The organism is Corynebacterium sp. ZY180755, from assembly GCF_054331495.1.
Window position 1 is genome coordinate 1,089,298 of sequence record NZ_CM135811.1, and the last position, 57,671, is coordinate 1,146,968.

Sequence of the window (57,671 nt, forward strand, 5' to 3'; positions counted from 1 at the left end):
CTGATTTCACAGAAAGCGATAACCAGCAATCAGCTGCTCGATGAATTGGGGCAGACTATCGCGGGAGGAATGCGCGTCGGTCTGGGGTGTGTAGATGCAGGCGATACGCTTGATGAAGATCGGGCCCATCCACGAGAAAAAGCCGTAGCTGTGGCCGCGTTGTTTGATGAGTTGGCGCTTGATCGTTCACATATGACGCAAGTAGATCTTCACCCTGTTTCACCGAAGCCGATGGGTTCACTCGTGGCACATGCAGCGGCGCTGGCGTGCGCACGCGAAGCATCTGCAATGATCGAACGAGACGCAGGTGACTTGTAAGGACCTAATCCTTGCCCTGAAGTGGCCACGAGGTGTTGACGCGGGTAGCGTCCTCGCCTTTGCCTGATAAATACTTAGCAAAGCTGGATTGGAACTTGTGGTACTCCACTGCCTGGAACACCATTAAATCATTCAGCGACATCTTCTCAAGGTCTGGCACAAACCGCTTCTTAGCTTGAACCCACGCGATACGTGCTGCCGCTAACGCATCTGAGGTTGCTTCGTGGGCGTTGTCTATACGTACCCCGTAATGCTGGCACAAATCTGAGAGAGTGCGTTTGCCCTTGCGCCACGGGTCTAGGGCCTTATCAATGGTGTAGGGGTCGTATACCGGGCCTTTGACAACAAAGTCACCGGTGAGTTCCCGCAACACAGTGAGGTCATACGCGGCGTTGTACACGATGAGGGTGAGACCGTCCTCCCAAGCCTTGTAAATGGCCTCGACTGTTTCCCGCAGCACGTCCTCATGAGGTCGACCGTGCTCGCGTGCGTATTCCGTGCTAATGCCGTGGACGGCGGCGGCAGCCTCCGGAATTTCGATACCTGGATCAGCCAGCATTTCATAGGGCTTGGCGCCATTGGAGTCAATGCGAACCAACGCTGAAGTTACAATGCGAGCCTCCATGGGGTTAGCGGAGGTGGTCTCAAGGTCGAAGCTTAAGACTTGCTGGGGATTGAAGGTTGAAACATTGGGGTCGAAAGAATTCATGGTTCAAAAATAAAACTCGCACTAGACATGTGGGGGTAAAAGCGGGGGAGTCAGCACTGATGAAGCTACCTAAAAACCTTTAGGCATTCGATTTACCGCTCGCCTCTTCAGCTATTTTAATGTCGTAGATCTGCTTGATAAGCGTAGGAGCCACAAGCAGCCAAACCCCAGCGAACCAAAGCGACATTGCCAAGTTTCCGTTTCCTACGATCCCACCGACTGAAAAGGAGATCAAAACCAAGCATGCTATAGGAAATGCCAGTCGCACGTGGTGAGATTTCTCATTAGGCATATCTTCTCAATCCTCCTACATGTATAACCATTTCAGCACTCTAGCCTCATATTACCGAGCTGTAGAGTTAGCCCTTATCGGCACTAACGCAGTTATAAACCGTGCCTCCTGCACCCAATGCGGAAGGATAACCGCACTTGCTCCACCCGTCACTGGAATCGCACCAATGGTGGCAATATTACCAATCGTGGCGAAAGCACACTCGGCCCAACCCTGATCAGCAACTGGCTCATTTTCTCCGGCAACAACCGGAACCGAAAGGGTTGCATGAATTTCATTGCCATCAACGACGTATTCAATATTGGAGATAGAGCCATCAGAAAGCAGCACGGCGGACTTCACAGTGACGGAATCTCACGCTGCATCATTGGAGACCGTTACGGTGCCGTCGGCATTCTCTTTAATGGTTCCGTCTTTAACCTTCAGCTTTGCGCTATCGGCATTTGACTCAAGAATCTGAATCTCAGTCCGGCTGATATTCGCCTGATTGGAAGTCGTCTCAGTCGCCGCCATGGCGTAGGACGGCGCTCCAGCGATAGCTACAGCGCCTCCTAAAACTCCTGCAATTGCTGCTTTAAGAATAGAAAACATGTTGGTCTTTCTCTTTGAGAGAATATCAACGCCTTCGGCCTACGAAAGTGAAGAGGACGAACTTGCCGACATCTCTTGGGGTAGCGACACGGATCCTTGAATTGAGTTTCCTTCTTCAGCAATGGGCGATTTAATTTAATCCACTTCTTGTACGACGGCGTGAGTGGGGAGAAAGGTTCTGTGGTTAAGGAATGTCTCATGTTGTCGCTAAACTCTGTGGGGTGAGCAATGCAAAGAAGTCAGACGATACCCAGTTAGCAGACGAAACCGCAGCTAAAGACCTCCCACAGGAGGTTGCTGAAGGCACTCAGGAAATAGGCGAAGACAACGTAGATTTGCGCCGAAAGTGGGACGATTTAGCAGAGCAAGTCCGCTACCACCGTGACCTGTACTACAACAAAACCCCGCAACTGAGTGACGCAGATTTTGATGCGTTATTCCAACAGCTGGTCGATCTTGAGCGTGCTCACCCAGAATTGGCGCTGCCGGATAGCCCAACCATGGAGGTGGGCGCCCCGGTAGTGGCGCAGTCTAGTTTCGAAAACGTCGAGCATCTAGAGCGCATGATGAGTCTAGATAACGTGTTTGACGCTGATGAACTTGGCGATTGGTTGGCGCGAACCCCTGCGCAGGCGTATCTCACCGAACTTAAGATTGACGGTCTCTCTTTGAACCTCGTCTACCGTGATGGTGTCCTAGAACGGGCAGCTACTCGTGGCGATGGACGCATCGGCGAGGACGTTACGGAAAATGCGCGTGTCATTACGGACATTCCGCACGAGCTTACCGGCACGGATGAATTCCCCGTTCCGGCTCTGCTGGAGGTTCGTGGTGAGGTATTCATCGCCGTGGAGGACTTCGCCGATGTTAATGAGCAGCGCCAGCTTGAAGGAGGCAAGCCCTTTGCTAATCCGCGTAACGCTGCTGCTGGCTCCTTGCGGCAAAAGGACGTGGAGGCTGTAAAGAAGCGCAAGCTGCGAATGATTTGCCACGGAATTGGCGCTACGGAGGGCTTCACACCTGACTCACTGCTAAACGCTTATGAGGCCCTTGCAGTGTGGGGTTTGCCAGTGTCGCCGTACACCGAACGTGTTACCACAGCTCAGGAAGTACAGGAAAAGGTTGCCTACTGGGCCGACCACCGCCACGATGCCACCCATGAGATGGATGGCCTTGTTGTCAAAGTGGATGATCGGGCCGCGCAGCGCGCCCTCGGCGCCACCGCACGTGCTCCGCGTTGGGCGATCGCGTACAAGTATCCTCCGGAGGAGGTCACCACCAAGCTTATCGACGTCCAGTGCGGCGTCGGCCGCACAGGCCGCGTGACCCCGTTCGCGATCATGGAGCCCGTGTTCGTCGCAGGGTCTACCGTCTCCATGGCCACCCTGCACAATCAGACAGAAGTGAAACGCAAGGGCGTGCTGATCGGTGACACCGTGGTCATCCGCAAGGCAGGAGAGATCATTCCTGAGGTGCTCGGGCCTGTTGTCGAAAAGCGGGACGGAACTGAGCGGGAGTTTGTCTTCCCTAAGGACTGTCCTTCGTGTGGTGCTACCTTGGCGCCCGCCAAGGAAGAAGATGCGGATTGGCGCTGTCCCAACACGCAGTCTTGTCCGGCACAGTTGTCCGCACGATTGACCTACTTGGCCGGTCGTGGAGGATTTGACATCGAGGCACTGGGGGAGAAGGCTGCTGAAGACCTCATTGCGTCAGGAGTTCTGGTTGATGAGGCCAAGTTGTTTGACCTAACCGAGGAAGACCTACTCAAGACCAACGTCTACACAACCAAAGCAGGCAAGCTATCAGCTACTGGTAGAAAGCTTTTGAAGAATCTTGAAACGGCAAAGCACACTGATTTGTGGCGAGTGATCGTTTCTCTTTCCATCAGGCACGTGGGCCCAACGGCAGCTCGTTCGCTTGCTACCAAGTTCAAGTCTTTGGAGGCCGCACGCTCCGCTACGGTGGAGGAAATCGCTGACACTGAAGGCGTAGGCGCCATCATTGCCCAAAGTTTCAAGGATTGGTTCGAGGTGGACTGGCACCGCAACATCGTTGAGACCTGGGCGGCGAGTGGAGTCACCATGGAAGATGATGTTTCAGCGCTGCCTGAACAGACCCTGGAAGGACTGAGCATCGTTGTCACTGGCACACTAGAGGATTTCTCACGCGATTCGGCCAAGGAAGCCATCATTTCCCGCGGCGGTAAGGCGGCGGGATCTGTATCGAAGAAAACTAGCTATGTGGTAGTGGGAGAGAACGCAGGTTCAAAGGAAACTAAGGCCCGTGAACTAGGGCTTAGGATCTTGGACGAGGACGGTTTCAAGCAGCTACTTGAAACAGGCTCTGTCTAAAGCGAAAACCGCCAGTTCAATTGGTTGAACTAGCGGTTTTCCTGTACTTAGTTACGGATCAGTTTACCCAGAATAATGGCCAAGCTGCCCAAGTGGTCAACCTCGCTTGGAAGGTAATCAGGTCCGCCAACTCGTCCTAGGATGAGGACCATCCCGTCTTGATTAAGCGGTGCTGCCGCAATGGCAGTATCTAGAAGCGCCCAGCTTTCTGGAATCCAGTCTTCTGTATCTGGGCGCAGGATGCGAGCAGATTCAATATAGACAGCCGTTGGGTTGGTGCCGTCATCCTCGGGTGCAGCAGGGGATGCAGTGATGCGGGATAATTTGCCTTCTTTTTCGTCCAGCAGGATTGCCCACGTGGAAGTAAGTAGGCGCGGGATGCCATCGACTAACTCGGCGATCGCATCGGAGTGAGTGCTTTTGCCCGCGACCTCTGCAAGCATCTTGATCTGTCCTCTGCGATCGACAGTTCCGGAGAACGGACGAATGGAATCCACTTCCACACCCTCAACTTCATGAGCGGCGGTGATTAATTCATCGGCCATCACATGTTGAGGAAGGCTTACGACAATGTCATCCATAACGGTGCCGTCGGCGAATGGTTCTACAACATCCACGGACTGAATGTTGCCACCCACCGAGCCAATGGCTTCAGCGAGGGAGCCTAAACTACCCGGTGTATCGGGAAGCAGGACACGAATTAGGTAAGCCATCACAAAAACCTCGTACGTATTGAAAACAATAAGAACTGCCGAACCTCGCACAAAGAAGGTTGTGGCACAAACGACCACAAGGCTACCGAATAAGTCTCCCTCGTGCAGTCCACCCGTCTAGATGACGAATTTCAACCTGCAGTTTCCCCCATTATGCAGAAAAACTCCGCATTATGGTTGAAAACCGCCATTCTATTCAGAAATACGATGAATATTTTTATGTTAAGCCTAAAATTCTCCCATGCGTGGTTGGTGGGAATTGCGAGGTAATGCGAATTTATGGGAAGAGGGTTGTGCCTGAAAGTAGTGAATAGTATTAAATTACTGAAATATTTAACGAACGGTCGCACTTTGCCCCTCTGATAAAGCAGCCCCATTTCAGTGACGTAAGCGGGAAAAGTTTATAGGGTGCAGTACTATGTTCTAGGTAAAGTTTCATTACCGTCTAAGAAAATGATGGCAATGAACCGCGGTAGCGCCACCAGTGCGTTACTGAAACCACACGCAATAAACTGTGAAAAGGACCGTTTAAGTGCCTGAGATTTCGCGCGAAGAAGTCGCCCACTTGGCCAAGCTGGCCCGTTTGGCATTGTCTGATGAAGAGCTCGATCAGTTCGCAGAACAGATTGATGGCATCGTCGGCAATGTCAGCGCCGTGCAGCAGGTTGCTGCAGAAGGTGTTGAGCCAATGAGCCACCCACACTCTATTAAAACCACCATGCGTGAGGACGTAGTTGAGCAAATCCTCACCCCGGAGCAGGCGCTTGACCAAGCTCCTAACGTGGAAGAGCAGCGCTTCGTTGTTCCGCAGATCTTGGGAGAAGAAGACTAATGAGCAACTACCTGGTTCCTGAATCCGGCCTTACTTCTATGACCGCAGCCGAGCTTGCGGAAAAGATTCACTCCCGCGAGGTCAGCTCGCGTGAGGTCACCCAAGCTCACCTTGACCGAATTGCTGAAATTGATAGCGACATTCACGCATTCCTGCACGTTGGTGCTGACGAAGCACTAGCTGCTGCAGACAAGGTTGATGCTTCTCTGGACGCTGGCGAAGCCCCAGCGTCCGCACTTGCCGGCGTTCCACTGGCGTTGAAGGACGTCTTCGTTACCACCGACGCCCCAACCACCTGCGCATCCAAGATGCTCGAGGGCTACATGTCCCCTTATGACGCAACGGTGACCAAGAAGATCCGCGAAGCGGGTATTCCTATCTTGGGTAAGACCAACATGGATGAGTTCGCCATGGGGTCATCTACGGAAAACTCTGCGTATGGCCCAACCAAGAATCCATGGGATGTTGAACGCACTCCAGGTGGTTCCGGTGGTGGCACTTCCGCAGCGCTCGCTGCCGGTGAAGCACCGCTGGGTATCGGTACAGACACTGGTGGATCCATTCGTCAGCCAGCAGCACTCACCAACACCGTCGGCGTCAAGCCAACTTACGGTACCGTGTCCCGTTACGGCTTGGTGGCGTGCGCTTCCTCCCTTGACCAGGGTGGCCCAACAGCACGCACCGTGCTGGATACCGCTTTGCTCCATGAGGTCATCGCTGGCCATGACAAGTACGATGCAACCAGTGTTAACAAGCCGGTGGCCCCAGTAGTAGCAGCAGCTCGTGAGGGAGCGAACGGTGACCTGAAGGGCACCAAGATTGGTGTTGTTAAGCAGTTTGACCGCGAGGGCTACCAGCCTGGTGTGCTCGAGCAATTCCACAAGTCCGTTGAGCAGCTCACCGCCCAAGGCGCAGAAATTGTTGAGGTAGACTGCCCACACTTCGATGATGCACTCGCAGCGTACTACCTGATTCTTCCTTGCGAAGTATCCTCAAACCTCGCACGTTTCGATGGTATGCGTTACGGTCTGCGCGTTGGCGACGACGGCACCAACTCCGCAGAAGAGGTCATGGCTCTCTCCCGTGCTGCTGGTTTCGGACCTGAGGTCAAGCGCCGCATCATTCTGGGCACCTACGCCCTTTCTGTAGGCTACTACGATGCCTACTACCTGCAGGCGCAGCGTGTACGTACCCTGATTGCGCAGGACTTTGCGAAGGCATACGAGCAGTGTGACGTGTTGGTATCACCTACGACCCCAACCACTGCGTTCAAGCTGGGCGAGAAGGTTTCCGATCCACTGGCAATGTACAACTTCGACCTGTGCACCCTGCCTCTGAACTTGGCAGGCCTATGTGGCATGTCCTTGCCGTCTGGTTTGGCAGCTGACACGAACCTGCCAACCGGTCTTCAGATCATGGCCCCGGCTTTTGCTGATGACCGCCTGTACAAGGTTGGTGCAGCATTCGAAGCTGGCCAGAAGTAATCTTTAGGCAACACCTGTAGCCGTAGCACCTTGTGGTGTTACGGCTGTTGTGTGTTGTGGGTGGGGTTATCCGAAGATTTTTCTGCAGCCACCGAGCATGGCGAGCGGGTGCTGGTTCCGTCTATCCGGTAACCCATAAGCGGATACCCAGTAGGCAAACGGCCCTCGTTTTTCAATGTGCCCGTGGATTTTATTCCACCAGTCATCATCATTGATCCCGTTGTGGTAGGCACACAGTGGCACCAAATTCTTGATGTTGGTGTTGCCACCGTTTTTCCATGCCACGACGTGGTGGAGTTGGCAGTCATCGAACGCTACCGTGCATCCTGGTGCTACACAGGTGGGGTTTTCCGCGAACGCCGCAAACCGTTGTTTCTGGTTGGCAAACCGCTGTGTGCGGAACATGTTGAGGGTGCCTTCTTCTTCATCCACAAGAGCAACCAGCCCATAGTCTGCTAGTAGGCGTTCTAGGTATTCTTTATCCGTTAGGATGGTGCCATCAGAACACACCACCTTAATGCCGTCACCCTCACCGCGGATGATCTTGGCGTGTTCTTCTACGGGAACAACCACCAGTGGTGTGTAACCACCCTGGGGCACACCTGCCTCGCTGTTGAGTAACTCGGTGAAGGCTTCACCCCGGGCCTGGTCCTTGGTTTTATCCTTATCCGCTTCCATCAGACTTTTTACGGTTTCTTTAAGGCTGCGGTTGATGTCGGCGAGTTGTGCGTGGGGTGCGGTGAAATAAAGGGTGCCCATGCCGTCTGCACCCCGGACGGTGCGCATCGCTGTTTTTCTCTTAGCGGGTGGTTGTGTCAGTTCTTTCACCCGCTTGAGGGCGAGTGTGTTGATCACCGCTGCAGGGCGCTTCTTGTTGGTGAGTTCGCGCCAGAGTACCCATTGTTCGCGTTCAGTAGAAAGTTTTTCTACGTGCCCGCGGATCATGGTGAGCACGGACAGGGAGAACCCGTGTTCAATGGCGGCTTCCCGTGTCTTGCGTTGCTGCATCGTGTACCGAGTCTTGCCATACAACCAAGAGGCGGTGCCGATGAGTTCTTTCGCGTCGCGTGGGGCGATGGTGTCAAACTCCCAGTGTTTGCGGCCGTGGAATGCGCGCAACACAACAGCACCGCTGTTCATAGCGGTGAGGTAGTTGGTCAGTGCTGCGTGATCATCGGTCATGGCATCAACCGTAAACCCGAACACACGGCCAAAAAAGGGAATGCACCGAAACCGGCGATTCTGTGGATAACCCCCGAGGTTTCACCCCGAGGCGCCATGGGCGCCTGTGGATAACTTAGAAGCCGGAGGATTTCGGCGGTGCTGAAGGCGTCGGAAAGGATTGATACGGAGAGTGCCGGTTAGAAGTATTTGACGAGCACATAGTGTTGCGTTGGCTCGTCATAGCGAAGGTCCTCGAAACCAAGGCTGCGGTAAAGCTTGTGGGCGCGTGGATTGTGTTCACTGACGGAGAGGCTTATACCAGGTGCCTGGAGCTCGCGGGCGAGTTCAATGGCGGCGTTTAACAGTGACGTCCCCACTCCTTGGCCGCGGTATCTGCGTTCGACGCCGATGGCCAATTCTGGGATGCCTTCTTCAACGTGGCCGAATCCTTGGGAGATTTTGTCGCCCCAGGAGAGCCAGACTGCGCCTGCAGGGATGCCAAAATTGTCGTAGGCTACGAATCCGCCATTCTCGGGATTCCACCGGCCAACGTAGTGCTTTGCTCCTTCCACCATCTCTTGAGTGGCAGGTTTGGTTTCGTCGCCCATGACGTCCGCGAGAAAGTTGATGCGTTTGATGTAGGTGCGGTCCTGTTCCGTGGTGGCTTCGAGAGTGAAGCTGAGATCATCATTCATAGGAATCCAGTGTAGTGTTTTGGTGGTGATGAGCCAGAAGACTTACCCAGAGCTGCCACTGCCAGAGAAGAGGGCTTGGCCTGCGCTAATTGCGCTGTGCATTGGCTTCTTCATGATTCTGCTTGATCAGACGATCGTGAGTGTGGCTACGCCTGTTTTACAGGAAGACTTAGGTTCTTCCTACAACCAGATCGTGTGGATTAATTCCGCGTATCTTCTTACCTTCGCTGTGCCGTTGCTATTTACAGCGCGCCTCGGTGACCGGTTTGGTCAGCGAAATGTGTACATCCTAGGAATGGTGATCTTTACCCTGTCCTCGTTGGCGTGTGGCTTGTCTGCGGATGCGAACGCTCTGATCGTTGCTCGCGCGGCTCAAGGTGTGGGAGCGTCCCTTCTGACGCCGCAGACGATGGCGGTGATCAACCGTATTTTCTCCCGTGAACGTAGGGGAGCGGCGCTGGGTATCTGGGGTATGACTGCGGGTCTGGCCTCGCTTTCTGGGCCGTTACTGGGTGGAGTTATTACCCAAAGCTTGAGTTGGCATTGGATCTTTTTCATCAACGTGCCTATTGGTGTGTTGAGTGTGATTATGGTGGCCAAGTTTGTGCCGCTGATCGAGCCCAACGTGCGTCCTATTGACGTTCTATCCGTGGTGCTGTCACTGGTTGCTGTGTTTGCGGTTGTGTTTGGCCTGCAGCAGGGCGAGGATGCCGGTTGGGCGTTGTGGATCTGGGTTCTGATGGCTTTCGGTATCGCCGTTGCTGCGGTATTCGTTCGCTGGCAGGCGCACCTTCAAGCTGCGGGCAAGGAACCGCTCATGCCTCTGGAACTGTTCAGTGTGAAGAACTTTTCCATGGGAAATATCGGCATCGTATGCATGGGCTTCGTAGTGGCGGGAACGCCGCTGCCGATTATGTTGTACCTGCAAAACGTGCACGGTTTGTCTGCTCTTCATGCTGGTTTGATGGTGGTGCCGCAGGCGCTGAGTTCGCTGTTCCTGAGCCCCATGGTGGGCCGCTGGGCGGATAAATACTCGCCCAACCTTTTGGCTGCGGGCGGATTTGCGGGAACAGCGCTCTGCTTGAGTCTGCTTGCGGTGATCATGTTCTTCGCCCTGCCGCTGTGGGCTGTTCCAGTCGCCATGCTGTTTCTGGGTCTGTGTAACTCCTTTATTTGGGCGCCGAACTCGACCTCCACGATGCGTGATTTGAAGCCGCGGCTAATGGGTATGGGGTCCGGTGTGTATAACACCACCCGCCAGGTGGGTTCGGTTCTAGGATCTGCTACGTGTGGCGCGGTGCTGCAATGGCAACTCGCACGTGCGGATACCCAGTTAGAAGCTGGGGCGCCGTTTGGTTGGTCGCTGCTGCCGGCGGTCGCGATGATGGTTATCGCGGTGATTGCAGCCTTGTCCGCGCACTCCGGTGACACTAAGAAAATCGCTCTTCAGTAAGCCATTTTCAGTATGAAACTCATTCTCATCAGGCACGTTTTCAATAAATGACCTACCATCGGATGACATGAGCATTACAGTCAAGGCACTTCAGAAGAGCGGACCAGACCAGCCTTTCAAGGTGGTTGAGATCGAGCGCCGTGATCCGCGTGAGGATGACGTGGTCATCGACATTAAAGCGGCGGGGATCTGCCACTCGGATATTCACACCATCCGCAATGAGTGGGGAGAGGCGCACTTTCCTCTGACCGTCGGCCACGAGATTGCTGGTGTTGTGGAAGCGGTAGGAGAGAAGGTCACCAAGTTCAAGGTGGGCGACCGCGTGGGCGTGGGCTGCCTAGTGAATTCCTGTGGCGAGTGTGAACAGTGCCGGAACGGCGATGAACAGCATTGCCTGAATGGTGCTATTGGTACCTACAATTCTGAGGATGTGGACGGCACCATCACTCAGGGCGGCTACTCCCAAAAGGTAGTGGTGAACGAAAACTTCGTGTGCACCATTCCTGATGAGTTGGACTTTGACGTAGCTGCGCCCCTTCTGTGCGCGGGCATCACCACCTACGCGCCGTTGGCGCGCTGGAATGTGTCTGAAGGAGACAAGGTTGCTGTCGTCGGCCTGGGTGGCCTTGGCCACATGGGCGTTCAAATTGCCGCCGCCAAGGGCGCGGAAGTGACCGTGTTGTCCCGCAGCCTGGCCAAGGCCGAGACGGCCAAGGAGCTGGGTGCCGTGCGCACGCTGGCGACGTCGGAAGACAACTTCTTCAAAGACCACAGGGGTGAGTTTGATTTCATCCTTGTCACCATTTCCGCAAGCTTTGATCTGGGGCAGTACCTAGGCCTGCTTAAGCCGCGCGGTGTGATGAGCGTGGTTGGGCTCCCTCCGGAGAAGCTCCCACTGGCATTGGGCTCGGTCATCATGGGTGACAAGGCTCTTACTGGCTCCAATATCGGTGGAATTCGTGAGACGCAGGAGATGCTGGACTTCTGTGCACAGCACGGCATTGGCGCCATGATCGAAAAGGTGGGCGTGGATGAGGTAGACGCCGCTTACGATCGTGTGGTTGCAGGTGATGTGAAGTTCCGCTTCGTGATTGATACAGAAACCTTCAACAATTAAACAGCAAAAGGCCACCAAGTTCCTTCAGAACTGGTGGCCTGTCTGCTTCTAGTTGTTCTTGAGTTCTTCTTCCTCTGCGGCTAGTTGCGCCACAAACTCACGCTTGGAGGACTGCCATTGATCCTCCGTCATTCCTAAGCGCCAGTAGCCAGAAATAGATACGTCTTCTTTTGCAACGTTGTTTTCTACGAACAAGTACCTACGTAGATCCTTGATCATTTCCGCAACACCATGGATAAACCACTTCGCATCGGGAGCTGGATTAGAACGAATTGCCTCACACAGGCGTGAGCCGTGTACCGCGCCGTCGCGCAGAACCCATTTGAAGGTGACGCCGTCTCTGTGCTCTACAGGAAGAATAACGTCCTCGTTGCTGACCTCTAGGTACACATCCGCGGTGGCGTCGTGGGGTAGGGCCTTCACGGCCTCAAGGACGGCTGGGGCAGCGGATTCATCCCCAGCGAGCACGTAATGTCCGCTTTCCGACGGCGCCCAAGCGCCACCTGGTCCCACGTACGGCAGCACGTCACCGGCCTGCGCGCCGGCGGCCCATACACCGGCAAGGCCATGGTCACCGTGGTAGACAAAGTCGATATCGAAAGTGCCATTTTCGGTATCTACATTGCGCAGCGTGTAGGTGCGCTTAATAGGCATGAATTTGCTTTCCACAGCAAGGCGTAGCTTTGCTAGGTCAAACGGCCAGGCGTAGTCTGCGTCTTCTGGCACGAAGAGAAGCTTGACGTAGTGGTCAGTAAAGGGAAGGTCCTTGCCCTTTATGGCCTCGGAACTAAAGTGCACACGGACCATCTCCTCTGTGAGGCGAGTGGTTCCAGTGACGAGGGCCTCGTGTGCCTTCATAGGCGGGCGTTTACGGTGATTGTGCTGTGAAGTAGTCATCCACTCCAAAATACAGGGTGTACCGGCACATCCGGTGCACCCTGAAAGAAAATGTCAGATGACGCTCTACTTGCGGTCAGAGAAAAGGCTCGCTGCGGACGCTGACGCTGCGGTGACAGCTAAAACTGACGGCCAAGCACCGATCTTCTTTGCCAGCGGATGAGACAATCCAAACGCGCCAACATAGCCGGCTGTTAGCGCTGCGGCGGTAGCAGGATGGGTCTTCTTAAACCATGAGCGCGCAGCCCAACCTCCGGCTGCGGCCAGAACCACACCACCCAGTGGGCGGATTCCAGTTTCACGGGCGGTCAACCAGCCGCCAATGAGTCCCACGCAGACGACGGACGAGGTGTTTACTTCTTCAGCTGGTTTGATGTTGATTGCTTCCGAACTCATACTCGCTAATTCTACCCCTGTGGCCAAAGCTGAGGCGTGCGAAAAGTTGAGGGAAAACCCGAAAGCGGGTTATGCATGCTGGGCTTGACAGTCCGCGGTGCTGTGCGACGTGGACTTCGGGGGAGTAGTTCACGCTGGTCCTGCCTTGGTGCAGCGTTTGTCATTTCGACTGTGTGGTTTTGATTCTGTTTTGGTTTCCTTAGGTGGCCCGCGTTCAATGGTGGGTACGCGTGATGTGATTCGCACTTTCGTTAAAAGTCCAGCTTAGGAAAGTTTTATTGGGCTTCAAGAGGGAAGCTGGGATTGGTGGACGGTGTCCGAACGGGCATAAACGAAAAGGGGGCGCTACACTAACAAACTATGCGACTTGCAACTTTGACTTCTGGTGGTGACTGCCCGGGCCTCAACGCCGTTATCCGTGGCATCGTTCGTACGTGTTCTGAATACGGTTCAACTGTTGTGGGCTACCAAGACGGCTGGGTTGGCTTGATGGAGGACAAGCGTGTCCAGCTTTACGACGATGAGGATATTGACAAGATTCTCCTGCGCGGCGGCACCATCTTGGGCACTGGCCGTTTGCACCCAGACAAGTTCAAGGCAGGTCTAGACCAAATCAAGGCAAACCTTGAGGACGCCGGTATCGATGCCCTGATTCCTATCGGCGGTGAAGGTACGCTCAAGGGTGCTAAGTGGCTGTCTGACAACGGCATTCCGGTAGTGGGCGTTCCTAAGACCATTGATAATGACGTCAATGGTACGGACTACACCTTCGGTTTCGATACCGCAGTGTCGGTGGCAACTGACGCCATCGATCGTCTACACACCACTGCTGAGTCCCACAACCGTGTGATGATCGTGGAGGTTATGGGCCGACACGTTGGCTGGATTGCACTACACGCCGGCATGGCTGGCGGTGCACACTACATTGTTCTCCCGGAAGAGCCATTTGATATCGCAGAAATCTGCAAGAAGATGGAACGCCGCTTCCAGATGGGTGAGAAGTACGGCATCATCGTCGTCGCTGAGGGTGCAACCCCTAAGAAGGGCACGATGGAGTTTGAAGGTGGCGAAGAAGATGAGTTCGGCCACCAGACCTTCAACAACGTGGGTCAGATGATTGGCGACGAAATCAAGAAGCGCCTCGGACACGACGTGCGCACTTCCGTTCTGGGCCACATCCAGCGCGGCGGCACCCCAACGGCTTTCGACCGCGTGCTGGCTACCCGTTACGGCGTGCACGCTGCGCGTGCGTGCCACGAGGAGAGCTTTGGCAAGATGGTTGCCCTTCATGGTGAATTCATTGAGCTGATTGACCTAGCAGACGCAGTGGACACGCTCAAGACCGTCCCTGATATCCGCATCAAGACGGCCAAGGCCCTGTTCGGCTAACGTCCTGCTTCTTTCCGCCGCGTCCTCCTCATTGCTGGAGGGCGCGGTTTTGTCTGTGTGTGAGTCGCACCGGTGGGGTGGGGCGTAGTACTATTGCCACCATGACTGCAGCGATGTATGACCTGATGGACTATACGGAAGTCCTTGAAAAGTTTGAACCTGTCATGGGCCTTGAGGTCCACGTTGAGCTTGCCACGGAGACCAAAATGTTCTCCGCGCCATCTGCACACTTTGGTGCTGAGCCTAACAGCAACGTTGACCCAGTTTCCCTGGGTCTGCCAGGAGCGCTGCCAGTAGTCAACGCTAAGGGCGTTGAGTGGGCAATCAAGATTGGTCTTGCTCTTAACTGCTCCATCGCGGAATCCTCTCGCTTCGCACGCAAAAATTACTTCTACCCAGACCAGCCGAAGAACTACCAGATCTCCCAGTACGATGAGCCGATCGCGTACGACGGCTACCTGGACGTTGTTCTTGATGACGGCACCGAGTGGCGCGTTGAAATCGAGCGCGCGCACATGGAGGAGGACACCGGCAAGCTCACTCACTTGGGTGGCACCGGTGGCCGCATTCACGGAGCGACTGCATCCCTGGTGGACTGCAACCGTGCGGGCATTCCGCTGATTGAGATCGTGACTAAGCCAATCATTGGCGCGGGCGAGCGCGCGCCTGAGGTTGCGCGTGCCTACGTCGGCGCGCTGCGCGATCTGGTGAAGGCTCTCGGCGTTTCCGACGCCCGCATGGACCAAGGTTCCATGCGCTGCGACGCGAACGTCTCCCTGCGCCCATGGGGCCAGGAGGAGTTCGGTACCCGAACCGAGACCAAGAACATTAACTCTCTTAAGTCTGTTGAACAGGCTGTTCGTTTTGAGATGCAGCGCCAGGCTCAGGTTCTCGCTGACGGTGGCTCCATCGTTCAGGAGACCCGTCACTACCAGGAGAGCGATGGTTCAACTTCCAAGGGGCGCCCAAAGGAAACCGCGGAGGATTACCGCTACTTCAACGATCCTGATCTGCCACCAGTGATCGCACCTGCAGAGTGGGTCGAGGAAATTCGTGCAACGCTGCCGGAGCTGCCATGGGTTCGTCGTGCCCGTATCCAGGAAGAGTGGAAGCTCAAGGATGAGGAGATGCGTGACCTTGTCAATGCAGGGGCACTGGATCTGATCATTGAAACCGTAGAAGCGGGCGCTAAGCCGGGCGAGGCTCGCTCTTGGTGGGTTTCTTACCTCGCTGGTAAGGCTAATGAAGCGGGAATCGATCTGGACTCTCTCGAGATCACCCCTGCGCAGGTGGCCCGCGTGATCGCACTTGTTAATGAAGGCAAGCTCACCAACAAGTTGGCTCGTCAGGCAGTGGACGGTGTTCTTGCTGGCGAAGGCGACGTGGATGACGTTGTTAAGGCTCGAGGTCTTGAAGTTGTGCGCGATGACGGCGCCATTGAGAAGGCTGTGGATGATGCACTCGCTGCTAATCCAGACATCGTAGAGAAGTACAAAGCCGGCAACACCAAGGTCACTGGCGCAATCGTGGGTGCCGTTATGAAGGCAACCCAGGGCAAGGCTGATCCAGGCCAGGTTAACAAGTTGATCGCTCAGAAGCTGAAGTAACCAGCCTGCGTGCTAGCCCCGATCGTGGTATGCGGTCGGGGCTTTGCTGACTCTGGGGCTCAAGGTTTCTGCCTTTTCGGAGGCAAAAGCGTACGGTTCGTCGCAGAAAAAGTATAAAATTACAGGCTATGAGTCCTACAAGCCGTGTGAGCAGCGCAAAGAAAGCCTATGACTACATTCGTGGGGAACTCCTGATTGACCCGCGCTCTCACGGTAGCTTCATCAATGAGCAAGCTGTTGCAGATGACATCGGGATCTCGCGTACCCCAGTGCGTGAGGCACTGCGCAGGCTCGCCTCCGAAGGCCTGGTGGAGCAGATCCCTAACCGTGGCACCATGATTCCCATCATCACCCGCAAACAGGTCAATGACATCATGGATCTCCGCATCATGTTAGAGATCTTCGCTGCAACCTGCGTGATTAGGAATGAAAGCTCGCCCGGTGCGGTTTTAACAGAGATCATCGAAGAGCAAGAGAAAATGGCTGCCCACGCAGACGTGTCTCGTATCAAGGAATTCGTAGCACTGGACCGGAAATTCCATGCCACGATTCTCGAATACAGTGACAACTCCGAACTAGCTCGTGCTTACGAGCGAGTATCTGTTCGCCAGTGGATGATTGGCACCAAGTCCTTGTTCCGTGTGGAGCGGTGGCCAAGCGTAATTGAAGAACACCGGAAAATTAAGGACGCAATCGCTTCCGGTGATGTTGATGCGGTGGAGGAAGCAGTCCGTGAGCACCTGAGCGCCACCAGGGATTCCTTGTTGGCGGAGTACACCCGCTAGGTTCCTAGCGCCAATGCGGCTTGTAGGCGCACAATGGAGCTATGACTTATAACAGAAATCCCGAAGAAATCTATGCTCCTTCTGTCCATCGATATGAGGAGATGGAGTACCGTACCTGCGGTAATTCCGGTCTCAAACTGCCCCCGATCTCCCTAGGGTTGTGGCACAACTTTGGCGATGACGTCCCGTTGCAAAACCAACGAGACACCATCCGCTACGCGTTTGATCACGGCATCACCCACTTCGACTTGGCTAATAACTATGGCCCGCCAGCCGGAAGCGCGGAGATCAACTTTGGCAGGATCTTCCGCGAGGACTTGGCCCGCCACCGCGACGAGCTGGTGATCTCAACTAAGGCCGGCTGGGTGATGAATGCGGGACCCTATAACTTTGGCGGCAGCCGGACGTACTTGATGGATTCCCTCGATGCGTCGTTGGATCGTATGGGATTGGACCACGTAGACATCTTCTACCACCATCGCCCAGACCCTGACACCCCGCTGGAAGAATCCATGTATGCCCTCCGCGATATTGTGGCCAGCGGCAAAGCCCGCTACGTGGGAATTTCCTCTTATGGTCCTGAGCTCACGGCCGAAGCTGCCCAGCTCATGGCTGAGGAAGGCTGCCCGCTGCTGATTCACCAGCCAAGCTACTCCATCCTGAACCGGTGGGTGGAAGAGCCGGGTGAAGATGGGGAGTCTTTGCTTGCGTCGGCGGCTCAACATGGCCTCGGCGTTATTGCTTTCTCGCCATTGGCCCAAGGCCTGCTCACGGACCGCTATCTGGATGGGGTTCCCGCGGGTTCGCGCGCAACGCAAGGTAAATCGTTGAATGACGCTATGCTGTCCGAGGAGAACTTGGCCATGGTGCGCTCGCTCAATAGTATCGCGCGTGAACGCGGTCAAAGCCTCGCTCAGATGGCGATCGCATGGGTTTTGCGCGAACAGGGTGACTACGGGGCGGAAACGGTGACGTCGGCGTTGATCGGTGCCTCCAGTGTCCAACAGCTGGAACATAACCTAGGGGCCCTGGATAACCTGGAGTTCAGCACGCAGGAACTTAATGCGATCGATCGCTTAGCTTCTGACGGTGGCATCAATATTTGGGCGGGAGCGACAGCTTCTCGCACACGCGGGTAGAACGTGAGCGCTCCGGAGTGATCCGGAGCGCTTTTAGCTTTTCTTAGTGCATGATCAGGCGCATGCACATGATGACCATGATGATGCCGATGGCGATGTTAATGATCCTCCATACGGTTGGTCGTGCCAAAACGTGGGAGAACTTGGCGGAGCCGAAACCGATGGTAGGAAACCACACCGCGCTGGCGCAGAGTACGCCGCAGGCAAAGATCCAGCGGCCGTCGGGGCCGTGCTGGTTCGCCATGCCGCCGAGCATGATGACGGCGTCAATGTAAGCGCCTGGGTTGAGCCAGGTAAACGCGAGGGCGGTGAGAACGACCTTGAACCAGGGTTTGGTGATAGTGGGCTTTAGGCGCGTGCGCGGACGCGCGATCGTGGCTACCTGTCTAGCCGCTTCGGGGCCGTGGATGAGCTCGTCGGAAGGCGTGACGGGCATGTCTTCCTTGACGGTAATGGTGCCGGTGTCCCGCTTGAAGCCGTCCCGGAAGCAGGTATAGCCGAACCACCCGAGGTAGGCAACGCCTGCCCATTTAAGGATCTCAAGGAATACGGGTGCGCGTTCGATGATGACGCCAACGCCGGCGGTGCCACCAAAGACGAGGGCGATGTCCGACAGGGCGCAGACTACGACAACGAGGCCAACGTATTCCCGCTTAATACCTTGCTTGATGATGAAGGCGTTTTGTGGGCCAATCGCCACGATCAGCGAGATGCCGATGAGGAAACCAGATAACAAAATGCTCATGAACCGAATTGTCCTACGCTGAGCATATGAAGTAAAACAAAAGATTCTAAAGCTGGTTTAGAATAGCTTCATGAACCCACTTCACCTGCAAACTCTCATGACCATCGTGTCTGAGGGCAGCTTTGAGGACGCTGCGCTTGCCCTAGGAATCTCACCATCAGCGGTGAGCCAGAGAATTAAGGCTCTGGAGAAAGCGGCGGGGCGGGTCCTGCTGCGGCGATCAACGCCAGTAACTGCTACGCCGGCAGGTGAGGTGTTGGTGCAATCCGCTCGCCGCATGGCCCTCTTGCAAGCGGAGACTGAAGCGCAGCTGAGAGGTCGGATTTCCAGAATTCCGCTGTCCGTGGTTGTTAACGCTGACTCCCTGTCCACGTGGTTTCGTCCGGTGCTGGCCCAGGCGGCGCGGTGGCAAACCACCCTGCAGCTTCACATCGAGGATGAGTCGCACTCCCTTTCGCTGCTGCGCCGCGGTGACGTATTGGGTGCTGTCACAAGGGAACAGCACCCTGTCGCAGGTTGCGAATCGGTTTATCTTGGCCAGATGCGCTACTACTCCGTGGCTGCGCCATGGTTGCTGGACAGTTACACCAAAGACGGGAAAGTGGATTGGGCTGCGATGCCGGTTCTGCGCTTTGGTCCTCGCGACGGTTTGCAGGACCAAGATCTTCAGGGGCGAGTGGATGAGCCGGTTCACCAGCGGCACATCAACATTATCCCGTCGGTGGAGGCGTTCATGGAAGCGGCCCGTGTTGGGCTTGGGTGGGCACTGCTGCCTGAACAGCAAGCAGGGCAGTTGCTTGAGACCGGCGAGGTAGTCAGGCTCGATGACTCCGTTATTGATGTTCCCTTGTATTGGCAACGGTGGCGGCTTGAATCCCCGTCTCTGGAAAAACTCACGGATGCTGTTATTGCGGCCGCTGGCAACCTCAAGTAGTCTCGATTATCTGTTCGAATTTGTGTAGGTGGTATCTGCGCACGTTGGTATCGTTGGCTCAACGTTGGCGAAAGGGGTAGTAGGTGGGTGCCGGAAGAAGTCGTAATAAACACCGCGGACGCAACCGCCGTGGTGTACTGGCGAAACTTCGAATTACCCTTGCGGCCGTGGTTGGTGCGGTCATGGTGGTTGGTGCATTCACAGCGGCAACCGGAGGGAAGCTCACGCTACCCACTCTGCCGTCAGCGCCCACGGTTGAAGCAACGGTGAGTGAACAGCAGCTGAATGAACTTGGCATTCGGATGTTTGATCCTACCGCACCTGACTACAACCGGGATGCCTTCGGCCAGCGCTGGAGTGATGACGTCACGGTGGAATTCGGTCATAACGGCTGCGATACCCGCAATGACATTCTGCGGCGTGACCTCTTGGGCGTGGTACTCAAAGACGGCACCTACGGTTGCGTTGTGCTGTCCGGAACCTTAGAAGATCCCTACACGGGAACTACCGTCGGTTTTGTTCGCGGCCAGGGGACGAGCGAACGCGTGCAGATAGACCACGTTGTGGCCCTCGCTGATGCTTGGTACTCCGGCGCTCACGCGTGGGATGAGGAAAGAAGGCGCAATTTTGCCAATGATCCCATCAACTTGCAAGCCACATTTGGTGCGGAGAATCAGTCTAAATCAGCCAAAACTGCGGACAATTGGCTTCCGAGTGATCCGAACTATCACTGCACGTACGCCCAGCGCCAGATCATGGTCAAGCACACGTACGGTCTCCAGGTAACAGTTCAGGAGCGTCTAGGATTGCGCAAAGCATTGCAAACGTGCAACAAATAGGCCCCAAAAGGGCAAAAACCACGTGGCGCGCCGGTAGATTACGGCGCGAGGGTTGCTAACTCGCATACGCTGGAGCGCATGAAGGACAATAACACCCCAGATCGTGCGAGTGAATTCGACAATATTCCTACGTACCAGCAGCCAAAGGATTCGTCTGCGGCTGACAACGGCGCCGGTTTGGACAAAACCAGCAAGGGTGACATCTACTCCCGTACTGGGCGAGTTGCACCTCAATCAATCCCTGCTCGTGGCAGCTCAATTAAGGACACAGACAAGCCTGAGATCAAACCGCTCGGTGATCCTAACCTGGCGCAGGATGTTGACCACTCGGAGAACAAGCCTGAATTTAAGGCTCCCCAGCCAGATGCTTCCGCAGGCGTCGCCAGCGCAGCCTCTGAAACACCTGCATCCACGTCTAAGGAGGAAAAGATGATGGGATCTAACAAGGACAACGGTGCGGCCGAAGAAACGCACGTGTTGCAGCGCGACCTGAACAAAGACCGCAATGTGAACGTCGTTAAGGAATCTGAGCCAAAGCCGTACTCCGAGGCACAGGAAACTGCGGCCTTCCCACGCGCTGATCGCAGCGCGCCTTTGGCTTCCGACGCGCCAACCACTGCGCGCGACGTGTACAAGGACCAAGATTTCGCTCCTGCCCGCGACACTGCTGAAACTACCCAGTTTGCGTCGGCGCACAAGGAACCGCTGCTGGGAGAGGAACCGGTGTCTAGCCGAACCGTTCCTGCCCAAACGGCCCCAGCTGCAGCAGCTGCCGTCCCCACTGCGGCGGCGACGGGCATGTTCACGTCCTCGCCACAAGCTGAGGCTGCCCCGCAACCACAGCAGAGCGAGGTAACTCCAACTACTGTGGTTGAGAATGCTAAGCGTGGCACCATTGACTTTGGCCTGCTGCTCGTTCGCCTGCTACTTGGCGCCTACTTGATCTACCACTCGGTCCGCATTTTCTTTGGCGCAGGAGGTTACGGGCTCAACGAGCTCAAGGCTGACTTTGGCTCTTATATCATGCCGGAACTGCTTTCTGTTGCAGTTCCAGCGATGGAACTTGCTGCTGGCGTTTTCCTAGTCTTTGGTTTGCTCACTCCGGTAGCCGCGGCAGTAGCCACCGTAGCTACGTCATTCCTGGCTGCTCACACCCTATTTACCACTGACGGCTGGAGCTTGAGCAGCATCCCAGAAGGCGTCAGCCTTGCTATCGTGCTCACCGGCATTGCACTTGCGCTGCAGTTCACCGGTCCGGGCGTTATCTCCCTAGATACCTCCCGTAGTTGGGCAAAGCGCCCGCTGGCAAGCTCGTGGATTTTCGCGATCCTCGGCATCGCCGGTGCTATTGCCTTGTGGTGGTTCTGCGCCGGTGTAAACCCGCTGGCATAGCACTGCTCTGAATGCGCTCGGTTTTCTTAACCGGGCGCTTTTTTCATGCGCTGGGTTAGCTATGGCCGGTAGGCCCTGTTGCGTGCAGCTTCCGTCGATTTGCTGATGAGGCGTAAATGCAACAACGCTGCCGGGTTCTCTCAAAACCAAAGGTCATTGAGAATCTGGCAGCGTTGTTGATTACGGCGCTAAACCCAGGGAGGTGGGGTTAGTCCACCTGGCGTACAGCGCCCTTGTCTGCAGAAGTAGCCATCTTGGCGTAGGCACGCAGCGCCTTGGATACGTAACGCTCACGGTTAGGGGTCCATGGGTTCTCGGACGCTTCCATCTCCTTGCGGCGAGTTTCAATTTCCTCGTCGGAGAGATCTAGGGTCAGGGTACGGTTTGCTACCGAGATCGTGATCGGGTCACCGTTGCGGATGAGGCCGATGAGACCGCCGTGGGCTGCCTCTGGGGAGATGTGACCGATGGAGAGACCGGAGGTGCCACCGGAGAAGCGGCCATCGGTAATCAGCGCGCACTTCTTGCCCAAGCCTGCGCCCTTAAGGAAGGAGGTTGGGTGCAGCATTTCCTGCATGCCTGGGCCGCCGGCTGGGCCTTCGTAGCGGATGACTACCACTTCGCCGGCCTGGACCTCGCGGTTCAGAATCATGGAGACTGCCTGCTCTTGGGAATCGACAACGCGGGCAGGGCCGGTGAACTCCCACAGCTCTTCTTCCACGCCGGCGGTCTTTAGCACGGATCCATCAGGGGATAGGTTTCCGCGCAAGATCACGAGGCCACCGTTTTCGGAGTAGGCGTGCTCGATGTCATGGATGCAGCCGTTCTCGGCGTCTAGGTCCAGTTCGTCCCAGCGGGTGGACTGGCTAAAGGCCTCCGTGGACCGCACACCAGCAGGTGCAGCGTGGAAGAGCTCGATGGCCTTGTCGATGGCCTTGCCACCGCGGATATCCCAGTCATTGAGCCAGCCGTCAACGGTGTCGTAAGCAACAGTGTGAACGTCCTCGTTCAGGAGGCCGGCGCGGCGAAGCTCGCCCAAGATGGCGGGGATGCCGCCGGCGCGGTGGACGTCTTCAATATGGTAGGTGCCGTTAGGGGCAACCTTGGAGATACATGGGATCTCGTGGGAGAGCTCGTCAATATCCTTCAGGGTGAAGTCCAACTCCGCTTCCTGTGCTGCAGCAAGAGTGTGGAGGATGGTATTCGTGGAGCCACCCATGGCCATGTCCAGCGCCATAGCGTTGCGGAACGCCTCCTTGGTGGCCACGTTGCGTGGCAGGACAGATTCATCCTCCTCGCCGTAGTAGCGCTGGCACATGTCTACGATCATCTCGCCAGCCTGAGTGAACAGGTCTTTGCGGGCGGTGTGAGTAGCCAAGGTCGTGCCATTGCCCGGCAGTGACAGACCGAGCGCCTCGGTGAGGCAGTTCATGGAGTTTGCGGTGAACATGCCTGAGCAGGAGCCACAGGTAGGGCAGGCAGACTGCTCAACCTTGAGCAGGTCCTCGTCGGAGACTGCGTCGCTTGCCGACGCCGTCATGGCGGTAATCAGGTCGGTCGCCGCATGCGCGACGCCGTCCACGGCCACAACCTTGCCGGCCTCCATTGGGCCGCCGGAAACGAAAATTGCGGGGATGTTCAAACGCAGTGCAGCGTTGAGCATGCCTGGGGTGATCTTGTCACAGTTAGAAATGCACACCATGGCGTCAGCGGTGTGAGCGTTGACCATGTACTCAACAGAATCAGCGATGATCTCACGGGACGGCAAGGAGTACAACATGCCGCCGTGTCCCATAGCAATGCCGTCATCAACAGCGATGGTGTTGAACTCCTTAGGCACACCACCGGCTGCACGCACGGCATCGGCTACGATGTCGCCCACGTTCTTCAGGTGAACGTGACCAGGCACGAACTGAGTGTAGGAATTAACAATGGCAACAATCGGTTTGCCAAACTCGTTCTCCTTGGTGCCGGTAGCACGCCATAGAGCACGGGCTCCCGACGCTGCGCGACCAACAGTGGTGACCTTTGAACGAAGTGGGAACATGAAGAATCTTTTCTAGAATTGGGGTAAAAGTGAACTCGGCTGCGCGTAATCCCATGGTGGGGGATTTCTATTGCTGTCTGGGTAGGTGTGGTGGCCTCAAACCAGTAGGATCCAAACAACAATAGGGTAGAACCTAATCTACTCACTATACGAAAAATGCCCCACATAGTGGGGCAAAATTTCGGCTAACTAGTCCTTTTTTGTTTTTGGATTAATCACCGGCGCATCAGAGCTTTCCTTAGTCTCCTGCGTGTACCCGGCTGCCGCAGTAGTGGAGTGAGCACCTGCTACAGGGCCGTGCTCCTTTTCATACTCTGCGAACTCTTCCTTGGTCATGAGCACTTGGTGGCCCTCGCGGTTAACGAGGACAACTTTTTCATCAGCTGCCCACCGGCCTCGGGTCAGTGCGTCTGGAATTCTGCCCTTAGATGCCTGCTCGAGAGCTGGCAGGGAGTTAAACGTGACTGCAGGAAGGTTGAACCTGCTGTCATCAGTAGTCTGAACGAATGCCTTCGAGCGTTCAAAACCAATGCCTTTAATCTCTTCCCATGAAGCACTCTTATTGCCCTTGAAGGCGTACTCAGCTCGAATACCGGAATCATCTACCACGGTCTTTGCCTTGAACACCCACCAGATGAAAGCTAGAGGAATAGCAAGGAACCAGATCAGGTACAACGGCTTAGCGCCCACCACAATAATCATGATGCCCAGAATCAGGAACGCTGCAATTAGGTGTGTGCGCTCAGGCCGGAAAACCTTAGCTCCCGTTTCCTCGGCAGGTTGATTTTTCTTTGGGTGGGACGATTCTTTACTCATGGGGACTAATCCTAACGCACAACACTAAAGAAAACTGTCAACGCGATGGCGTTGGTGAAGGTTCAGCCTCCGTTGTAGGTACCGTGGAGGGTCGAGAGGTGGGCTGAGGAGAGGCCACCCCAGCCTCAGAAGAGGACGAGGGCCTTGCGTCCGGGATGCCTACGGTAGTGCTAGGCGTGTCGGCATCAGTGGGAGTTTCGGCCGTTTCATAGCTTTGCTCAGATTCCACTTCTGAAGGTTCTTCAGACGCAGTTGATGGTGCTGGGGATGTAGGCGGGGCAATGGAGGTGACCTTCACGTTAGGGGCTAGCCAACCGTCTCTGTAGCCATCACCAGTCTGGAGCGTGAGGCCGCGAAGCACGAGCAGGGACAGGAAGGCTAGCATCAACATGGCAGTAGACACACGAGTACGACCGCCAACCGTTACCCATCGTCGCCATCCAGTGACCTCCTCATCCTGAGTGCTCTCCTCTTGCTGGGGCACGCCCGCTTCAACGAGAGTATCGGCATGCGCGGTGGGGCTTAAGCGTGGGTGTGATAGCTCCTTGTCGGTTTCAGACTGTGGGCTTAGCTCGAGATCCTCTTCTGGCTGGCTAACACCTTCATTCGTTGGAGGCTGATCTGAGCTGGGACGTGGGCCAAACACTGGGGCCCATTCCTGCGTAGGACTGGGATCAACGCCATGAGGTGGCTGAGGCGCCGAGGCTGCGGGGACGTACCCGAGTGGCGGAGTTGACTGCGCATCCTGAAACGTAGTGGCGACACGACCGTCCAACGTGGGCGCTGAACCGTACTCCTCCCAAAACTCCTTAATCACCTCGGTGCGGATACAACGCTCAACGCGCCACTGCGTACCAGGTTTGACCTGAACCAGAAAGCGGATATTCATCGTCCACGGCGAGCCGACTGTGGCAGGGGGATTGATCCCCACCGATTCATGCACACTAAGCTCCCCCAGAATCTCAGGTGCGATCTGCTCAGTGCGCAACGCGCGCCGGGCGGCGTTGGTGGATCGCTGGATGGCTTCATCAATGGAGCCCGAGGCCAAAAGCGGAATGGGCATGACCACGACAGCGGATGACCAGTAATTGGAGTTGTTAATGGAAACGCCCGCCTTGGAATTAGGGATGATGACCGTTTCCTCAGCCAGCGTTCTGATGTGCGTTGCTCGCATGGTGATCTGGATGACGGTGCCTTCTACGGTGGTCGCTCCTCCCTCAAATCGTACCCAGTCACCAACGCCGTATTGTTTCTCACTGAGGACGAAGAACCCTGCGAGGAAGTCGGCGATGATGGACTGCGCGCCCAAACCTATAGCGGCTGACGCTGCGGTTGCGGGAATGGCAGCGCCAGCGAGTGAGAAACCAAGCTGCTGCAGTATGAACACAAAGATCACGAAATAGCCGATGAGTTGCGCGATATAAATGGCAACTCCCGCAAAGGCCAAGTGAGCCTTAGATTCGTCTGTTGATTCTTCAGCTACTTTGTGCTCCACAACGCGCATTGCCAAACGCCCAAAACGTGGAACGAGGAAGGCGAGGAGGACGAGCAGGGCAAGGTTGAAACCGGTGTCAACCATCCATTGCCATGCGTTGTCGAGGATGTAAGTCAAAGGCATAGCCCAAGGGTAACGCGAATGAGCGACGCGATACAGGGGGCAGAAGCGCTTAACGAGGGTGCTGTTGATTCAGGGTGCGAAAACTATTCACAAAAAGTTTGGCGGGCGTAACACATACACGGATGACGGAAAGTGACGGGGATTCTATGTGGGGGTAAATGTTGCCATGCTCACAGTGAAGTGTACTATTACTGCTTATGAGCATTCTTCGACTAGTAGTGGTATCCGCCCGGCGCCTGCCGTAGTGGGAACTTTTGCTAGTCCTCTCGCCAAGCGCCCTCGTAAGCACCAAAAGTGCAGCGGGGGCTTTTTACACACCTTGACCAAATAAAAATCAAAAACCCCAATTTATTTGCTCCGTGTGGGTAAATTGACGAGTTGAACACTCACATCTGTCTTGTTTGCAGCGATCGTCGCAGATCAACCCCTTTTGAGGCATGGTTGTAAATAACAGGGAAAATCTACTGTTGATATACAAGAAACAAGGAGAAAGAAGTCGTGGCAGCTTCCACTTCGCCCTCACCAGCCACTATTGCGCAGCGTGGTCGTCAAGGTCGGCCTGAGCGCATGATTGGCGCTGAAGCAATTGTTCGTTCCTTGGAGGAACTTGGCGCAGACCTAGTGTTTGGCCTTCCGGGCGGCGCTGTGCTTCCTCTTTATGATGCCCTGTACAACGCAAAGAACCTTCGCCACGTGCTCGTCCGTCATGAGCAGGGTGCAGGTCACGCCGCAACTGGTTACGCGCAGGCTACCGGCCGTGTTGGCGTGTGCATTGCAACCTCCGGCCCTGGTGCCACCAACTTGGTCACCCCAATTGCAGACGCATACCTTGATTCTGTGCCTATGGTTGCGATCACTGGTCAGGTTGGCCGTCATTTGCTGGGCACGGATGCTTTCCAAGAGGCAGACATCCGTGGCATCACGATGCCGGTGACCAAGCACAACTTCATGGTCACAAGTGCTGAAGAGATTCCGAAGGCCATTGCGGAGGCCTTCCACCTAGCATCAACTGGTCGCCCAGGACCAGTTCTGGTTGATATCCCAAAGGATGTCCAGAACGCTGAGCTGGACTTTGTCTGGCCACCAAAGATGGACCTTCCGGGTTACCGCCCAGTGACTACGCCACACAGTCGCCCAATTGAGCAGGCGGTAAAGCTCATTACTGAGGCTAAGAAGCCAGTTCTCTACATCGGTGGCGGTGTTATCAAGGCAAACGCTTCAGCTCAGTTGAAGGAGTTCGCAGAGCACACTGGTATTCCGGTCGTGACCACGCTGATGGCACTGGGTGCTTTCCCTGATTCTCACGAACTGCACATGGGCATGCCCGGCATGCACGGTTCCGTTCCTGCGGTGGGCGCACTGCAGAAGTCGGACCTGCTGATCACCATTGGTGCGCGTTTTGATGACCGCGTCACTGGTGACGTGGACAGCTTCGCGCCTGACGCGTTGGTCATCCATGCAGACATTGACCCTGCTGAGATCGGCAAGATCCGTGTCGCGGACGTGCCAATCGTCGGCGATGCGGGTGAAGTCCTGACTGCACTGCTGAACGAGTTTAAGAAGCGTGCGCCACGTGGCATTGAGATTAAGAAGTGGATCGACTACCTCGGTGACCTGAAGGAGCGCTTCCCTCGAGGTTGGGAGAAGTCTGATGATGGTTTGCTCGAGCCTCAGCTCGTGCTGTCCACGTTGGCTAAGGAAGTCGGCCCTGATGCAATTTATGTTGCCGGCGTTGGCCAGCATCAGATGTGGTCCGCGCAGTTCCTTGACTTTGAAAAGCCTCGAACGTGGTTGAATTCCGGTGGTGCTGGAACGATGGGCTACTCCATCCCGGCCGCAATGGGTGCCAAGGCAGGCATGCCTGAGAAGGAAGTCTGGGCAATCGATGGTGACGGCTGTTTCCAGATGACCAACCAAGAACTCACTACCGCCGCGGTGGAGGGCTTCCCCATTAAGGTCGCGCTGATCAACAACGGAAACTTAGGTATGGTGCGCCAGTGGCAGACCTTGTTCTTTGATGGTCATTACTCCAACACCAAGTTGAAGGGTGATGGTGATTACATCCCGGACTTCCTCAAGCTGAGTGAGGCGCAGGGTTGTGTTGCCATTCGCGTGACCAAGGAAGAAGAAATCCTGCCGGCAATCCAGAAGGCTCGCGAGATCAACGATCGTCCTGTGGTGATTGACTTCATTGTCGGCGAGGATGCCCAGGTGTGGCCGATGGTTCCAAGTGGCTCATCTAACTCTGACATTCAGTACGCTCGCGATCTGCGCCCATTCTTTGACACGGACGAATCTGCGGCTGAATCCCCAGAGGGGATTTCTGAGGCCATTGATAAGTCCACCGAAGCTGACTTGGGCCACGCCAACGAGAACTAAATCGATATAAGGATTGTTAGGACATTTCTACAATGAGTAATTCCGAAATCACCCGTCATATCCTGAGCGTTCTCGTTGAGGATCAGGACGGTATTATCTCTCGCGTTTCCGCGATGTTCACCCGCCGCAGTTTCAATATTGTCTCTTTTGTTTCTGGTCAGACTGAGACCGAAGGCATTAACCGCTTGACCATCGTCGCTGAGGCGGATGAGATCAACATTGAGCAGATCACCAAGCAGCTGAACAAGCTCGTTCCAGTGCTCAAGGTGGTCCGTTTGGAAGAGGAATCCACTATCGCGCGTGCTCTGATGCTGGTGAAGGTCTCCACTGATGCTCACACCCGCCCGCAAGTGGTCGACGCAGCAAACATCTTCCGCGCTCGAGTTGTCGACGTAGCGCCAGATTCAGTGGTGGTGGAGGCTACGGGTACGGAGGGAAAGCTGCGAGCTTTGCTAGATGTGCTTGAGCCATTTGGTATCCGTGAACTCATTTCCTCGGGCCAAATTGCGCTAAACCGTGGTCCGAAGACCATGGCGCCGTCAGTTAACCGTTAGAAAACAGCGAAAATGGGTGCCCGTGACGCGGTTACATGCCGCAAAATCTCATAAAATGAGACATATTGTCCCATTTTCGCTATTTTTGTGATATATTTCCAAACAAGTAATTTCCATCAGAAAGGCTTTCCTCATGGCAATTGAGGTCTTCTACGAAGCAGACGCAGACGTAACCATTATCCAGGGCAAGAAGGTAGCTATCATCGGCTACGGCTCCCAGGGTCACGCACACGCGCAGAACTTGCGCGATTCCGGCGTTGAGGTTGTTATCGGCCTGCGTGAGGGTTCCAAGTCCGCTGAAAAGGCAAAGGAAGCTGGCTTCGAGGTAAAGTCCAACGCTGATGCAGCTGCTTGGGCAGACGTCATCATGCTGCTGGCTCCGGACACCTCTCAGGCAACCATCTTCGAGAACGATATCGAACCGAACCTGAATGAGGGCGATGCACTGCTGTTCGGACACGGCCTGAACATCCACTTCGACCTGATCAAGCCGCCAGCTAACGTCACTATCGGCATGGTTGCGCCAAAGGGTCCAGGTCACCTCGTTCGCCGTCAGTTCGTAGACGGCAAGGGCGTTCCTTGCCTGATCGCTGTTGACCAGGATCCAACCGGTGAGGGCCAAGCGCTGATGCTGTCTTACGCTGCGGCAATTGGTGGCGCACGCGCTGGTGTTATCCCAACCACCTTCGAGGCGGAGACCGTTACTGACCTCTTCGGTGAGCAGGCTGTTCTCTGTGGTGGCACCGAGGTCCTGGTTAAGACCGGCTTCGAGGTTCTGGTTGAGGCCGGCTACGAGCCTGAGATGGCATACTTCGAGTGCCTGCATGAGCTCAAGCTGATCGTTGACCTCATGTTCGAGGGCGGCATCGCTAACATGAACTACTCCGTATCTGACACCGCTGAGTTCGGTGGCTACCTGTCCGGCCCACGCGTTGTTGACGCTGGTGCTAAGGAGCGCATGAAGGAAGTGCTGAAGGATATTCAGGATGGAACCTTCACCAAGCGACTGGTTGCCAACGTTGAAGGTGGCAACAAGGAGCTCGAGGGGCTGCGTGCTGAGTTTGCTGAGCACCCAATTGAGAAGACCGGTGCCAAGCTGCGTGACATGATGAGCTGGGTAAAGGTTGATTTGAACGAAACCGCTTAATCTATCCGACTGAGCTTCAGAAGGCCGGCTACATCCCTGCTGTGTGCATGGGGTGTGGCCGGTTTTCTTTCTCTGCACGCCCCACCCTTATTTTCAATAAAGAAGTTTATTGAAAAACGCTAGTAAACACTGTTTAATGGCCTTTATGAATAACCACCACCATGATCGCCCCGGACACGGTCACTTCCACGGTCATGATCACAGCACAATGGTTGGCCACGGCCACGATCATTCGCATGTACCGAGCGGGCTGAAGGCTTTGCTGACGGTGCTTATCTTCACCGTCATGATTTTTGTGCTGGAGTTCATCGGTGGCATCGTGTCAGGTTCTTTGGCTCTCATTGGCGATGCCATGCACATGCTTTCGGATTCTACCGGTCTGGTGGTGGCAGCAGTAGCAATGGCGTTGGGGCGAAGGAAGTCATCCCACAGTGCCACCTACGGGCATAAACGTGTTGAGGTCCTCGCAGCTTTGTTCAATGCGATCGCGGTGACGGCAATTTCGGTGTGGATTGTCATTGAGGCTGTATCGCGTTTCCGCGCTCAGGAGAACGTGGACACAACGGTCATGCTGATCATCGGTGTTATCGGCTTAGTGGCTAATATTTTCGGTGCGGTGGTGCTGAACAGTCATCGCGATGAGTCCATGAACATTGAGGGCGCCTTCCTGCATGTCCTGGTGGATTTGTTTGGGTCGGTGGCTGTCATAGTCGCAGCGCTTATCATGCGCTTCACGGGGGTAGAGGCCGCGGATACGGTGGCTTCTCTTATCATTGCAGCGCTGATTCTTCCGCGGTCACTGGCTCTGCTGCGTCAAGCGCTAACGGTGCTGTTGGAACGGGTGCCTGAAGGCCTAGATGTAGCTGGAATCGAACAACAGCTGGTGCAGCTTGAGGGGGTCGCAACTGTGCATGATCTCCACGTATGGTCGTTGGATGGTAACAGTCTGCTGGCTACCGCCCATGTAGTGTTGGACGATGGGGTAGAGGGTCGTGGCGGCAACTGCGTAGTGCTGGATCGAGCCCAGGAAGTCTTGGAAAGCAACGGTATTTTCCATTCCACCATTCAGCTAGAGTCCAAGGATCATGCTGACCATGAGACGGTGTGTGAAGCTAACTAGCTGGTGAGGCCGGCTACTTGGGCGAACCAAGCCCTTGGGCGTTAGGATTGGCGCCATGGGTTTTTCTACACCAAGCTATGACCTTGATGATCTCTTTAACCGCATTGATCGCGGTGATCTGCAGCTTCCGGACTTCCAGCGTTCCTTCCGTTGGACTATCGATGACATCCGTTCGCTGCTGCTCACTGTGCTGCGAGGGTATCCAATCGGAGCCATCATGGCTCTAGATACCCGCAATGAAACGCCACGTTTCAAGTCCCGCCCAATAAAGGGCGCGCCCGACACCGGGGAGGCTCCGGGACTATTGCTTCTCGACGGTCAGCAGCGCATCACCACGCTGTACCAGTGCCTGCGCGGCGACGGCCTCGTCCGCAGCGTCGATGCGCGCGATAAAAAGGTCGAGCGCAGGTTTTATGTGGATGTAAGGAAGGCAGTGTCTGCTCCTGTGCTGCCAGAAGAGGCGATCATTTCCACCGACAAGGATGGCAACGTTTTGAGCCATTTCGCAGACGACGTTCCAACGATCCTCTGCAATCGCGCAACTGAGTTGGCAGCAGGCCTAGTTCCCGTACATGTGCTGCTATCAGATGAGGGAACTGACATGCTGTTCGATCTGGCTGATGGTTCCGAGCCAGGGTTCCGCGAGGTAACCAAGGCGTTTAACAACAAGGTGCTCAAGCCGCTGGCAGCGTACCAAGTGCCTATGATTCGTCTTGATAGGGAGACCGCACGGTCTGGCATTGCCGCTATTTTTGCTCATGCCAACGCCTCTGGATTACAGATGGACGTCTTTGAGCTCATGACCTCAGTATTTAAGCTAGAGAACGCAGACTTCGATCTGCTGAAGGATTGGGCGCACATCGAATCTCAGTTGAGGCAGTACCCTGCGTTGGACGACATCGACAAAACTCAATTCTTGTCTGCCGTTGCTCTGTATCACACGTTCAAGAAAGGCAAAGCAGATGGCCATCGCGAAGCCATCCTGAGCCTAAACTTGGCGGACTACCGGCGCGGAGCTGATGCAATGATTCACGGTTTCGCGGAGGCAGCGAAATTTATGCGCGAGCGCTGCATCATCAACACCCAGCAAGTGCCTAACAACTTCCAGCTTGTGCCGCTTGCAGTGATTATTGCGTTACTGAACGAGCACGGTGACGTCCTCGTTCACCGTGCCGCGTGGGATCGGCTGAATCAGTGGTTCTGGAACTGCGTGTTTGGTGAGCTCTATGCGGCACCGTCAGCTGTGGTCCGTGCGGCTATCGATGTAGATCAGGTAGTGCCGTGGGTACTGGCCGCCGCTGGCGTTGGCTCCGATACCGAGACACCTCGTTCGGTGCAGCAGGCTCAGTTGACGGAATCCCGCCTTCTCAGTGCAGGACCCGATTCCGGCCTGTACAAGGGAATCTTTGCGCTCATTATGGGTCGCGGTGCCCGAGATTGGCGCACCGCCCAGCCGTTTAACGCTGACACCTACGAGGATCTTGGCACCAATTTCCGCCCCGTATTTCCTACGCGCTGGTGCCACGAACACGGTATCAGCGACGTGCTGGCCAACAGCGTGCTCAACCGCACCCCTATGGGCCGTCGCACGTGGGTGGTTGCCGATGGTAACTCACCAGCTCGTTACGCCTACCGTTTGCAGTCCAAATCCATGATGGATGACCAACAGTTTGACGAAGTGGTGTCGGGGCACCTCATTAACCCGAAATTCCTGCTCAGTGCGGACGCGCCACAGTACTTCACCGACCGCCGCCAGCAGATGGTCACCATGATCGAGCAGGCAATGGGCAAGGCCGCAATCCGCGACGTCGACGAAGACGATCTCCATAGCGGGGCGGAAGGCCCTGCCGCCTTCGAGGTGGCTGAGTAAGTAACGTTACGTTACTTATAGCAACGCTCCCACGTTGACTAAGGTGGGAGCGTTGCCCGTTGTAGGACTGTTTGCGATAAGAAGTTTGGGGAAGCCCTGTGAAACAATCACCGCACGTTGCCGCTCGGTGGCGCCGATGGATTCTTGTGTGTACCACAAGTGTTCTTCTTGTTACTGGCTGTTCACATAGGACTGTGGTGTCAAATGATGATGATCCTTATAGGCAGGCGCGGATTGACAATGTGAACAGGCATGTCAGTACGGAATTCCAATCAACTCCTGAAGTCATCGCAGACAGTGACGGAAGTGGGGTAGAGGCATCGAGGAAGTTCTTTGACAGTTCGGATACGGTGGTCGTTTCTGGTGGCGATGTTGCTGATCAGGTGCGGGCGGCTTCCATAGCTGTGGTGGCGCATGCGCCTATGCTGACCATGACTGATTCCACTCGCTCGGCGGTTATTGCAGAGATTGGCCGGTTGGGCGCCCGCTACGTGTTGGAGGTTGGTGACGTTGCGTTGGCAACGGGTGAGGGGGATCAGATCCGAATTAAGGATCCCGGTGGCATTGCGGCCTTGGGGGAGCTGACTTCCCTGCAGTTTTACCCAAAAGCGATTACATATCCCACGTCCGTGATTAGGGCGGTGGCAGAGCTTGACCCCGAGGAGGTTACGTATCTGGTTCCGGCGTGGGACGAGGAGGCTTACCAGGAAGCGTTGGACACGCCGATTCGTAGGGACACGTCTCGAGAGAGGGTCCAGCCCTTCCCAGCACAGTCCAAACGTGATGCGGATATGGCTCCATTGGTTATTGCTAGTGAGCAGAGTTCGGTAGCAGCAGTTGCCACGGCGCGTGCATATGGCGCGACTGTGCGCTCCATGCCTTACCCTGATCCGCGTTTTAACCGGGAGTCTATGGAGATGGTGGCGGGTCTTGCAGATCAACCGCTTATCGCTTTGGGCTCGCAGTTCGGCACGGCGCGCGAGCTGTCTGAGAAGATTCGTTTGGGTGAGGCGGTCCCGACGCCGATTGCAGGTGATGGCGGTCTCATGTTTCCGGGCCGCACGGTTGTGGCTGTGGAGGCTAGCTCTTTTAGCGGGAGTGCTGACGGGTCCACTGACGCAAGCAGTGATTTAGTCTCGTATTCCCAACAACAGCAGGCTGAAGTCGCTCGGTTGCTGGATGGTCGATTCAGTAACGCGGTTATCGTGGATTTTGGGACAGGGAAGTCGCAAGAGTCCCGTGATCAGTGGGCTGAAAAGCGAGAGCAGATTCAGGCGGTGACCGATGCTGGAGGCGTTGGCATCGTGTCCATCACCCCAGTGCCGGGGGAAGTTGAGGGCCAGCTACGCGCGCTAGAGGATCTGCTGTTGGAGCCTAATGTTTCCGTCATGCTGGATTTAAGCGCCGCAGCAGCATTGGGGACCGGCCATTCTGAGACAGTCAGTGAGGAATCGGAATTGGCTCGGAAGCAAGACCGGACATCTAAGCAGCCTGAGTTTCCGGCAGCCGATCCTCGAGTCAGTGCCGGCGGATTCGCCGGATCGGGGCGTTCCGAGACCTCCGCCACGTCCCGTGCCCTAGGTGACAGCCAAGGCTCACCGGACGGGGCAGAGCCTGCCACTCAGCTTGTCGACGACGACCAGACTGTGCTTCGCCTCAGCGACACCACCGAGGATAAGGCGGCCCGCGGTTTCGCGGTCCTAGAGGCCCGCGAAGTAAACCAAGCTAGCGGCTATCTCGCTGACTTAATCAAGGCCCACAAACTTCCGCAGAAAGCTTTCATCGTTGCCCAAAACGCGCCGGGGATGGTGGACAACAGAGACTATCTCAGTACAACGAGTCCGCACATTGCCTTTACCGTTCTCGCGCAGCCTTACCCATGGGAGGATGGTGCGTATCTTACGTGGGAGCAGTCTAAGCAGATATTTGCCCGAACGGTGGATGATTACCGCAAGCTAGGTAAGAAGATCTTTTACGGGTGGGCGAATGCTGATTTAAGTGGTGAATCTGCCCCTATGGAGAGTGAGGGTAGCGTGGAGCGAGTCGCTGAGTTCAATAAACTTTCCCCCCGTCCGTGGTTAATTATTAACGGCTAAACGCATTATATGCAGGAATTTGTGAGCATATTTTCACAAGGGCAGGTCACACGCTGTTTTTTGGTTTACACTGATCGCAGTCGCACGCCGGTAGCTGAAGGTGTGGACCCCATAGGTTGTGGCGCGGTCGTGTCCAACATATGCGGACATTGCGTAATTTTTCAGGAGAATAAACGTGAGCGAAAATGGCCGTCCTGTCGTTCTTATTGCCGACAAGCTAGCGCAGTCCACCGTAGACGCGCTTGGAGATGCCGTAGAAGTACGTTGGGTTGATGGACCTAACCGCCCAGAGCTGCTCGCGGCAGTTCCTGAGGCAGACGCACTGCTGGTGCGTTCAGCAACCACCGTTGATAAGGAAGTACTCGATGCTGCTTCCAAATTGAAGATCGTTGGTCGCGCAGGTGTGGGCCTGGACAACGTGGACATTCCAGCTGCTACCGAAGCCGGTGTCATGGTTGTTAACGCACCAACCTCGAACATTCACTCCGCGTGTGAGCACGCAATCTCTTTGCTGCTCTCCACCGCTCGTCAGATTCCAGCTGCAGATCAGACTCTGCGCAACGCTGAGTGGAAGCGTTCCTCCTTCTCTGGTGTAGAGATCTTTGGTAAGACCGTGGGCGTTGTCGGCTTCGGCCACATTGGCCAGCTGTTCGCACAGCGTCTGGCTGCTTTCGAAACCACCATCATTGCATACGATCCATACGCAAACCCGGCTCGAGCTGCGCAGCTTGGTGTTGAGTTGGTTGAGCTGGAAGAGCTCATGTCCCGCTCGGACTTCGTTACCATTCACCTGCCCAAGACCAAGGAAACCGCTGGTATGTTCAGCGCTGATCTCCTTGCTAAGGCTAAGAAGGGCCAGATCATCATCAACGCTGCCCGTGGTGGCCTTGTTGATGAGCAGGCACTGGCGGACGCCATCAAGTCCGGACACATCCGTGGTGCAGGCTTTGACGTTTTTGAGACCGAGCCATGCACGGACTCTCCACTGTTTGATCTGCCAGAGGTAGTAGTTACCCCTCACCTGGGCGCGTCCACTGTGGAAGCTCAGGATCGAGCAGGTACCGATGTTGCAGCCTCCGTTCTGAAGGCGCTGTCCGGCGAGTTCGTGGCGGACGCAGTGAACGTGTCCGGTGGTCGCGTGGGCGAAGAGGTGGCAGCATGGCTGGATCTTGCCCGCAAGCTGGGCTTGGTTGCTGGCAAGCTCCTCGACGGCGCAGCTGTTGCATTGGAGGTTGAGGCTCGCGGTGAGCTGTCTACCGAGCAGGTAGATGCTCTGGGCTTGTCCGCTTTGCGCGGCCTGTTCTCTGGCACCGTTGATCAGCCAGTCACCTTTGTTAACGCTCCTGCAATCGCTGAGCAGCGTGGTGTTGAGCTCAAGGTTGCTACCGCTCCGGAGTCCGCAACCCACCGCTCCGTACTCGAGGTCAAGGCTATTGCTTCTGATGGCACCACGTCTTCCGTTGTTGGTGCGTTGACCGCTTTGAACCAGGTTGAGAAGATTGTTCAGCTCAACGGCCGTGGCATCGATTTGCGCGCTGAGGGGCAGAACGTATTCTTCACCTACGCTGACGTCCCAGGTGCACTGGGCAAGGTTGGCTCCAAGATTGGCGCCGCAGGCATTAACATCGACGCTGCTGCATTGACCCAAGCAGCAGACGGCAAGGATGCAGTTCTTATCGTCCGTGTGGAGAAGGAAGTTCCACAGGATGTCCTCGAATCCATCGAGGCAGAGCTGGATGCAAAGGCTGTTCAGTTTAACTTCGCCTAAAAGATAGGCGTTAAGAGAACCCACTCGGCACTGTGTGCCCGAGTGGGTTTTTGCATGAGAGGACTTCTTTCACTTGGGTGCCAGAATTCTGGCACGCGTCCTGCGTGGGCTTGGACGGAATTGGTGAGTACTCGCCGCGTAGGTGGGGTGGTGCTCGGGTGTTAGCTCAACCATGGACCCTGTTCCTTCATCTAAATATCGCTGCTTGGCGGTTTTTTGAACTGGAGCGATTGCTTGCTTGATCTGTAAAGGAGGTGGAAGCCAGCGAAAGGGTTTTCTCTCTACTACCGGATTTTTGGCTGTTGGTGCTGGGTGGGTTGGTTATATTCTTTACCGTAACAGACTAAGTGGTATAGTTTAGTGGATATAAAACTAGACCTAGCGGTCTAAAGTAAATGAACTCTACCGTTTTGATTTGAGGAACTTATCGATGTCATCGTCGACACCTTCCATTGCTCTCATCGGGCTGGGTCCACGTGGAGTTTCCACGTTGGAGCGCATGATTGCCCAACTCAATAGCATCACTGATCCCCCTCAACAGCTAGATCTGCATCGGATTGATGATGCTCAGCATGGCGGCGGCAAGGTTTGGGATATAGCGCAGCGTACCCAGTGGATTCTTCTGCGGATCCGCTGGGTATTTTGCGCTTTTTGCTACGCAAAGAATGTGATCTAGTGCTAGGCTAAGACCCAGAACGTCCACATAGTGAGAAAAGAGGTTCCATATAATGAAACTTGCTGTTATTGGTGGCGACGGCATCGGCCCTGAGGTTACTGCTGAAGCTCTCAAGGTCCTCAATGCTGTACGCGATGATATTGAGACTACTGAGTACGATCTCGGTGGTCGACGTTACAAGAAGAATGGCGAGCTTCTCACTGATGCGGACTTGGAATCTCTGCGTGAGCATGACGCAATTTTGCTCGGCGCAATCGGTGACCCTGAGAATGTACCGCCGGGAATCCTCGAGCGTGGCTTGCTTCTGAAGATGCGTTTCGCGCTGGATCACCACGTGAACCTTCGCCCATCCAAGTTGTATCCAACGTCTAAGTCCCCTCTGGCTAACCCAGGTGAGATTGATTTTGTAGTCGTGCGTGAGGGAACAGAGGGTCTGTACTGTGGCAACGGTGGTGTCCTGCGAGAGGGAACCCCTCATGAGGTAGCGTCGGAGGTTTCCCAGAACACTCGCTACGGTGTTGAGCGCGTGGTGCGTGATGCGTTTGAGCGCGCGTCTAAGCGTCGTAAGCATGTCACCTTTGTGCACAAGACCAATGTGCTGGTTAACGCTGGTGGCTTGTGGCAGCGCACTGTTAATGACGTGGCTGCTGAGTACCCAGACGTTACCGTAGACTACAACCACATTGATGCAGCAACCATTTACATGGTCACTAATCCGTCCCGCTACGACGTCATTGTCACGGACAATCTCTTCGGCGATATCCTGACTGATCTTGCGGGTGCTGTGACTGGCGGCATTGGCCTCGCCGCTTCCGGCAATATTGACGCCACCGGCGTTAATCCGTCCATGTTTGAGCCTGTTCATGGCTCCGCGCCGGACATTGCGGGCAAGGGCATCGCAGACCCTACGGCCGCCATCCTGTCGGCGGCAATGCTGCTGCGTCATCTTGGCGACGAAGCCAACGCCGCAAAGATCGAGGCTGCGGTTGCAGAAGACGTAGCCCATCGGGGCGACGCAAAGATTGTCACCACGGAGGTAGGCGACCGCATCGCGGCCGCTCTTCGGGGCTAAGCGCTCGCGGTCCTGTGGGGCCGTAACTGTTTCATCCAGCGCTGTCAGTTGTGCCAGAACTTAGGATCTGGGGGCCTGGCAGCGTTTTGGTTTTTTCTGGCTGGAAAAGTGGCTATCTGTTAGGTGTGGCCAGCTAGTTCTTAAAGGATGATAAGCCCGTTGAAGGCTGAGGGGCGAGTGTGATGTAGCGTTCTCGTGTTGCCAGTAGGTGCACCCGTGCGGTGGGTAATTGCGCTCTAGAGGGCAATTTTCGCATTTGTGGTCTGTATCACGTCTACGATGGGGGAATGACCGTTGAACTCGACGAAGTACGCGACTTCCTCTCATCTGCTACGCCGTTTTCCAGTCTTCCTGATCAGGTGTTGCGGGACATTCCTCAAGCCATGGAAATGTCCTACGTCCGCCGAGGCGAGGAGATTATCGGCGTAGGTTCCCCTAATGATTATTGCTACGTCATACGCAAAGGCGCGGTAGACGTGCTCGATGACGAGGGGACGTTGCTTGACCGCCGTGAAGCGGGCCGCTCATTTGGGTATTCAACGATCATGGGGGATAACTCATCCAAATACACCATGATCGCGGTGGAAGATACACTGCTGCTGCACATACCGCGTGAGTCTTTCATCCGAATCGTAGACGCCTACCCTGAGTTTGGGCGATTCTTTGCGGGGCAGTCCAAGCGCATGTCCGCGGCCGCGCAGCAGCTTCGTAAGAAGTCATCTTCAGATATCCTCCAGACTCATCTATCCGACTTCATGATCACAACGCCGGCTAAGGTTACGCCTGGCACATCGATACGTGACGCCGCACGCACGATGCAGGCCATGAATGTCTCGAGCCTCTTGGTTACGGATAAGGAGATTGATGGTGATGTCCTGGGTATTCTGACTGATCGTGATCTGCGCGGAAAGGTCGTTGCTGTGGAGCTTGACGTTCACCTCCCGGTCACGGAGATCATGACGGAGAACCCGCGGACCCTGCCGTCAAGTGCGCAGGCCTTTGAGGCCATGATGATCATGTCTGAAATGGGCATTCACCACCTTCCCATCGTGGATGAGAATAAGCTCGTGGGAATCGTGTCGTCCCCCGATATTATGCGTCTGCTGAGAAATGATCCGATGTATGTCACCGCGGACTTTGCTCGCAAAAGCACCATTGAGGAGCTTGCGGGCGTCTTCAGTTCCGCTCACGAGGTTGCTGTGCGCTTTATCGAACGCGGCTCGAGTCCAGAGGATGTTTCCGGTCTGATGACCGTGGCAGCGGACTCGCTCACGCGCCGCGTCATAGCGTTGGGTGAAGAAAGGTTTGGTCCTGCTCCTATTCCTTACGCGTTTGTTGCGGTGGGCTCACAAGGGCGTCGTGGCATGGGGCTAGCCTCAGACCAAGATAACTGCCTTGTTATTGATGATGCCTACGATGAGGCCCAGCACGGCCGCTATTTCGCGGACATGGCTGAATTCATCTGCACCAGCCTGGATAAAGCTGGTCAAGTAGAGTGCCCAGGTGACATGATGGCATCCAACCCGCAGTGGCGTATGACAAAGAGCCAGTGGATTTCCACATTCCGCACGTGGATTACCACGCCGGAGCCGGATAACCTATTGCATGCGCAAACCTTCTTCGATTTTCGCGCGGTGTACGGTAGCGCGCCAGAGGCGTTTGACATGGTCAATGAGATACATCAGGCTGCAACTGACATGGCTAAGACTGCAACCCGCATGCAGGCGCACTTAGCAACTCTGGCAGCCCGGCGCGAGCCACCACTGGGTTTTTTCCGTGGTTTTGTGGTTGAACGATCCGGCGAGTACGCGAACACCCTCGACGTAAAGAAGGGTGGCACCGCGGCGGTTGTGCAGATGGCCCGTTTGTTTGCCCTTTCGGCCGGTGTTACTGCTGTGGGCACGCGTCCTCGGTTAATGCAGGCAGCGGCTAGTGGTGTGGTCTCGGGCAAGGGGGCAGAGGATCTGGTGGATGCGTTCGATTTTATTAACCAGATTGCGCTGCACAATCAGGCGGAGCAGATCCGAAAAGGCCTGAAGCCTACCTACCACATTGACCCCAGCTCCTTGTCCAAAATGGATCGTGAGCACTTGCGTGACGCTTTTCAGATCATCAAGGGTATGCAAAACGCGTTGAGTACCGAGTACCCAACCCGCAGCATCTAGGTGCTTCGTTCGTATACGGCGTGAGAAAAGAAGGGATGAGCGGGCGTGGCGCGGCTTTTTGGAGGTTTATTTCGTGGAGGACATTCTAACGCTGAGGGTGCTCTAGCGCAGTTCTACGCTAGCGCGAAAGTTGATGCCTCAGCGAGCTTAAAGGATGCCAAGTATCTTGCGGTGGATATGGAAACTACTGGCCTGAACGCTCAGGGTTCTCGCATGCTTTCCATAGGTTGGGTGCCGGTCAACGGTACGGTGATCGACCTTTCTGGTGCCCAGCACATCTACGTCAAAACCGACGATGTGGAAAGTGAGCAATCAGTGGGTAGATCTGCCCTGATTCACCACATTACTGACGAGGACTTAAGCGAGGGGGTAGCTGAAAAGGACGCTGTGGCGGAGTTTCTTAAGGCGTTAGAAGGGCGCAGCATTCTTGCACATTACGCAGCACTAGAGCTTTCTTTTTTAGACGCCGCGTGTAAGAAGTATTTTGGGGCGGGCTTTGACGCAAAGCACACCAAATTTGTGGACACTTTTGCGCTAGAGCGACACCACATGGAGCGGATGTCCACCTATCCGCGTGGCGAGGATCTTCGACTACCCCGCGTTCGCTCACGCTACGAACTGCCGGCGTACCGTTCCCATGACGCGCTAACTGATGCGCTGGCGTGTGCTGAGCTCTACATTGCTATGGTGGCAGGCAATAACTGGAGCACCCTGAAGTCCGTCATCATGTAGCCCTCTTGGGGGTAGGTTGCGCGGGGAGAACAGACGTCTGAACAGCACAGAGTTCTGCAAACGAAGAAAACAGGTAAGAAATGGGCATCGCATTCTGTCCCGTGGGATATCCGTTGTAGGATTGTCGGCATGCGTTTTGGACGAATTGCAACCCCAGATGGAATGTGTTTCTGCGTAGTAGAAGGTGCTGAAGGCGCCGAGGTCTGCCGCGAAATTGAGGGCACCCCGTTTACTGAGCCTCAGTACACCGGTCGTGAATACAAGCTTGCAGAGGTGCGTTTGCTCGCCCCGATGTTGCCAAGCAAGATCGTGGCCATTGGCCGCAACTACGCTGACCACGTCGCGGAGGTCTTCCAAAAATCAGCGGAATCCCTTCCGCCAACGTTGTTCCTCAAGCCACCTACAGCCGTGGTAGGTCCGGGTGCTGCTATTAAGATTCCAGACTTTGCTACCAAGGTAGAGTTCGAAGGCGAATTGGCGCTGGTAATCGGTCAAGCCTGCAAGAATGTGAAGGCGGCTGACTGGAAGAAGGTTGTTCGCGGCTTCACCATTATCAATGACGTTTCTTCCCGCGACCTACAGTTTGCTGACGGCCAGTGGGCGCGTGCCAAGGGTATTGATACGTTTGCGCCACTTGGCCCATGGATTGAGACGGATCTAGACTCCATTGACACCACCAACCTGCCAATTAAGGCTCACTTGACCCACAACGGCGTGACTGAAACAAAGCAGGACTCAAATTCGAATCAGATGATCATGAACATCGGTGAAATCATCGAGTTCATCACTGCGTCCATGACCTTGCTCCCAGGGGACGTCATCTGCACAGGCTCCCCAGCGGGCACCGAGGCTATGGAGCCGGGCGACTTCATTGAAGTTGAGATCCCAGGCATTGGTAAGTTGGGCAATCCCGTGCAGCGAGCATAACCGCAATCGGCGTTGCTGAACTCGCAGCAGATAACCCCTGATCCTGTAGGTGATCAGGGGTTTTCTTAGTCTTCGGTGGAAGCGCTCAGTCCCAGCGCGCGCATGATCGTGCGGAGCTTTGCCGACGTCTCCTGGACCTCGGCCTCGGCATCGGAATCCGCCACGATTCCGCCGCCGGCCCACGCGCGAGCGTGGGTACCGTCGGCGGAGACCTCCGCACAACGAATGGCGACCATAAACTCGCCGTCTCCGGAGCGGTCAGCCCAACCGACAGCTCCTGCATAGAATCGGCGGTCATCTTCAGCAATACTGATCAGTTCCTCCGCGGCATCCGTAGGCGTGCCGCAAATTGCCGGAGTCGGGTGAACTAATGCAGCGAGCTCTAGTGCTGTCATGGATGAGTCTTTCAGCGTGCCACTAATTGGCGTAGCTAGGTGCCACATCTCATTGGTCTTGGTGAGCTCAGGGGTAGATGGAGCCGAGAGGGTAGAGCACACCGGAGTGAGTAAGCGACGCAGGTGATCCACTACAAATGCATGCTCAGCGAGGTCTTTCTCACTGCGACGTAGAAGTTCACCACGAGTGGCATCTTCAACAGGGTCGCTACTGCGCTGGGCTGAACCGGCCAACGGATAGGCGCTAACAGTGGAACCTTGCTTCTTGATAAGCACTTCTGGGGAGGAACCCACTAGGGTGTTGCCAACAAAATCCTCACCGGCTGGGGAGAGGTCTGCAATAAAACCGTCGCGGGAATAGGACAGATCGATCAGCCGCGCCGCGATCAGGCGCGGGTCAACGGGTGGGTCGAAGGCAATGTCGACTGCGCGAGCAAGGACAACCTTGTCTAAGTAGGTCTTTTCCAGTGTGGTGATTGCTGCCTGGATGCGGTCACGGTGCTCATTCAACTCAGGAACGAGGCGAACTAGCGAAGCGCTGAGCTTCGCCCCCTCGCCGTACCGGTAGTAACTGTGTGGCTCCAAGGTGCCTTCCTCGCGGATGATGCTGGCTGGTTCAGTCAGCGCGCTTGCGTGGTCGCGGCGGAAGGGGAGCGCACCCACGATCATTTCAGCGCTGCCGTCGCGAAGCGCAGCGATAGCTGGTTCTATCGAATCGAACGTGCGCTTCGCACCTTGGGTTCGCACCGAGCCATGAGCCCTAGATAAGCAGAAATCGGGAGCTGTTGTGGGGCGTTGTTCAAATTGCTTCGGTGCAGACATAACAGACCATCTTAGCTTTTACCTTCGCGCCTTAGTAAGTGACGCAGCAACCGCGCTGTGAACACGGAAAATCCGAACCGATGGTCTACCATGGAACCCATGTCTGAAGTACGCGTACGTTTTTGTCCATCACCAACCGGCACCCCGCACGTCGGCATGGTGCGCACCGCTCTCTTTAACTGGGCACATGCCCGTCACACCGGCGGTAAGCTGGTTTTCCGCATCGAAGATACCGATGCTGCACGTGACTCCGAAGAGTCCTACCAGGCCATTATCGATTCCCTGCAGTGGCTGGGTATGGACTGGGATGAAGGTGTAGTCATTGGTGGTCCTCATGAGCCATACCGCCAGTCCCAGCGCATGGATATCTACGCCGACGTTTTGGAAAAGCTCAAGGACGCAGGCTTGGTTTACCCAGCCTACTCCACGGCAGAGGAGGTCAAAGAGCGCCACATCGCAGCAGGCCGCGACCCACAGCTGGGTTACGACAATTTTGACCGTGACCTCAGCGATGAGCAGATCGCGGCTTTTGAGGCAGAAGGCCGAAAGCCAGTCTGGCGCCTGCGCATGCCAGACCATGATTGGAAATTCAACGATCTAGTTCGCGGTGAGATCGAATTTAAGGCTCAGACTCAGCCTGACTACGTTGTTGCACGCTCCAATGGAGCCCCTCTATACACGCTTGTTAACCCAGTTGATGATGCTCTCATGGGTATCACCCACGTGCTGCGTGGTGAGGATCTTCTACCTTCCACCCCACGCCAGCTGGCCCTGTACGAGGCGCTAAAGCAGATTGGCGTAGCGCAGCAGACCCCAGAATTCGGCCACCTGCCGTTCGTCATGGGCGAAGGCAACAAGAAGCTCTCCAAGCGTGACCCACAGTCCAACCTGTTCAACCACCGCGATAACGGCATCATCCCAGAAGGCATGCTGAATTACCTTGCACTGCTGGGTTGGTCCTTATCCTCCGATCAAGACATCTTCACCATGGAGGAACTGATCAAGAACTTCAAGGTTGAGGACGTACTGGGTAACCCAGCGCGCTTTGATCAGAAGAAGCTCGAGGCGATCAACGCTGACCACATCCGACTGCTGGAGCCAAAGGTATTTGAGGAGCGCCTGCGCGCGTACTTCACTGAGTTCACCGACTTCCCAGAGGACTACCCAGCGGACAAGTTTGCTGTCGCTGCAGAGCTGGTTCAGACCCGCATTAAGACCCTAAAGGATGGCTACGGCCTGCTGAGCTTCCTCGTCACTGCTGATGAGGACCTCAAGCTGGATGAGAAGTCTGCTAAGAAGAACCTGAAGGAAGCTGCGATTCAGCCGCTGGAAGCTGGCATTGCTGCTCTCGAAGGCGTTGAGGACTTCACCACCGAGAATATTGAGGCAGCCTTGTCCAAGGCCCTCATTGAAGATCTTGGTCTCAAGCCTCGCGTTGCCTACGGCGCTCTGCGTGTAGGTATCTCCGGACAGGCTGTGTCTCCGCCTCTGTTTGAGTCCATGGAGCTGCTTGGTAAGGAGTCCACGCTCAATCGTCTACGTGCCGCCCGTGAGGCAACTCCATATGTGGTAGCAGAAGCTTAAAGATCATCAGTCTTAGGCTAAGAAGCGGTGCCCGCCGTTGAAAGGGCGCCGCTTCTTTTTATTGTCCAGTCTTGATACTTGAGATTGGGTACATATAGCGGGTAAGGCTATGTGGTTGCTCAAAAACTCATCATTCGAGCGTTGCCTATTAGGGATTCCGTTCCCAAACAACCTAATATTTAGCCTTATGGATCAAAGGTTGCGAAAGTACAAAAGGGGGCGTCACGCTCAGGTTGACCCCGCTAGCAACCTTGGCATCCTCATCGTGTCCGTAGCTGTCATACTGCTGTTGAGTCTGGGAATGGTGATCTCAAACAGCATTGGGGCGGGCGGTAACGAACGTAGTGTGGCCCAAGAGGCGGGAGTTATTTCCGGGAGTAGCGCTGCTCGTACTTACGTGGATCCTGGCAAGCCCGATCAGAGGATCTCGGGCGAACCTAAGGATGAGAGGTCAGCTGAGTTGCCAGTGAAGCCTGGACAAGTACGTAGCCTTGAAATTCGGGATTCCAAGGGTGAGAACCGCCGATACCTGCTCAGCATCCCAGCGCACTATAACCGCGATGATTCACAACCGACACCTGTGACTTTCGCTTTCCACGGTAGAACCAGCAACCCAGAGAGTTTCATTGAGAGTTCGTTATTCAAGACGGACATCATTTACGAGTCAATCATCGTTATGCCTGCAGGCATTAACGCCTCCTGGGCAGGCGCCCCGTACTCGAAAACCTCGATTAAGCAGGACGTTGACCTCACGGAGCGCCTCCTGGACGAGGTGAGCTCCCACTACAACGTTGACCACAACCGCGTTTATGCAATTGGCTACTCCAACGGTGGTGGCATGGTGGCTAATTTGGGCTGTCGCATTCCATATAAGTTCGCGGGCCTTGTGCTGGTATCCGGCGCCTACTACTCGCCAATTTTTGATGACTGCTCCAATGAAGGTGTTCCTGTAATGACCGTCCACGGTACTGACGACGGAACAGTGCCCTACGATGGCGGTAAAAAACACGACACCACGTTGTTGTCCACGCTGACGGCAACCGAAAAGTTCTCCAAGCGTAACGGCTGCAGTATTATCTCCAACGACCTGGATAAGCTACCTTACAACCAGATAGCCGTATTTGAAGGCTGCCTGAATGAGACTCAACACGTGCGTCTTCCTGGCGGGAGACACGTGTGGCCCAAGGATGCTGAAACGGCGAGGAAAATGTGGGATTTCTTAGCCCGTCAAAGCCGTTAACCAAACCCGTTTCAGCGTTTCAACGCCTTTTGCTTTCGGCCCACTACCGAGTGCTCATGTGAAGACTTCATGGTTCAAGCACTTTTGTAAATACCAAGGGACGTTCCTTAAGTTTGCGATGCTCGCAGAGTGGAGTTAGTACTCGCAGCGTGGGTCTTGGTTGCCTTTGTGGGGCTGGTGATCTCATCGCAGTAACTAAGGATCAACCTGACAATCGGCAGACGTTAGATCTTCAGGTAATTGTGGGAGTTGGCCGTGCCGAGTGCGACGCGGTTCCTCCTACCTACTCGCCAGGATCCACGCTGCCGATGCCGGTACTTTTGCTTCCCACGGCTGGACGAGTAGTGGAGGCGCCACTCATGGTTAAAGAACCCCGAACTGAATTAACGATCTGGGATTTCCTAGCCATTAACCGGCAGTAATGTAAGAGGGATTCGCTAGAATGTGTGACGCATACAACGTTGTTTATCTTTTTGGCTACTGGATAATGGGACTAATATTTACGTGTTGTTCCGTTTTTGAGAGCAAAGGGAATTCTCGTGACCCTAGCGAAACTTAAGGCAATCCCCAGCCACCGGAGAAATCAGCTCATCGGGTTGCTCTTTGCGGCATGCACGTTCATGCTCACCGTAGCCATTATTCAGTCAACGTTCGCAGTGGCCCAGGATCAGCCACCTGTCCCAGCAGCTGAGCAGATGAACGGATCTCCGGCTAACTCTGCTGTGCCTTCAGTTGAGCCCGCCCCACAGGCTCCTATTACCTCTCCATTTACTCCGGTGCCCGTGGCTACGCCAGCACAGCCGGAGGAGTGGGCAGGGGATACCACTGTATCTCAGGTGGTCCCTGTTGAGCCGGGCACTGTGGAGTCTCTAACGATTGTTTCCCCTGCGGGTAAGGAGCGCCGTTACCTGCTGAGCGTGTCTCCTCAGTACAACCCGAACAAAGCTGCACCGATCCTATTTGGCTTCGGTGGCTGGCACGACACTCCAGAGAATTATCGAACCTACGCGCGTTTCGGCACAACCGGGGCACTTGACGAAGCGATAGTTATTTACCCAGAGGGGCTGGGGCACGCGTGGGAAGGTGCGCCGTATTCGGAAAGCGCTCCTGGTGAAGATATCGCCTTTGTTCGTCAGCTCATTGATGCCGTCGATAGTGATTACCGAGTCGACCGCACACGTATTTACGCTACTGGCATGTCCAACGGTGGTGGCATGACCGCTGTTCTTGGCTGCCATGCTCAGGATATCTTTGCCGGCGTGGCGATGGTTTCAGCGGCTTACTACAACCCAGTGGAGATCAACTGTGGGAATAAGCCGATCCCAGTTTTGATCGTTCATGGCACAGCTGACACACTGACCCGCTACGACGGAGGGTTCCTGCACAACTCACCGTATCTTCCAGTCCAGGCAGTGGTGGACGGTTATGCGCGCCGCAACAGGTGCCATGCCGTGCCACCGGTGGTGACACCTAAGGAAGGTAACGCAGAGCTCATCGCTTACCAAGGATGCGCAGCCAATACTGAACACCTGAAGGTTCATGGTGCTGACCACTCGTGGAACTTCGCACCAGACGTGGCGCGTGAGGTTTGGGAGTTTTTGGCACGTCAGTCCAAAGTACCTGCAGTACCGCCGGTCCACAGCGCTGCGTAGCCCAACAACGGTGTAATTTCGGCGTAGTTGAGAAGATGCGAAAATGCTCGTTGAGCAGGAGATTTGCCACGAGTACTGGGTTATGGTTATAGTATTCCTCGTTGCACAGCGCAGTGCCTAGCACTAAGCAGCTGGAAACATTGGCCTATGGTGTAATTGGCAACACTACGGTTTCTGGTACCGTCATTCTAGGTTCGAGTCCTGGTAGGCCAGCCGCGATTAAATTCGCTAGTTCTATGCCCCGTTCGTCTAGCGGCCTAGGACGTCGGCCTCTCACGCCGGTAACACGGGTTCAAATCCCGTACGGGGTACAAAGTAAAAGACCTCCAACTTCGGTTGGAGGTCTTTTTCGCGTTCGCTAAGTTCCCTAGAATCCAAGCGGGTGCTCTCCGGCGCTGGGGATTACGGGCTCGGTTGCACGTCCAAGAAGTAGTGCTGGGCCTGGGAGATTCTAGGTAGCATGTGAGTTTTGGCTCGGTGCCGGATGGGCGGTCGATGACGTGGTCATCGCCCCAGAACAACGGGACGGTTCCCACGATGGCGGGGAACCTGCTAGCTCCGTTGGTGGGTTCCTGGCTCACCTTCCCCATGTCCTTAGCAATTCGGGGAGATGTCCTCCATATGGAACGTCTATGGGTGGTATAGAGGGCCCTAAGGTGGCATAGATGGCTTTGAGACGTCCGGTAAGCGTATTGCCCTCGCCTTGATGTACGCAGCAAGGCAGGCCGACACGACGGAGTTGTTAATATCGTCCGTGTCGCGTACCGCGGTGAGATCGCAGCAGAAACCAACGGTTCTTTCTCGTCGACGACGGCACAGTCATCGGTGTAGCCAACCCACGTGTTATCGGTGAGCCCCGTGGCGTGGGCCTTGCTTATGCCCGACGCCGCGTCATCATCTGGATTAGGGGAGGACACGGCGGGAAATCTGGGGCCGGCTGGGCCTGTTCCGGCACTAGGGAGACCCTGGATCCTGCGCGTGTAAGTAGCTCTTTTCCTAAGGCGGCACCGACGCCGTGCATCGCTGTTAGCGCTTCCGTCAGGTTGCCGCGGGCATTTTCCGTCCCGCCTGCATTCCTGAGTGCGCGCTTCAGGTGATCTGAGCGGTTGTCCACGTTGCGGATGTTGGTGTCATCGCGCGGGACCTCATTGGTGAATGAGGCGGTGACGATTGCCTCGGCAATTTCGGCATAGGCGGGTGGTCCAGATACACGCCCTCAGTGTCGCCGGTGGCCACGGGGCCGCTGAGGTAGCCCTTGTAGCCATTGTTGGGGGAGGTGGTGCCCTCTATGCCACAGCCAGTATCGAGTGCCTTGACGGCGAAATTGGTTAGCTGGGTTGAGTTCTTTGTCGCCGAGACCAAGGCCTTGGCGCCGGGAGCGGAGATGACCTCGGCGGCGTTGCGCTGGAATTCGGCGGATTCAATGATGGCCCTCAACAACGTGCTATGGATTGCATCGCGCACGGCTTTAGCGTCGGCCTCTGGCGCTTCCTCTCATAACCCTTGGTGGTCGCGTTGATGATCATGTCTACTTCGCCCGCGCCATCCTTGTGGGCGTGGGTGGTCTCGGCGGCGTTGATAGAGGAATTGGCAGCTCCAAATGAGAAAACCCACCCCGGCTGCCTGTTGAGGCCTATGTGACCTTAACGGGCAGCCGGGATGGGGAATTATGGACGCAGAACCTGCCGAGGCGGGCTGCACCCTCGGTAAGTGCCTTGATGTTAGCGGGGAGACTGTGGTTTGAGCAGAGTGTGTTTAGTGAGCCTAGCTACTTTGTCTCGCATGAACATCTAACTTACTGGTTAGCCGCAACGTCTGCAGACTCATTCTTTGCCATGGCCTGGTCGGTAACCACGTAGATAACGAGGCCGACGATTGCTACGGCTGCCAAGACCCACAGCGTGGTGTTGAAGCCTGAGGTAACGTCCAACAGTTTGAAGGTGTACGCAATGCCCAGCGGGATAGCGATGTTGATGGTGAGGTTGTAGAAACCAATGGCGATGCCGGACTTAGCGGCGGTGATGTAGGTCAGCGCGGTGTTGACCAGCGGGGCGTACATGAGTGCGAAGCCGGACGCGAAGGCGACGATGGTCACGGCCAGGACCGCTACGTGTACGTGCACGAACAGAGCGGCGATGAGCAAGGAGCCGGCAATCATGGCGCCACCGGTGTAGACGGTGGTGCGGGAGGACATGAACTTGCCGATTTTTCCGGAGAACACACCCACAAGAATGGCGCAGGTGTAGCCAGGAATCATCAGCAGGGATGCCTCGTCGATGGACATGCCGTGGAGCTCGTTAGCAGCGTATGGAAGCAGGGAGATGTAGCCCATCTGGGTGGAGTAGACCAAGAAGACGAATGCCAGGGTCCATACGTAGCGTCCGTTGGTGAAGAACTCCGGTTTGACCAGTGGCTGGTTAGCAGACTTGACGTGCCAGATGAAGGCGACGAGACCCAAGACGGCTGGGATGAGCCACAGCCAGTTGAACGCCTGCATGAACATGGTCAGGGAGGTGGCGAACACCGCGATGAGGAACAGACCCATGACGTCCAGGTGGCCCTCAACGGCTTCGTCTTCTGGGATCATCTTGTAGATGGCAGGAACCGTCAGCACCAGGATCAACGGGATGAGGAACATCGCGGTCCAGGAGATGTAGGTGGAGACGAAACCGGAGGTCAGTGCGCCGATGAGCAGGCCAGCCTGGAAGGCGGCGGTGGAGAAGCCCAGGTAGGTCTTCTGGTCTTTTTCGCTTAGGTGCTTGGTGACGTAGATGACGTAGAGGGTCTCAGCAGCGGCCAGGCCGGAGGTCTGGATGAGGCGTGCAGTGAGAACCAGTGGCCAAGAGCCGGAGAATACGAAGCCCATGATGGAGCCCACAATGACCAGGATAACGCCGGTGAGCATGAGCTTGCGGATGGAGATGGAATCCGCGAGGGCCGCGTATACCACGGCGCCGATGCCGATGATAACACCAGCCAGGGAGGCCTGTAGGGAAGCTGTGTTATCTGGGATGCCCAGGCCTTCCGCCATCGGCATGGTCATGGTCTTGAAACCGTTATCAATGACCAGTGCAAAAACGAAGACGAACAGCAGCACTGGCACGGCGCGCTTTGGATTCAGCGCGGCACCTTTGAGAGTAGACATGGTCAGAATCTTTCTGAAGTTTTAGCGAAGGATTGTTGGCTAGATGGCTGCCAGAGGAAGGGCGATTTCCATCATGGAGGTGAACGCGGTCTGACGCTCGGCAGCGGTGGTACGCTCGCCGGTGATCAGGTTGTCAGACGCGGTGAAAATGCCCAGGGCGTCAACGCCGTGGCGAGCTGCGATCGCGTAGAGAGCCGCAGATTCCATTTCCACGCCCAGTACGCCCATGGATGCCCAGCGGTCATTGACGGAGTCATCCTCGTTGTAGAAGATGTCAGAGCTCAAGATGTTGCCCACGTGGTAGTTTGCGCCCTGCTTCTCGGCCTCGGCGATCGCGGCGGCGGTCAGCTTCCAGGAAGCGGTTGGTGCCCAGGTGCCCGGCAGGTTGTACTGGCTCATGAAGTTGGAGTCGTGGGATGCAGAGACACCGATGATGACGTCGTAGAGATTCACGTGCTTTTGCATCGCGCCACAGGAGCCAACGCGGATGACCTTCTTCACGTCGTAGAACTTGATGAGCTCGGAAGAGTAGATGCCGATGGATGGCATGCCCATGCCGGAACCCATGACAGAGACAGGAGTGCCGTTGAACTCGCCGGTGAAACCGAACATGTTACGGACCTCGTTGAACTGCTTCACGTTGTCGAGGTAGGTTTCCGCGATGAACTTGGCGCGCAGTGGGTCGCCGGGCAGCAGAACGGTGGGCGCAATCTCAACGCCGTTTGGGTTGATGTGCGGGGTATTGGTGGTCATGTCAGTCAGCCTCCGAATTAAGCTATGAAATCGATTTTAAACTGGTACTAACCACACTCTAAGAAGCGCACGGAACTTCTGTCAATGGGGGACATTACATTTGTTCCGGCGTATGACCCGATTGGAGGTGACCTACAACCAACTTCCGGCCCGTCAGTGCTTCTTTCTGCACGTGACCTTTTGCGAAGGCTCATGATCTATGACCAAAATGAGTGGCCAAATTCATAGTCAACGCGGTGCGTATCGCACCCGTCTTGGCCGCTCTTCCGGCAATCACTGCGCGTACGGGCAGAGCGGCGAGGTCTTCTAACGTGATGCCCGCGGTGCGAGCGTCAATGTATGGGTAAGGCGGGGTGCTGCAGTATTGTTGCTGAACCCGCGGCAGTATCCATGATGGACCTAGGACGCCCAGCGTGAGCATGTGCACGGCGGCCGTCATGAAGCATCCACTCCTTGGACTCTGTGGAATCGAAAATTGACGGACGTGGGAACATGTGAATCTTGGCATCAGTGGCGTGAGTAAAGCCGGTTAGTGTCCCGTTGTCTTTAGTTGAGCACTCAGAATGGGAATGCCACCCTTGAGCTGGACCACCCGCATCACCGTGCGCAGCTGAGGCTGAAGGTGGCCCGCTACCGCGGCCAAGGTCTCGCCACCAGGATGCGCCTGGAGAGAAGTCATCGCCACGAGCCCTTTGAGGGGCTGGGCGCTAGAATTGTTCGACGCCTTGAGTAGCGTGTCTTCCCTTGGGGTGCGCCACGTGGCCTCCCGCAGGTCAACGTTATCCTTCAGCTTTTTCATCAGCTCGTTTGTCTGCTTACGTGGATCGTGCAGACAGATGGTGATAAACCCAGATTGCCGGGCATGAGGGCGTAACGGGGAAATGATGGGGCGGGAACCCTGGCGTCGTGGCGTCCTACGCTTGGGAAATAGGTTTTGGCGGTGTCAATGGCTCTCACATCCCGCGAATCGAGGTAGTGGGGGTGGTTTAAAAATTTCGTGACAAGCCAAGATAGGTGTGTGGGGGTAAGTTTATCCTGAGGTGGCTTAAAAAAGTGGGCAAAAACTATTTACCAAATGTGGGAATAGGTCTAGGCTCGGGTGTAACGAAGAAGAAAAGAACTTCTTGCCCCAGCTTAATATCTCCAGAATTTGGCACAGCTGGAAGAGAAGAAGGGCTCTTTGAAGCTTCGGATTTGGTCCACTGCCAGTCGATGTAGAAAGGAGAGTGCATGGCAGCAAGTGAAATAGCAGAACATTTGGGACTGCGCACTAACCCCGCTCTCGTCGCCGGTATTGCCATAATCCAGGCTTCCCAGCGCAAGGGATGCGCGAAGCAGGAGCACATCGAGGCCGGAAGTGTAGCAGTCACTCGGAACCATAAGCTCTTTTAGTTCGAGACCCTCGGCACATCGCCCGACTACTATCGGGATGCGGACGAAGGAACGAGACGTTTACCTTACGAGACTTCCGCTAAGACGCTACGAAGGGTCACGGTAGCTAGAGCAGTATTGAAGGTCCAGCAAATATTGAGAAGCAAATTTTTTAGCGACTCCGCCATCTAGATCAGTGATGGCGGATTCGCTATTTTCGTGCTTTTAGTTGCTGATTTGTGCAATGGGGCAAAATGAAATACTATTCTTCAAGACCGCAACGGGCAGCTTAAGCTGATCGTTTCGAACAATGCCCCGTTCGTCTAGCGGCCTAGGACGTCGGCCTCTCACGCCGGTAACACGGGTTCAAATCCCGTACGGGGTACCACCGAGTACTTATACATACGAGTACGAAAGTTTTTAGAAAAAGCCAGGTTTTCAGACTTGGCTTTTTCTGTCTCTTAAGATATTTCCGGGCTTAAAGGCGGATTAAGCATCAATCAACGCCTACGCAATTTACTACTCTAAATGTTCCTAAAAAATGCCCGCATCCCCAAATGCGTGTCTGGTCGGCGTGTTGTCGGCCGGATGTTTTGTTTTTAGCTGATGGTGCGGGTTAAACGACAAAATGTGTGGGATTTGCAGCCTAGATCCTTAGTACTAGCTGGGGATATGTACTGGTGTGGGCTTCCTCAGGAGAGATAGATCGGTAAATCTTGCCCAATACACGAGTTTGCCGCATCGTGTGGTACGTGGTCACCTATGACCAAGAAAAACGGGCGTGTCCCTCCGAGTGTTGTCCTCCACACATGAACTCGAAGTAGTGGATACGCCAGCGCGTAGGTGAGAGGTTGCCTCCCCTTAGAATAGAAGAAGATGGGGTGCCTGTCGCGCTATGTGAGCCTACGATTCACCCCTGACCCCCAAATTGGCGTTCTGTACTGGCGTTTTACGTGGGGTGGAGGCTGCTGTCGGTTCACCGTACTCACGCTAGGCGCATCCAAGTTCGCTTGTAGATAGGGCCGCCACCGGTCCGAGATGAAAGCTCGGAGCTTCCTCCTCGGTGCTGAGGTCGTCCTGCAACGTTCCCCATTTGAGGTCATCAACAACCCAGCCCACGTAGCCATCCAGGTCGGGGGTGTCATTGGTTGTGCGGCGGGCAGAATCTGCGCACACTGGAGTGGATAAACCTTTAGGGGACGGGGTAGGGCGAACCCATGAGCGAACCGAAAATGTAATGGGCGCCTAGGCTGCAACCATCAAATGTTTCACGAAACTCCTGTTCAGGGGATAGTTGCACCATTAGCAGCTGCTCGTCGTAGGAACTCATTAATCCCTCGGGAGCCTGATTGAACCTCTTCGACGGGAACTGTCCGGCATTTATGTCTGAGTCGGTCAGTAAAGTCAGTATTATCTAAAAGATAAAGCACGTTCAGTGGAGGAGACGAATAGCATATGACCTTAAGAGCCCAGGGTAAGAAGTTAGCGGCCAAGCTACCGAAGGTGGTGGCATGGTAGTGGCTCTCAAGAAGTCTGATCTTTACAGCTCCCTCTGGAAGAGTGCCGATGAGCTGCGCGGCGGCATGGATGCCAGCCAATACAAGGACTATGTCCTAACCCTGCTGTTCGTTAAGTATGTATCGGATAAGGCCAAGAGTGATCCTTATAGCCTGATCGAGGTTCCGGAGGGTGGATCTTTCGATGACTTGGTAGTACTCAAGGGTGCTCCCGATATCGGCGAGAAGATGAACATCGCCATCCGCCGACTGGCTGAAGCCAACGACCTGCAGGGCGTGATCAACAACGCCGACTTCGATGACCCGAACAAATTGGGCGAAGGCAAGGCGATGCAGGATCGCCTGACCAATCTCATTAGCATCTTCCAGGACATCGACTTCACTGGTTCGCGTGCTGAAGGTGATGACCTGCTCGGGGATGCGTATGAGTACCTCATGCGACATTTTGCGACGGAGTCCGGCAAGAGCAAGGGGCAGTTCTACACCCCAGCTGAGGTTTCCAGGATTATGGCCCAAGTGCTGGAGATCCCGAAGGATGCTCCCCGCTCTACCACCGTTTATGACCCGACTTGTGGGTCTGGATCACTCTTGATCAAGGTGGCTGACTCTGCTCCCAACGGCTTGTCGGTCTATGGCCAGGAGAAGGACAACGCCACCTGGGCACTATCTCGGATGAATATGATCCTGCACGGCAACGAGACGCACGACATTCGCCAGGGAGATACGCTCTCTGATCCGAAGTTTCTCAAGGGCGAGCAGTTGCAGACCTTTGACTACTTCGTGGCCAACCCACCGTTCTCCGTGAAGACTTGGAAGAACGGCTTCGACAAGGAATACGACCGGTTCGAGGGTTTCGCTGAGCCGCCGGAGAAGAACGGCGATTATGCCTTCCTGCTTCACATGGTGAAGTCGCTCAAGTCTGATGGTCGGGGAGCGGTGATTCTTCCCCACGGAGTGCTCTTCCGTGGCAACACTGAAGCCGCGATCCGTGAAGAGCTGATCCGGCGCGGCCTGATCAAGGCGATCATCGGACTGCCAGCCAACCTCTTCTACGGTACGGGAATTCCGGCCTGCATCATCGTCATCGACAAGAAGGACGCGGCAAGCAGGACGGGCATCTTCATGATCGATGCCTCCAAAGGCTTTGAGAAGGACGGGCCGAAGAACCGTCTGCGTCCTCGGGATATGCGCAAGGTAATCGACACCTACCTCGCTGGCGAGGAAATTGAGCGCTACGCCCGAATGGTGCCGCTCTCTGAGATCTCTGATGCTAAGAACAACTACAACCTCAACATCCCGCGCTATATCGACACCTCTGAACCTGAAGACATCCAGGATCTGGAAGCCCACCTTAAGGGTGGTATTCCGAACCGAGATCTCGATGCCTTAGACGAATACTGGGATGCTTTCCCGAACCTGCGTAATGAGCTGTTCCGGCCTCTCCGCGAGGGATATTCAGAGCTCACAGTGGAGCCCGAGCAGGTAGCCAAGGTGATTGAGGAATCGGAGGACGTCAAAGCTTTTACCTCGACTGTCTCCAAGGCTGTTGAGGAATGGTGGAACTCTCACCGAGGCCAACTGGAGGCGATTGACTCCCAGACCAGGCCTCAGCAGTTGATTGAGGATCTTGGCGATGACCTGCTGGAGAAATACCGGGGTCGCCCGTTGATCAGTGAGTACAGCGTGTACGAGCAGCTGATGAGCTACTGGAATGACACCATGCACGATGACGTCACACTCATCGTCGGGTCCGGCTGGGTTGATGCTGCTCAACCGCGTGAAGCTCGGATCACTGGCTATGACAATAAAAAGAAGCCGAAGTACGAGAGCGCAGATCTGGTCTTTGGAACTGGAGTCAAGGCACAGCGCTGGGTAACTGACCTAATCCCGCCGACGCTGATCATCGACCGGTACTTCGCCGACGAGAAGGCCGAGCTTGATCGCCTCACTGCGGAGCAAGAACGCATCAGCCAGGAGCTCCAAGAGCATATCGAGGAGCACGCCGTAGAGGAAGGGCTGCTGTGGGAGGCCGTCAACGATGCTGGTGGCGTCAAGGTAAAGGATGCCCGTGACCGATTGAAGACTGCCAAGCTAGAAGACGCCGAAGCCGACGAGATTGCCGCGCTGAACACGGTGATCAAGCTGTTTACGGCAGAGACGGCAGCAAAGAAGGCAGTTAAGGATTCGTCGCTTGCTCTTGATCAGAGGGCGCTAAGGGCTTATTCGCGCCTTGAAGAAGGTGACGTTTACAAACTTGTCATTAGTAACAAATGGGGGCTTGCGATTGCTAAAGGAATCGAATCTGAAGGCGCTTCATCAATACTGAAACTTATTGACCGCATCGCTTTATTCGGCGATCGGTA

At 55.4% G+C, this 57,671-nt stretch carries 48 protein-coding genes, 3 tRNA genes and 1 pseudogene (2 of these 52 only partly in view); 33 read left to right on the forward strand and 19 right to left on the reverse strand.

Annotated features, from left to right (window positions below):
- On the forward strand, positions 1-318 hold the end of the coding sequence (locus ACXM2N_RS05090; protein WP_458490648.1) for a hypothetical protein. It extends 678 nt beyond the left edge of the window; only the last 318 of its 996 coding nucleotides appear in the window; its start codon lies beyond the left edge, outside the window; it ends in the stop codon at positions 316-318.
- A 4-nt stretch (positions 319-322) separates the two neighbouring features.
- Here the strand turns inward: ACXM2N_RS05090 and ACXM2N_RS05095 are convergent, their stop codons facing one another.
- The 3 genes from ACXM2N_RS05095 to ACXM2N_RS05105 all read right to left on the reverse strand — a co-directional run bounded on the left by ACXM2N_RS05095 (position 323) and on the right by ACXM2N_RS05105 (position 1,910).
- Entirely contained in the window at positions 323-1,027 is a 705-nt protein-coding gene (locus ACXM2N_RS05095; protein WP_458490650.1) for an exonuclease domain-containing protein, read from the reverse strand.
- Positions 1,028-1,370: 343 nt separating this feature from the next.
- Complete coding sequence (locus ACXM2N_RS05100; RefSeq protein WP_458490652.1) at positions 1,371-1,661, reverse strand: hypothetical protein; 291 nt, start codon at positions 1,659-1,661, stop codon at positions 1,371-1,373.
- 12 nt (positions 1,662-1,673) lie between these two features.
- Positions 1,674-1,910: a hypothetical protein gene (locus tag ACXM2N_RS05105; protein WP_458490654.1), complete on the reverse strand. Its 237-nt coding sequence runs from the start codon at positions 1,908-1,910 to the stop codon at positions 1,674-1,676.
- A 314-nt stretch (positions 1,911-2,224) separates the two neighbouring features.
- On the opposite strand from ACXM2N_RS05105, the gene ligA reads away from it, so the two are divergent.
- Positions 2,225-4,261: an NAD-dependent DNA ligase LigA gene (gene ligA, locus ACXM2N_RS05110; protein WP_458491018.1), complete on the forward strand. Its 2,037-nt coding sequence runs from the start codon at positions 2,225-2,227 to the stop codon at positions 4,259-4,261.
- A gap of 47 nt (positions 4,262-4,308) precedes the next feature.
- Here ligA and ACXM2N_RS05115 read toward each other — a convergent pair whose 3' ends face one another.
- Complete coding sequence (locus ACXM2N_RS05115) at positions 4,309-4,974, reverse strand: amino acid-binding ACT domain protein (protein WP_458490656.1); 666 nt, start codon at positions 4,972-4,974, stop codon at positions 4,309-4,311.
- Between the two features lie 532 nt (positions 4,975-5,506).
- Between ACXM2N_RS05115 and gatC the strand changes: the two genes are divergently transcribed.
- Both gatC and gatA read left to right on the forward strand, forming a co-directional pair.
- A complete protein-coding gene (gatC, locus tag ACXM2N_RS05120; protein ID WP_458490658.1) occupies positions 5,507-5,806 on the forward strand; it encodes an Asp-tRNA(Asn)/Glu-tRNA(Gln) amidotransferase subunit GatC in 300 nt (99 codons plus the stop codon).
- The gene (gene gatA, locus ACXM2N_RS05125; RefSeq protein WP_458490660.1) at positions 5,806-7,290 is read left to right on the forward strand and encodes an Asp-tRNA(Asn)/Glu-tRNA(Gln) amidotransferase subunit GatA; all 1,485 of its coding nucleotides are present in this window, start codon (positions 5,806-5,808) and stop codon (positions 7,288-7,290) included. The genes gatC and gatA overlap by 1 nt, the downstream gene beginning before the upstream one ends.
- A gap of 66 nt (positions 7,291-7,356) precedes the next feature.
- Here the strand turns inward: gatA and ACXM2N_RS05130 are convergent, their stop codons facing one another.
- Together ACXM2N_RS05130 and ACXM2N_RS05135 are read right to left on the reverse strand one after the other, a co-directional pair.
- A complete protein-coding gene (locus ACXM2N_RS05130) occupies positions 7,357-8,472 on the reverse strand; it encodes an HNH endonuclease signature motif containing protein (RefSeq protein WP_458490662.1) in 1,116 nt (371 codons plus the stop codon).
- 179 nt (positions 8,473-8,651) lie between these two features.
- Positions 8,652-9,149 carry a GNAT family N-acetyltransferase gene (locus ACXM2N_RS05135; protein ID WP_458490664.1) on the reverse strand — a complete coding sequence of 166 codons (498 nt, stop codon included), beginning with the start codon at positions 9,147-9,149 and terminating at the stop codon, positions 8,652-8,654.
- Positions 9,150-9,177: 28 nt separating this feature from the next.
- Here ACXM2N_RS05135 and ACXM2N_RS05140 point away from each other — a divergent pair, with 28 nt between their 5' ends.
- Together ACXM2N_RS05140 and ACXM2N_RS05145 are read left to right on the forward strand one after the other, a co-directional pair.
- Positions 9,178-10,602: a DHA2 family efflux MFS transporter permease subunit gene (locus ACXM2N_RS05140; RefSeq protein ID WP_458490666.1), complete on the forward strand. Its 1,425-nt coding sequence runs from the start codon at positions 9,178-9,180 to the stop codon at positions 10,600-10,602.
- Positions 10,603-10,669: 67 nt separating this feature from the next.
- Positions 10,670-11,719, forward strand: coding sequence for an NAD(P)-dependent alcohol dehydrogenase (locus ACXM2N_RS05145; protein WP_458490668.1), 1,050 nt, complete (start codon positions 10,670-10,672; stop codon positions 11,717-11,719).
- Between the two features lie 48 nt (positions 11,720-11,767).
- Here ACXM2N_RS05145 and ACXM2N_RS05150 read toward each other — a convergent pair whose 3' ends face one another.
- Both ACXM2N_RS05150 and ACXM2N_RS05155 read right to left on the reverse strand, forming a co-directional pair.
- Positions 11,768-12,616, reverse strand: a complete 849-nt coding sequence (locus ACXM2N_RS05150; RefSeq protein ID WP_458490670.1) for a siderophore-interacting protein — start codon at positions 12,614-12,616, stop codon at positions 11,768-11,770.
- 66 nt (positions 12,617-12,682) lie between these two features.
- The gene (locus tag ACXM2N_RS05155) at positions 12,683-13,012 is read right to left on the reverse strand and encodes a hypothetical protein (protein ID WP_458490672.1); all 330 of its coding nucleotides are present in this window, start codon (positions 13,010-13,012) and stop codon (positions 12,683-12,685) included.
- 360 nt (positions 13,013-13,372) lie between these two features.
- On the opposite strand from ACXM2N_RS05155, the gene ACXM2N_RS05160 reads away from it, so the two are divergent.
- The 4 genes from ACXM2N_RS05160 to ACXM2N_RS05175 all read left to right on the forward strand — a co-directional run bounded on the left by ACXM2N_RS05160 (position 13,373) and on the right by ACXM2N_RS05175 (position 17,932).
- The gene (locus ACXM2N_RS05160) at positions 13,373-14,401 is read left to right on the forward strand and encodes an ATP-dependent 6-phosphofructokinase (RefSeq protein WP_458490674.1); all 1,029 of its coding nucleotides are present in this window, start codon (positions 13,373-13,375) and stop codon (positions 14,399-14,401) included.
- Between the two features lie 101 nt (positions 14,402-14,502).
- Entirely contained in the window at positions 14,503-16,008 is a 1,506-nt protein-coding gene (gatB, locus tag ACXM2N_RS05165) for an Asp-tRNA(Asn)/Glu-tRNA(Gln) amidotransferase subunit GatB (RefSeq protein WP_458490676.1), read from the forward strand.
- 128 nt (positions 16,009-16,136) lie between these two features.
- The gene (locus ACXM2N_RS05170; RefSeq protein ID WP_458490678.1) at positions 16,137-16,793 is read left to right on the forward strand and encodes a GntR family transcriptional regulator; all 657 of its coding nucleotides are present in this window, start codon (positions 16,137-16,139) and stop codon (positions 16,791-16,793) included.
- A gap of 41 nt (positions 16,794-16,834) precedes the next feature.
- Positions 16,835-17,932: an aldo/keto reductase gene (locus ACXM2N_RS05175; RefSeq protein ID WP_458490679.1), complete on the forward strand. Its 1,098-nt coding sequence runs from the start codon at positions 16,835-16,837 to the stop codon at positions 17,930-17,932.
- 43 nt (positions 17,933-17,975) lie between these two features.
- Here the strand turns inward: ACXM2N_RS05175 and ACXM2N_RS05180 are convergent, their stop codons facing one another.
- The gene (locus tag ACXM2N_RS05180) at positions 17,976-18,677 is read right to left on the reverse strand and encodes a LysE/ArgO family amino acid transporter (protein WP_458490681.1); all 702 of its coding nucleotides are present in this window, start codon (positions 18,675-18,677) and stop codon (positions 17,976-17,978) included.
- Positions 18,678-18,747: 70 nt separating this feature from the next.
- On the opposite strand from ACXM2N_RS05180, the gene ACXM2N_RS05185 reads away from it, so the two are divergent.
- From ACXM2N_RS05185 to ACXM2N_RS05195, 3 genes are all read left to right on the forward strand, one after another.
- Complete coding sequence (locus ACXM2N_RS05185) at positions 18,748-19,611, forward strand: LysR family transcriptional regulator ArgP (RefSeq protein WP_458490683.1); 864 nt, start codon at positions 18,748-18,750, stop codon at positions 19,609-19,611.
- Between the two features lie 83 nt (positions 19,612-19,694).
- A complete protein-coding gene (locus ACXM2N_RS05190; RefSeq protein ID WP_458490685.1) occupies positions 19,695-20,450 on the forward strand; it encodes an HNH endonuclease family protein in 756 nt (251 codons plus the stop codon).
- Between the two features lie 78 nt (positions 20,451-20,528).
- Positions 20,529-21,842, forward strand: coding sequence for a DoxX family protein (locus tag ACXM2N_RS05195; RefSeq protein ID WP_458490687.1), 1,314 nt, complete (start codon positions 20,529-20,531; stop codon positions 21,840-21,842).
- A gap of 208 nt (positions 21,843-22,050) precedes the next feature.
- Here the strand turns inward: ACXM2N_RS05195 and ilvD are convergent, their stop codons facing one another.
- The 3 genes from ilvD to ACXM2N_RS05210 all read right to left on the reverse strand — a co-directional run bounded on the left by ilvD (position 22,051) and on the right by ACXM2N_RS05210 (position 26,323).
- A complete protein-coding gene (gene ilvD, locus ACXM2N_RS05200) occupies positions 22,051-23,889 on the reverse strand; it encodes a dihydroxy-acid dehydratase (RefSeq protein WP_458490689.1) in 1,839 nt (612 codons plus the stop codon).
- Positions 23,890-24,078: 189 nt separating this feature from the next.
- The gene (locus ACXM2N_RS05205; RefSeq protein WP_458490691.1) at positions 24,079-24,705 is read right to left on the reverse strand and encodes a PH domain-containing protein; all 627 of its coding nucleotides are present in this window, start codon (positions 24,703-24,705) and stop codon (positions 24,079-24,081) included.
- Between the two features lie 37 nt (positions 24,706-24,742).
- Positions 24,743-26,323, reverse strand: coding sequence for a mechanosensitive ion channel domain-containing protein (locus tag ACXM2N_RS05210; RefSeq protein WP_458490693.1), 1,581 nt, complete (start codon positions 26,321-26,323; stop codon positions 24,743-24,745).
- Between the two features lie 489 nt (positions 26,324-26,812).
- On the opposite strand from ACXM2N_RS05210, the pseudogene ACXM2N_RS05215 reads away from it, so the two are divergent.
- From ACXM2N_RS05215 to ACXM2N_RS05270, 12 genes and pseudogenes are all read left to right on the forward strand, one after another.
- Positions 26,813-28,702 (forward strand): annotated as a pseudogene (locus ACXM2N_RS05215) (acetolactate synthase large subunit); the annotation flags it as partial.
- Positions 28,703-28,734: 32 nt separating this feature from the next.
- The gene (gene ilvN / locus ACXM2N_RS05220) at positions 28,735-29,256 is read left to right on the forward strand and encodes an acetolactate synthase small subunit (protein WP_458490695.1); all 522 of its coding nucleotides are present in this window, start codon (positions 28,735-28,737) and stop codon (positions 29,254-29,256) included.
- Positions 29,257-29,389: 133 nt separating this feature from the next.
- The gene (gene ilvC / locus ACXM2N_RS05225) at positions 29,390-30,403 is read left to right on the forward strand and encodes a ketol-acid reductoisomerase (protein ID WP_458490697.1); all 1,014 of its coding nucleotides are present in this window, start codon (positions 29,390-29,392) and stop codon (positions 30,401-30,403) included.
- Positions 30,404-30,548: 145 nt separating this feature from the next.
- Complete coding sequence (locus tag ACXM2N_RS05230; RefSeq protein WP_458490699.1) at positions 30,549-31,523, forward strand: cation diffusion facilitator family transporter; 975 nt, start codon at positions 30,549-30,551, stop codon at positions 31,521-31,523.
- A gap of 55 nt (positions 31,524-31,578) precedes the next feature.
- Positions 31,579-33,393 carry a GmrSD restriction endonuclease domain-containing protein gene (locus tag ACXM2N_RS05235; RefSeq protein WP_458490701.1) on the forward strand — a complete coding sequence of 605 codons (1,815 nt, stop codon included), beginning with the start codon at positions 31,579-31,581 and terminating at the stop codon, positions 33,391-33,393.
- 197 nt (positions 33,394-33,590) lie between these two features.
- Positions 33,591-35,489, forward strand: a complete 1,899-nt coding sequence (locus ACXM2N_RS05240) for a hypothetical protein (protein WP_458490703.1) — start codon at positions 33,591-33,593, stop codon at positions 35,487-35,489.
- A 175-nt stretch (positions 35,490-35,664) separates the two neighbouring features.
- Positions 35,665-37,257: a phosphoglycerate dehydrogenase gene (gene serA / locus ACXM2N_RS05245; RefSeq protein ID WP_458490705.1), complete on the forward strand. Its 1,593-nt coding sequence runs from the start codon at positions 35,665-35,667 to the stop codon at positions 37,255-37,257.
- A gap of 430 nt (positions 37,258-37,687) precedes the next feature.
- Positions 37,688-37,933, forward strand: a complete 246-nt coding sequence (locus ACXM2N_RS05250; protein ID WP_458490707.1) for an FAD/NAD(P)-binding protein — start codon at positions 37,688-37,690, stop codon at positions 37,931-37,933.
- Positions 37,934-37,985: 52 nt separating this feature from the next.
- The gene (locus tag ACXM2N_RS05255) at positions 37,986-39,005 is read left to right on the forward strand and encodes a 3-isopropylmalate dehydrogenase (RefSeq protein WP_458490709.1); all 1,020 of its coding nucleotides are present in this window, start codon (positions 37,986-37,988) and stop codon (positions 39,003-39,005) included.
- Positions 39,006-39,292: 287 nt separating this feature from the next.
- Positions 39,293-41,170 carry a putative nucleotidyltransferase substrate binding domain-containing protein gene (locus ACXM2N_RS05260; RefSeq protein ID WP_458490711.1) on the forward strand — a complete coding sequence of 626 codons (1,878 nt, stop codon included), beginning with the start codon at positions 39,293-39,295 and terminating at the stop codon, positions 41,168-41,170.
- Between the two features lie 45 nt (positions 41,171-41,215).
- The gene (locus ACXM2N_RS05265) at positions 41,216-41,902 is read left to right on the forward strand and encodes an exonuclease domain-containing protein (protein WP_458490713.1); all 687 of its coding nucleotides are present in this window, start codon (positions 41,216-41,218) and stop codon (positions 41,900-41,902) included.
- Between the two features lie 129 nt (positions 41,903-42,031).
- Entirely contained in the window at positions 42,032-42,829 is a 798-nt protein-coding gene (locus tag ACXM2N_RS05270; RefSeq protein WP_458490715.1) for a fumarylacetoacetate hydrolase family protein, read from the forward strand.
- A gap of 65 nt (positions 42,830-42,894) precedes the next feature.
- Here the strand turns inward: ACXM2N_RS05270 and ACXM2N_RS05275 are convergent, their stop codons facing one another.
- Positions 42,895-44,046 carry an isochorismate synthase gene (locus ACXM2N_RS05275; RefSeq protein WP_458490717.1) on the reverse strand — a complete coding sequence of 384 codons (1,152 nt, stop codon included), beginning with the start codon at positions 44,044-44,046 and terminating at the stop codon, positions 42,895-42,897.
- 90 nt (positions 44,047-44,136) lie between these two features.
- Between ACXM2N_RS05275 and gltX the strand changes: the two genes are divergently transcribed.
- The 5 genes from gltX (at position 44,137) to ACXM2N_RS05300 (ending at position 48,833) form a co-directional block, all read left to right on the forward strand.
- Complete coding sequence (gene gltX, locus ACXM2N_RS05280) at positions 44,137-45,630, forward strand: glutamate--tRNA ligase (RefSeq protein ID WP_458491020.1); 1,494 nt, start codon at positions 44,137-44,139, stop codon at positions 45,628-45,630.
- Positions 45,631-45,817: 187 nt separating this feature from the next.
- Positions 45,818-46,870 carry an alpha/beta hydrolase family esterase gene (locus ACXM2N_RS05285; RefSeq protein ID WP_458490719.1) on the forward strand — a complete coding sequence of 351 codons (1,053 nt, stop codon included), beginning with the start codon at positions 45,818-45,820 and terminating at the stop codon, positions 46,868-46,870.
- Between the two features lie 539 nt (positions 46,871-47,409).
- Entirely contained in the window at positions 47,410-48,522 is a 1,113-nt protein-coding gene (locus ACXM2N_RS05290) for a PHB depolymerase family esterase (protein WP_458490721.1), read from the forward strand.
- Positions 48,523-48,663: 141 nt separating this feature from the next.
- Positions 48,664-48,735 (forward strand) — tRNA-Gln (locus tag ACXM2N_RS05295).
- A 25-nt stretch (positions 48,736-48,760) separates the two neighbouring features.
- A tRNA-Glu gene (locus ACXM2N_RS05300) sits at positions 48,761-48,833 on the forward strand.
- 778 nt (positions 48,834-49,611) lie between these two features.
- Here ACXM2N_RS05300 and ACXM2N_RS05305 read toward each other — a convergent pair.
- The 5 genes from ACXM2N_RS05305 to ACXM2N_RS05325 all read right to left on the reverse strand — a co-directional run bounded on the left by ACXM2N_RS05305 (position 49,612) and on the right by ACXM2N_RS05325 (position 53,219).
- A complete protein-coding gene (locus ACXM2N_RS05305; protein ID WP_458490723.1) occupies positions 49,612-49,986 on the reverse strand; it encodes a hypothetical protein in 375 nt (124 codons plus the stop codon).
- Positions 49,987-50,317: 331 nt separating this feature from the next.
- Positions 50,318-51,667, reverse strand: a complete 1,350-nt coding sequence (locus ACXM2N_RS05310; protein ID WP_458490725.1) for an MFS transporter — start codon at positions 51,665-51,667, stop codon at positions 50,318-50,320.
- A gap of 39 nt (positions 51,668-51,706) precedes the next feature.
- Positions 51,707-52,420: a purine-nucleoside phosphorylase gene (gene deoD / locus ACXM2N_RS05315; RefSeq protein WP_458490727.1), complete on the reverse strand. Its 714-nt coding sequence runs from the start codon at positions 52,418-52,420 to the stop codon at positions 51,707-51,709.
- Between the two features lie 190 nt (positions 52,421-52,610).
- A complete protein-coding gene (locus tag ACXM2N_RS05320) occupies positions 52,611-52,859 on the reverse strand; it encodes a hypothetical protein (RefSeq protein WP_458490729.1) in 249 nt (82 codons plus the stop codon).
- Between the two features lie 90 nt (positions 52,860-52,949).
- On the reverse strand, positions 52,950-53,219 hold the full coding sequence (locus ACXM2N_RS05325) for a hypothetical protein (RefSeq protein WP_458490731.1): 270 nt from the start codon (positions 53,217-53,219) through the stop codon (positions 52,950-52,952).
- A gap of 431 nt (positions 53,220-53,650) precedes the next feature.
- Here ACXM2N_RS05325 and ACXM2N_RS05330 point away from each other — a divergent pair, with 431 nt between their 5' ends.
- Complete coding sequence (locus tag ACXM2N_RS05330) at positions 53,651-53,812, forward strand: hypothetical protein (protein ID WP_458490733.1); 162 nt, start codon at positions 53,651-53,653, stop codon at positions 53,810-53,812.
- 291 nt (positions 53,813-54,103) lie between these two features.
- A tRNA-Glu gene (locus tag ACXM2N_RS05335) sits at positions 54,104-54,179 on the forward strand.
- A gap of 602 nt (positions 54,180-54,781) precedes the next feature.
- On the opposite strand, the gene ACXM2N_RS05340 is transcribed toward ACXM2N_RS05335, so the two are convergent.
- Positions 54,782-54,967: a hypothetical protein gene (locus ACXM2N_RS05340; protein ID WP_458490735.1), complete on the reverse strand. Its 186-nt coding sequence runs from the start codon at positions 54,965-54,967 to the stop codon at positions 54,782-54,784.
- A 335-nt stretch (positions 54,968-55,302) separates the two neighbouring features.
- On the opposite strand from ACXM2N_RS05340, the gene ACXM2N_RS05345 reads away from it, so the two are divergent.
- On the forward strand, positions 55,303-57,671 hold the 5' portion of the coding sequence (locus ACXM2N_RS05345; protein ID WP_458490737.1) for an N-6 DNA methylase. Its footprint extends 91 nt past the window's final position; only the first 2,369 of its 2,460 coding nucleotides appear in the window; the start codon lies at positions 55,303-55,305; its stop codon lies off the right edge, out of view.

What these genes read in the sequence shown, in the direction of transcription:
- ACXM2N_RS05095 (WP_458490650.1), bottom strand. Translation starts at nt 1,027, where the DNA reads ATGAATTCTTTCGACCCCAATGTTTCAACCTTCAATCCCCAGCAAGTC.
- ACXM2N_RS05105 (WP_458490654.1), bottom strand. Translation starts at nt 1,910, where the DNA reads ATGTTTTCTATTCTTAAAGCAGCAATTGCAGGAGTTTTAGGAGGCGCT.
- ACXM2N_RS05115 (WP_458490656.1), bottom strand. Translation starts at nt 4,974, where the DNA reads ATGGCTTACCTAATTCGTGTCCTGCTTCCCGATACACCGGGTAGTTTA.
- gatA (WP_458490660.1), top strand. Translation starts at nt 5,806, where the DNA reads ATGAGCAACTACCTGGTTCCTGAATCCGGCCTTACTTCTATGACCGCA.
- ACXM2N_RS05130 (WP_458490662.1), bottom strand. Translation starts at nt 8,472, where the DNA reads ATGACCGATGATCACGCAGCACTGACCAACTACCTCACCGCTATGAAC.
- ACXM2N_RS05135 (WP_458490664.1), bottom strand. Translation starts at nt 9,149, where the DNA reads ATGAATGATGATCTCAGCTTCACTCTCGAAGCCACCACGGAACAGGAC.
- ACXM2N_RS05140 (WP_458490666.1), top strand. Translation starts at nt 9,178, where the DNA reads ATGAGCCAGAAGACTTACCCAGAGCTGCCACTGCCAGAGAAGAGGGCT.
- ACXM2N_RS05145 (WP_458490668.1), top strand. Translation starts at nt 10,670, where the DNA reads ATGAGCATTACAGTCAAGGCACTTCAGAAGAGCGGACCAGACCAGCCT.
- ACXM2N_RS05150 (WP_458490670.1), bottom strand. Translation starts at nt 12,616, where the DNA reads ATGACTACTTCACAGCACAATCACCGTAAACGCCCGCCTATGAAGGCA.
- ACXM2N_RS05155 (WP_458490672.1), bottom strand. Translation starts at nt 13,012, where the DNA reads ATGAGTTCGGAAGCAATCAACATCAAACCAGCTGAAGAAGTAAACACC.
- ACXM2N_RS05160 (WP_458490674.1), top strand. Translation starts at nt 13,373, where the DNA reads ATGCGACTTGCAACTTTGACTTCTGGTGGTGACTGCCCGGGCCTCAAC.
- gatB (WP_458490676.1), top strand. Translation starts at nt 14,503, where the DNA reads ATGACTGCAGCGATGTATGACCTGATGGACTATACGGAAGTCCTTGAA.
- ACXM2N_RS05170 (WP_458490678.1), top strand. Translation starts at nt 16,137, where the DNA reads ATGAGTCCTACAAGCCGTGTGAGCAGCGCAAAGAAAGCCTATGACTAC.
- ACXM2N_RS05175 (WP_458490679.1), top strand. Translation starts at nt 16,835, where the DNA reads ATGACTTATAACAGAAATCCCGAAGAAATCTATGCTCCTTCTGTCCAT.
- ACXM2N_RS05180 (WP_458490681.1), bottom strand. Translation starts at nt 18,677, where the DNA reads ATGAGCATTTTGTTATCTGGTTTCCTCATCGGCATCTCGCTGATCGTG.
- ACXM2N_RS05185 (WP_458490683.1), top strand. Translation starts at nt 18,748, where the DNA reads ATGAACCCACTTCACCTGCAAACTCTCATGACCATCGTGTCTGAGGGC.
- ACXM2N_RS05195 (WP_458490687.1), top strand. Translation starts at nt 20,529, where the DNA reads ATGAAGGACAATAACACCCCAGATCGTGCGAGTGAATTCGACAATATT.
- ilvD (WP_458490689.1), bottom strand. Translation starts at nt 23,889, where the DNA reads ATGTTCCCACTTCGTTCAAAGGTCACCACTGTTGGTCGCGCAGCGTCG.
- ACXM2N_RS05205 (WP_458490691.1), bottom strand. Translation starts at nt 24,705, where the DNA reads ATGAGTAAAGAATCGTCCCACCCAAAGAAAAATCAACCTGCCGAGGAA.
- ACXM2N_RS05210 (WP_458490693.1), bottom strand. Translation starts at nt 26,323, where the DNA reads ATGCCTTTGACTTACATCCTCGACAACGCATGGCAATGGATGGTTGAC.
- ilvN (WP_458490695.1), top strand. Translation starts at nt 28,735, where the DNA reads ATGAGTAATTCCGAAATCACCCGTCATATCCTGAGCGTTCTCGTTGAG.
- ilvC (WP_458490697.1), top strand. Translation starts at nt 29,390, where the DNA reads ATGGCAATTGAGGTCTTCTACGAAGCAGACGCAGACGTAACCATTATC.
- ACXM2N_RS05230 (WP_458490699.1), top strand. Translation starts at nt 30,549, where the DNA reads ATGAATAACCACCACCATGATCGCCCCGGACACGGTCACTTCCACGGT.
- ACXM2N_RS05235 (WP_458490701.1), top strand. Translation starts at nt 31,579, where the DNA reads ATGGGTTTTTCTACACCAAGCTATGACCTTGATGATCTCTTTAACCGC.
- ACXM2N_RS05250 (WP_458490707.1), top strand. Translation starts at nt 37,688, where the DNA reads ATGTCATCGTCGACACCTTCCATTGCTCTCATCGGGCTGGGTCCACGT.
- ACXM2N_RS05255 (WP_458490709.1), top strand. Translation starts at nt 37,986, where the DNA reads ATGAAACTTGCTGTTATTGGTGGCGACGGCATCGGCCCTGAGGTTACT.
- ACXM2N_RS05260 (WP_458490711.1), top strand. Translation starts at nt 39,293, where the DNA reads ATGACCGTTGAACTCGACGAAGTACGCGACTTCCTCTCATCTGCTACG.
- ACXM2N_RS05270 (WP_458490715.1), top strand. Translation starts at nt 42,032, where the DNA reads ATGCGTTTTGGACGAATTGCAACCCCAGATGGAATGTGTTTCTGCGTA.
- ACXM2N_RS05275 (WP_458490717.1), bottom strand. Translation starts at nt 44,046, where the DNA reads ATGTCTGCACCGAAGCAATTTGAACAACGCCCCACAACAGCTCCCGAT.
- gltX (WP_458491020.1), top strand. Translation starts at nt 44,137, where the DNA reads ATGGAACCCATGTCTGAAGTACGCGTACGTTTTTGTCCATCACCAACC.
- ACXM2N_RS05285 (WP_458490719.1), top strand. Translation starts at nt 45,818, where the DNA reads ATGGATCAAAGGTTGCGAAAGTACAAAAGGGGGCGTCACGCTCAGGTT.
- ACXM2N_RS05310 (WP_458490725.1), bottom strand. Translation starts at nt 51,667, where the DNA reads ATGTCTACTCTCAAAGGTGCCGCGCTGAATCCAAAGCGCGCCGTGCCA.
- deoD (WP_458490727.1), bottom strand. Translation starts at nt 52,420, where the DNA reads ATGACCACCAATACCCCGCACATCAACCCAAACGGCGTTGAGATTGCG.
- ACXM2N_RS05320 (WP_458490729.1), bottom strand. Translation starts at nt 52,859, where the DNA reads ATGACGGCCGCCGTGCACATGCTCACGCTGGGCGTCCTAGGTCCATCA.
- ACXM2N_RS05325 (WP_458490731.1), bottom strand. Translation starts at nt 53,219, where the DNA reads ATGAAAAAGCTGAAGGATAACGTTGACCTGCGGGAGGCCACGTGGCGC.
- ACXM2N_RS05330 (WP_458490733.1), top strand. Translation starts at nt 53,651, where the DNA reads ATGGCAGCAAGTGAAATAGCAGAACATTTGGGACTGCGCACTAACCCC.